Consider the following 56,932-nt stretch of genomic DNA (forward strand, 5'->3'; position numbering starts at 1 on the left):
GTGGCCGAGCGAGTCGATGATCTTGCTGCGACGATTCTGCACCGCTTCGGCGCGCGTCAGCCGCTGAGCGGCGTCCCCGAGCACGAAGACGCCGTTCTCCCTGCGCAGATAGCCCTCGAAGGTCAGGGTGCGCAGCAGGTGGTAGGCGGTGGGCAGCGGCAGTCCGGTCTCGCGGGCGAGCTGCTTGGCGGGGGCTCCGTCCGGATGGGAGCCCACCGACTCCAGCAGGCGCAGCGCGCGCTGCACCGACCCGATCAGAGTGGGAGCTGCGGTGTGTCGGGCTGCGGTGGATTGGGCTGTGGCCAAAGGTCATCCCCAGGCGTACTGACTGATGAGAGCCCGCCCGCGGGGCGCGGCAGAGGATTGTCACTCTAGGGGCAGCCCCTCCCCAGGAGTGGTTTCCTCCGCAGCATTCCCTCGCGCGGGCTAACGCCTACCAGTCGCCGCGCGAGGACGAGGACGACGACATGAACTTGCGTACGACATAGACGAGTCCGCCCACGAGCGCGACGACGATGAGCAGCTTGAACAGCAGCGCGATCACAAACCCGACGATGCTGGCGATCAGGCCGCCGAACACGACGAGGACGATCACGGGGACCGCGATCCACTTCACCCACCAGGGCATTCCCGCGAAAATCTCCCGTACCGCCATCGTCCCTACCTCACTTGTCTCGCCGGTTCACGTGCCCTGCCCGGTTCACGCGTCTTGCTGGTTCACGCGTCTTGCTGGTTCACGCGTCCTGCTGGTTCACGCGTCTCGAACATCTGCCTGACCTCTTCGATGCTAGATCGGGGGAGGCGCGAACGGGCGTCCCGCGTCCCCGGCTCTCCCCTGATCCGACCCTGAGCCGGGAGTGAGGGTCCAGCTCAGCTCTCCGGCGGAGAGAAGACGACCATCACCCGCAGGTCCTCGGTGATGTGGTGGAACTTGTGCGCCGTCCCGGCCGGCACGTACACGACGCTGCCCCGGCCGACCACGGTCGTCTCCATCCCCACCGTGATCGACGCCCGGCCGCTCACGACCAGATACACCTCGTCCTGCTGGTGCGGCTGCTGCGGATCACTCGTCCCCGCATCGAGGGCGTACAGCCCCACGGACATGTTGCGTTCCCGCAGAAACTGCAGATACGCGCCGTCGTTGGCGGCACGTTCCGCCTCCAGCTCATCAAGTCGGAATGCCTTCATGCCACGATCACACCATGAAGAATTTCGTAGTCAAGACGATCGCCAACGCGCTGGCCCTGGCGGTGGCGATCTGGCTGGTCGGCAACATCACCTTGAGCGGGGACAACACCGGCAAAAGGATCCTGGCGCTGGTGCTGGTCGCCCTGGTCTTCGGACTGGTGAACTTCGTCGTCAAGCCGGTGGTGAAGCTGCTTACCCTGCCGCTGTTCATCCTGACGCTCGGCCTGATAACCCTGGTCGTCAACGCCGTGATGCTGCTGCTGACCTCTTGGCTCGCTGACCTGCTGAATCTGAGTTTCCACGTCGACGGCTTCTGGGCCGCGGTGCTCGGCGGCCTGATCATCTCGATCGTGTCGTGGGCGCTGAACGTCGTCCTGCCCGACGACAACGACTGACCGCCCGCCAATGACAACAGTTCCAGTGACAACAGTTGAGGACACGCCATGAGCACCGGGGACACCCGAGACATCGGTGACGGCACCCGCTCGGTACGGGCAGGACTGCCCGAGCCCGTCGCCTACGAGCCGACCCTGCCGGGCCCGGTCTTCGCCGCCCATTTCCATCTGCCCGGTGAGCCGACAGGCTCGTACACCTACGGCCGGTACGACAACCCCACCTGGAACCATCTGGAACAGGCGATCGGCGAACTGGAAGCACCCGGGCGCCCCGCCCACACCGTGACCTTCGCCTCGGGGATGGCCGCCGTCGCCGCGACCGCCTTCTCCCAGCTCCGCGCCGGTGACGCCGTCGTCTTTCCCGACGACGGGTACCAGGCCCTGCCGCTGCTGCACGAACGCCTCCGGGCGAGCGGCGTGGAGGTGCGGACGGCGCCCACGGGCGGCGACGCCCAACTGCGGGTCCTCGACGGCGCCAGGCTCCTGTGGATCGAGTCCCCCTCCAACCCCGGGCTCGACGTCTGCGACATCCGCCGCCTGGTGGCGGCCGCCCACGAGGCGGGCGCGCTGGTCGCCGTGGACAACACCCTCGCCACCCCGCTCGGCCAGCGCCCGCTCGAACTGGGCGCCGACTTCTCGGTGGCCAGCGACACCAAGGGCATGACCGGCCACGGCGACATCCTGCTCGGCCATGTCACCTGCACCGACCTCGAACTCGCCACGGCCGTGCGCGACTGGCGCAAGACCGTCGGCGCCATCCCTGGCCCCATGGAAGCCTGGCTGGCGCACCGCTCCCTCGCCACCCTCCAGCTCCGCATCGACCGCCAGTGCGGCACCGCGCTCGTCCTGGCCGAGGCCCTGGCGGAACGCGCCGAAGTGACCGGGCTGCGCTACCCGGGACTGCCCGACGACCCCTCGCACCGCATCGCCTCCCAGCAGATGCGGCGCTTCGGCTCCGTGGTGTCGTTCGTGCTGCCCGACGAGGAACGGGCCGAGCGCTTCCTGAACAGGCTCCGGCTGGTCGACAACGCCACCAGCTTCGGCGGCGTGCGCTCCACGGCCGAGCGGCGCGGCAGATGGGGCGGAGACGCCGTACCGGACGGCTTCATCCGCTTCTCCGTCGGCGCCGAGGACCCGGAAGACCTCATCGCCGACGTGCTGCAATCACTGGACAAACTGGACAAGCCCCAGGACTGAGCAGCCACGCGTGCGCGCAGCTACGCACCCGGCCGCACGCCGGTACGCACCCGTCCGCACACGACGGACGGTCCGAGCCTCCCCCCTCATGGCTCGGACCGTCCCGGGATCCCGCGCAGCGGCGCAGGGACCACTTGACCCAGGCTAGTTGACTCTGCGTCAGTGTCCAATCACCGTAGCGACAGGTGCCTATCGACATATTTATAGTGCTGGGCATGGACCTGGCACTGCTGCGCACCTTTCTCACCGTGCACCGGGCCGGCTCCTTCACCCGCGCCGCCGCGCTCCTCGGCCTCTCCCAGCCCGCCGTGACCGGCCAGATCCGGACCCTCGAACGGCAACTGGGCCGCCCGCTCTTCCTGCGGCAGGCCCGCGGCGTGACCCCCACCACCATCGGCGACGAACTGGCCCAGCGGGCGGCGCCCCATCTCGACGCCCTCGTGGAAATCGCCGGATCGGGGCTCACCGGGGAGTCCGGCACCACCGGCACGCTGCATCTCGCGGGGCCGCCCGAGTTCACCTCGCTGCGCGCCCTGCCCGCGCTCACCCCGCTCACCACGCAGGGGCTCGCCCTGCGCACCTCGTTCTTCGACAACGCCGAGCAGACCCTGGAGAGCCTCGCCGCCGGACATCATGATCTGGCCATCGCCACGGCGCGCCCGCACCGCGGACCGCTCACGGCGACTCCGCTCTGCGACGAGGAGCACGTACTGATCGCCGCCCCGCGCTGGGCGGCCCGGCTCGGCCACAGCGTGCTGCGCGACGGCCATCTCGTCCTGGAACAGCTTCCGGTCGTCGAAGTGCACGAGTCGCTGCCGCTGGTCTCCCGCTACTGGGCCACCGTCTTCGACTCCAAGCCGGCCGCGGCGGGCGCCGTGATCGTCCCCGATCTGCGCGCCGTCCTGGAGTGCGCGGCGGCCGGGGCCGGACTCGCCGTCCTGCCCCGCTATCTGTGCCAAGGCGCCCTGGAGCGCGGCGAAGTCGTCGCGCTCCTCGACCCGCCCGTACCGCCGCTGCGCACGTATTTCCTGGTCGCCCGCACCGGCACCCTCGCGCTGCCCCCGGTGGCGCAGGCCTACGAATGGCTGCTGCGCGCGGCGGTCGACTGGTGACGGCACGCCGTCAGGGAGTTTCAGAACCCGGATCTCGGGCCAATCTCTTCCCATGACCGAACGGCCCGTGGTCAAGCGCACCGCACGCGCCCTCCTGCTCGACGGCGACGACCTGATCCTGATCAAACGCACCAAGCCCGGCGTCACGCCCTACTGGATCACCCCAGGTGGCGGCGTCGAGGAGTCGGACGCCACTGTCGTCGACGCGCTCCACCGCGAGGTCGACGAGGAACTGGGCGCCAAGATCACCGACGTGGTGCCCTGCTTCGTGGACACCGTGGAGCACATCGCGGCGGCGGGCGTCACCGGCGTCAAGGTGCAGCATTTCTTCGTCTGCCGGCTGGAGTCGATGGACCCCTCGCTGCGGCACGGCCCGGAGATCGACGAGCCGTGCGGCGAGTACGAGATCGTCCGTGTCCCGTTCAGCCGGGTCGGCATCGCCGGCGTCCATCTCGTACCGCTGTCGCTGCGCCACTACCTGGACGGCAACATCGAGGGCGTACGCGCCATGCACGCCCCCGACCTCGGCTGACGCGGCTGACGTGGAGCTACGTGGCTGACGCGGCCCGCTACGCGCCCGCGGGCCGCACCAGTGCGTACGCCTCGCGCAGATCGCCGCCGGTGTAGGAGTGCGTGGCCAGCCCTGCCAGATGGTGATCCGCGTTCACCGCCACCGCCGTGTCCACCACGCGGAAGACCTCCGCGTCCGACATGGAGTCCCCGAAGGCCACGCAGTCGGCCGGCTCCACCCCGAACTCGGTGCACAGCCGTCCGGCGATCTCCACCTTCGCCGCCGGGTTGAGAATGCCCGCCCGGTCGATCGGCTCGGTGAACGGCAGCCCCGGCCAGCGCGAGCCGTGCGCGGCATGGGCGCCCCAGTCCAGCAGCCGCTCCACGAAGAAGCCGGGGCCGAGCGAGATCACCGCGCAGTAGTCCCCCTGGGCCCGGATCTGCGTCCACACCTCACGGATCCCGGCCAGCCACGGCGCCCCTTCGAACGCGGCGGCCACCTGCGCCGTGGTCAGTGCCGACCACAGCTCCCTGGCCCGTACGGCGAACTCGTCGGGCGCCAACCCCAGCCGCAGGAACTGGCGTTCCAGCTCGTCGATCTCCGCACTGACCCCTAGCTGCCGCGAAATCTCCACTGCGGCGGCCGAGCCCCGGATCAGCGTGCCGTCGACGTCGAACAAATACAGTCTTCGTTGGCTGCCCATGACTGCTGAGATTAGTACGCCCCGCTCAGCCCGGTGTTTCACGTGAAACAGCACCTCAACCCGAGGCGGATCCCTGCCACTTCCGGTAAAACGGTGGACGAACGATCACTGACTCCGACAGCCTGAACCCCATGTCGACACCGCTTTCCGCGCTCCCGATCCGGCCGCTGACCATGGGCGATCTCCTGTCATGTGCCGATCTGGCCGAGAACCGGGGGTGGCCGCGCGAGGAACGCAGATGGGGGCTCCTGCTCGCTGCGGGGACGGGGTACGGCATCGACGATCCCGACGGCAAGGGCCTCGCCGCCTGCTGTGTCCTGACCTCCTACGGACCGGACCTCGCCGCGATCGGCCTGCTGCTCGTCGCCGAACAGCACGCGCGTCAGGGGCTGGCGCAGCGGCTGATGGCGCATGTGCGGGATGCGGCCGACGGGACCCCGCTCTCCCTGTACGCCACCAGCCTCGGTCTGCCGCTCTACGAAAAGCTCGGCTTCAGCACCGTCGGCCGCACGGAGACGCTGCGCGGCCGGTGGCGGTCCCCCGAGCCGGCCGGCCGGACCGGGCGGGTACAGACCCGCCGGGCCGGCGGAGCCGACCTGCCGGCGCTCGTCCGGCTGGACGCCGAGGTCTTCGGCGCCGACCGGACCCATCTCCTGACCCGACTGCCCGCCTTCGCCGACCAGCTCCAGGTGGCGTTCGACGGCCCCACGCTGACCGGGTACGCGGCCCGCTGGCCGACCTCGGCCACGGATGTCATCGGCCCGCTGATCGCCCCCGACACCGAGACAGCGAAGGCGCTCGTCGCCGCGCTGGCCGAGGGGACGGACCGCTCGCTGCGTCTGGATGTCGACGCCCGCCACGAGGAGCTGCTGGCCTGGCTCCACGAGCGCGGCCTGGAGACCGTCAAGGGCTGTACCGCGATGACCTACGGCGTCGGCGACCTGCCGGGCGACCGGAGCCGGCTGTTCGCCGTCCTGAACCTCGCCACGGGTTAGGCTCCGCGGCTCACCTCGCGTGATCCACCGCGCGCCCTGCACCTCGTCGGGGCCGACCGGCCTCGCCTTAGGCTGAGGATCATGAGCGATCTCGACATACGACCCGCGACCCCCGGCGACATCCCGGCCATCGTCGCCATGCTCGCCGACGACCCGCTCGGCGCGCAGCGGGAGTCCCCCGACGACCTGACCCCGTACGCCGCGGCCTACGAGCGGCTGGCCGCCGAACCGAACCAGCATCTCGTCGTCGCCGAACGCCAGGGCCAGGTCATCGGCACCCTCCAGCTCACGGTCATCCCCGGGCTGTCCCGGCGCGGCGCCGTGCGCTCCATCATCGAGGCGGTCCGTATCCACGCCGACGCACGCGGCAGCGGCCTCGGTACCCGGCTGATCGAGTGGGCGATCGAGGAATCCCGCCGTCAGGGCTGCCAGTTGGTCCAGCTCACCTCCGACAGCAGCCGTACCGACGCGCACCGCTTCTACGAGCGGCTGGGCTTCACCGCCTCACACATCGGATTCAAGTTGAGTCTCGACTAGGGGCCGCCCCACCCACCGGGCGGTGGACGAGACGGCGGACGGGGCGGCGGACGGGGCGACGTTTCACGTGAAACAGTCCATCCGTCTCAGCTCTGGAGCCCGCGCCAGCCCTCGGCGTCCATCCCGCCGGGCACCGCATCGGCCGGCTCGTACGGTTCACGAGTGAAGACGAACGAGCCGAGATCGAGATGGCTCACCGAACCGTCCGGCCGTCGGACGGCGCGCAGCGTCTCCCCCGTGTAGTAGCCGTCGAGCCCGGTCCAACTGCCGTCCGCTCCGGCGGCGAACCGGGAGCCCCGGCTCGTACCGCGCAGCGGTTGCAGCTCCACGCCGCCGTCGGCCAGCAGCTTCAGCCCGTAGGAGTTCGTGCCCCAGTACCAGGGCCCGGTGAGCGCCAGCAGCTCAGGATCGAACTCCGGCATCGGACGCCACGGCTCGGGGAGCCGTGGTTCGGCGTCGGCGACGATACCGACAAGGTCGGCGTTGATCGTCCCGATGGGCGGCCCTGAGGTCGCGTTGGACAGCGTCACTGCGGCGACGTCGTCCTCGACGCTGATCCACAGACAGGCCAGAAAGCCCGGCAGCGAACCGGTGTGTCCGATCAGGGTCCGCCCGCCGCGCCGGGCGAGCTGTACGCCCAGCCCGTAGCCGCCGTCCCAGTCGCCGGCCTCCGGTGCCACGGCAGGGGTGCGCAGCTTCCGTACGGACGACTCGCTCAGCACCCGCTCGTCCCCGCGGGCGAGCAGGGCGGCGAGCCGGCAGAGGTCGGCGGCCGTCGACCAGAGCTGGCCGGCCGGCGCCATCAGCCCCAGATCCTCGGCCGGTTCGGGCAGCATCACATCGGCCCAGGGGTGCACAGCCCAGCCACCGGCGTGCGGCGCGACCGGCTGCGCGGTCGTACGATCCATGCCCAGCGGTGTCAGCACCTCGTCGCGCAGCACCTCCTCCCAGGACGCGCCGCGCACCCGCTCGACCAGTGCACCGAGCACGGTGAAGCCGGGGTTGGAGTAGTGGTGCAGCCGTCCCGCCGGGTGCGTACGCGCGCCGTCACCGAGTACGTCGGCCAGCGTGGGCCGCAGCGTGCCCGGCGTCCGCTCCCACCAGGGCGCCGGTGACTCGGCACTCAGACCTGCCTGGTGGCTGAGCAGTTGGGCGATCGTGACATCACCCACCAGGGTGCCCGGCAGATGCTTCTCCAGCGAATCGTTGAAATCGAGCAGCCCCTCGTCGCGCAGCCGCGTCACCAGGACGGCGGTGAACGTCTTGGTGATCGAGCCGATCCGGAACTGGGTGTCGGCGTCCGGCGCGTGCCCGTCCACACAACTGCGCGCTCCCGTCCACACCAGGTGGCCCGCTCGGGCCACGGCGGCGACCAGTGAGGGGGTACGCCCTTCGGCCTGGGCGACGGCGACACGGTGCAGCAGGGCTCGCCGGGTGCTGGGCAGCAGCTCTTCGATAGGTGAGGTCATGGACAAGAACTATCCCGGGGCGCCCGTCCGGTCGACGTCTTTTGGCTCCGGCAGCGCCGTGTCCGGCGCGGGGGCCGCCGGGGCCGGGGCGGCGGGTGCCGGGGCCGGGGTGCGGTAGGCGCGGAGGGAGGAGTTGGTCGCGGCCACGACGCCGATCGCCAGCACGGCCGACAGGCCGCCGGCGACCAGCGAGAAGGAGGCCGAGGTGACCGAAGCGAGCAGGCCGCCCCGGAAGTTGCCGAGGTCGGGGCCCGCCACGCCGATGACATGTTCCACGGAGGAGACCCGCCCCCGGTACGCGTCGGGGGTCTCCAACTGGACCAAGGCGCTGCGGGTAATCACGGACACGGTGTCGGCGGCGCCGGCCACCGCCAGACAGCCGAGGGCCGCCCAGAGCGGCCCGGCCAGCCCGAAGCCGGCCAGCGACAGGCCCCAGACGACCGCAGCGGTCAACTGGACCAGGCCGCTGCGGCGCCGGCGCGTCACCGCGCCGGAGAGCAGGCCGGCGGTGATCCCACCGACCGCCACGGCCGAGAGGAACAGGCCGAGCGTCTGCGGATCGCCGTCGAAGCGGACCTCGTTGACGAGAGGGAAGAGCGCGACCGGCATGGAGAGCAGCGTCGCGGAGAGGTCGGTGGCCATCGAGCCCCACAGCGTCGGCCGGTGCAGGATGATCCGCCACCCGCCGCGCTCCGGGCGGCGTCCGCGCACCGCGTCGCCGCCGTCGGGTCGCATGGCCGGGAGCCGGATCACCGCGAGCATCCCGACCGCGGCGGCGAGCGCCTGAATGGCATAGGCGGCGGGGAAGTCCCACCGGGCGATGATGACGCCGGCCAGCGCGGGCCCCGCCAGCATCGCCGCCTGGAAGGAGACGTTGGTCAGCGCGAGCCCGGACGCCACCTGGTCGGCCGGCAGCAGCCGGACCGGGAACGTACGCCGGGAGGGCGCCCCGAGCGCGCCGAACGCGGTCTGCAGGGCGACCAAGGCGAACAGCAGCAGCACGCTCCGGTTGTCCGTCAGCGCCTGGGCACACAGCCCCGCGGCGGCGAGCAGTTGACCCGCGCTGGTGGCGCGCACGATCGTACGGCGGTCGACCGCGTCGGCCAGCGAGCCACCCAGCAGCCCGAACAGCACCATCGGCACCCCGGTCGCGAGCCCGATGGCCCCGGTGCCCACCGGACTGCCCGTCAGCTCCCAGACCTGGGCCAGCACCGCCACATTGGCTATCTGGCCGCCGAGTTGGGCGGCCGAGGTCCCGATCCACAGGTCCCGGAACGCCCGGCTGCCGCGCAACGGCCGGGTGTCGAGGAACGCGCCGCGCCCCGTCATCCCGGTGGCTCGTCGAGGTGGTCAAGGATCCGCTGCCGCATCGACCGCTGCTCCAGCGCCCGCCGCAACTCACCGACAACGGCGGTCAGCGCGTACGACGCCTCACCGTCCAACTCGGCGACAGACGCATGGGTGGCCCGCCACTCGGCCTCAAGCAACGGCACCAACGACCGGCCACGCTCAGTCAACTCGATCCGCCGCGTCCGCGCATCGGGCCCGGGGGCGGAGGTGACCAGGTCCTCCTTGCGCATGGCGGCGATGGTCTGGCTGATCGCGGAGTGCGACCGGTCGAGGGACTGGGCGAGTTCACGAATGGTCAGCGGCCCGGTATGAGCGAGCCGAATCAACGGATACGCGAACCGCGGCCGCACCCCCTCGATGCCACGCGAGACGTAGAACTGCTCAATCTCGGCATCCATCACGGCCAACATCTTGTGCAGCGCATGCCAGGGATCGGGCACCGTCGTAGGATCAGAAGATGTCACAGCGCTAATATAACAGCGCTGCGATAACTACTCTGGTTTCCCAGCGTTCGTCCCACGCCTCGATGGCACCGTCGAACTCCTCGACCTTGTCGAAGTTCCACTGACACCGGGGCCGACGGGCCTGCGGGGGTGGGCAGGTGCGTGCTGGATGATGAAGGGGTGCAGCTCCCTTACGTCTACCGCGTCACCAAGTACAACCCCGCCGACCGCGACGAAAAGGGGCATTACACCGGCCCCGAGGACGTCTTCAGCGACCACGGTGAGGTCGAGGCGTCTTATCTTCAAGCCGTTGCCGCCTTCGCGGGGGAAACCGGCGCCGACCGCCTTGCCGTACGGGAACCGCAGGTCCCTGACATGGCGCACTTCGGTGTGGAACCTCCGGTGGACGGTTCGGGGTTGGACGGGCTCTTCCCCGCCGGCCCGACCGGTTTCCACGACGGGGCAGAGGTACCGCTCGAAGTCGCGCTGGAACTGGTGCGTGCCATGTTGCGCGACAGCGGCGTGTGGTGCCGGCTGGAGGCGGAGGGCACGTTCGCTGTCCATGTGGGATTTGACCAGTACGTCTACATCGGCAGCAGCCGGCCCTGCGAGGAGGCGCTGGCCCGAAGCCGCGCGCTCGGGCTGTTCCCCGAGCGCCTCAACTCCTCCCCGTACGACATGGAGACCGAAGGCGACACCGTCCAGCGGCCAGGGGACGACGAGTTCTGGGCCGGTCTGCACTGGGCCGTCGCATCCGGCCGCGCCGGACTCCTGGAAGAGATGCCCGCCCAAAACGCCTCACGATTTCACCGACTCACCCGCGACACCATCGACACGGTTCGTGCCGGCCTCGCCCCCCGGGCCTGTCTGGCCGTGTGGCCGGACCTGTCCTCCGACATCAACACGGTCCTCAGCGCCCTGCCGGCCGACGGTCTCGTCGAAGGTGTCTGGCAGGACGAGGACGGCGCGATCCACAGCGCTGTGGTTGACGAGGAAGCGTTCCCTGAGCTGACGGTCCGAATATCCGGCGCCCGGGCCGCAGCTCTCCTGCCCGTCTACGCCGACGACCGTGTGCCGCTGTTCACGGCCGTCATGCCTGACAGTGACGGCGTGGTAAGGGCTCGCTGGCAGACCGAGCCGACGCCGAGCGACCGGAACTGGGCCTTCCTCAAGACCCTTCGCCGGGGAGAGACCATCACCGGCACGGTCACCGACATCGCCAGCTTCGGGGTCACCTTCGTTGACATCGGCGGCTTCGAAGCGATGATCAACATCCCCGAGCTGTCATGGCGTCATATCAACCACCCCTCCGACATCGTCTTCGTCGGTCAGGAAGTCAGCGCCGAAATCCTCGACGTCGACCCCGTCCGCGAGCGCGTATCGCTCTCCCTGAAGGCCTTGCAGGAAGATCCGATGCGGCTGCTGATCGGGCAGATCGGCCGGAGGATCGTCGGTCGTGTCACCAAGTTCGTACCCTTCGGCGTGTTCGTGCGCATCGAAGAGGCGGAGAACGGCTTGGAGGGACTGGTGCACCATTCCGAACTAACCGACGACAACCCGGATACCCCTCAGCTCGGCCTCCAGATCGGGGACGCCCTACTGGTCAAGATCCTTGACATCGACCCGGTACGGCGTCGAATCACCCTCTCGCAACGGCAAGCCGCCTCAAGGCTCTGACCCCGTCTCACGGCCCCGAGCACGCGGGCTGCCGGCGGGCCCGGATCGCGCACCGATGAGTTTCCCGTGCTGCGCTGGTCTATACGCCGGACACCCACGGACGGAAGGCTGCGCCATGCGGAAACTGATCTACGCCATGAACCTGACTCTGGACGGCTATGTCGCCGCGGCCGGGGACGACATCGGCTGGAGTGGGCCGCCGAGTGACGAGCTGTTCCAATGGTGGCTGGAGCACGAGCAGGCGAGTGGGCTGTCGCTGTACGGGCGCAAGCTGTGGGAGGCGATGAGCTCCTTCTGGCCGACCGGCGATCAGCAGCCGGGCGCCACCGCGGCGGAGATCGAGTTCGCGCGGAACTGGCGGGACACGCCGAAGGTGGTGTTCTCCTCCACGCTCGACAAGGTCGACTGGAACACCCGCCTGGTCACCGGCGACGCGATCGCCGAGATCACCCGGCTCAAGGCCGAGGACGGCGGCCCCATGAACATCGGCGGCCCGACGCTTGCCGGGGCGGCCATGCGCGCCGGGCTGATCGACGAGTACGTGATCGCCACCCATCCGGTCCTGGTGGGCGGCGGCACGCCGTTCTTCACCGCGCTGGACAACTGGGTGAACCTGAACCTGGTGGAGACGCGGACGCTCTCCGGCGGCGTGAGCCTGACCAGGTACGAGACGAGGCGCTGAGCGCCCGTCCGGATCAGGTCTGCGCCATGTCCACGAAGCGGGAGTAGTGGCCCTGGAAGGCGACCGTGATCGTGGCCGTCGGGCCGTTACGGTGCTTGGCCACGATCAGGTCCGCCTCGCCCGCGCGGGGGGATTCCTTCTCGTACGCGTCCTCGCGGTGCAGCAGGATCACCATGTCCGCGTCCTGCTCGATGGAGCCCGACTCGCGGAGGTCCGAGACCATGGGCTTCTTGTCCGTGCGCTGTTCAGGGCCACGGTTGAGCTGCGACAGCGCCACCACGGGCAGTTCCAGCTCCTTGGCCAGCAGCTTCAGGTTTCGCGACATGTCCGAGACCTCCTGCTGGCGGCTCTCCGCGCGCTTCGAGCCGCCCGACTGCATGAGCTGGAGATAGTCGATGACGACCAGCTTCAGATCGTTCCGCTGCTTCAGCCGGCGGCACTTGGCGCGGATCTCCATCATCGACAGGTTCGGCGAATCGTCGATGTACAGCGGGGCCTGGGAGACGTCCGGCATGCGGCGGGCCAGTCTCGTCCAGTCCTCGTCCGTCATCGTTCCCGACCGCATGTGATGCAGCGCCACCCGGGCCTCGGCCGAGAGGAGGCGCATCGCGATCTCGTTGCGCCCCATCTCCAGGGAGAAGATCACGCTCGGCAGGTTGTTCTTGATCGAGGCCGCTCGGGCGAAGTCCAGCGCGAGCGTGGACTTACCCATCGCGGGACGGGCCGCGATGACGATCATCTGGCCCGGATGCAGGCCGTTCGTCAGCGAGTCGAAGTCCGTGAAGCCGGTCGGTACGCCCGTCATCTCGCCGCTGCGGGAACCGATCGCCTCGATCTCGTCGAGGGCGCCTTCCATGATGTCGCCGAGCGGCAGATAGTCCTCGCTGGTCCGCTGCTCGGTGACGGCGTAGATCTCGGCCTGTGCGGAGTTGACGATCTCGTCCACATCGCCGTCGGCCGCGTATCCCATCTGCGTGATCTTGGTGCCGGCCTCGACCAGCCGGCGGAGCACCGCCCGCTCGTGGACGATCTCCGCGTAGTACGAGGCGTTGGCGGCCGTGGGGACCGACTGGACCAGCGTGTGCAGATACGAGGCCCCGCCGACCCGGGTGATCTCGCCGCGCTTCACCAGCTCGGCGGCCACCGTGATCGGGTCGGCCGGCTCGCCCTTGGCGTAGAGGTCGAGGATCGCCTGGAACACCGTCTCGTGCGCCGGGCGGTAGAAGTCGTGGCCCTTGATGATCTCGACGACATCGGCGATGGCGTCCTTGGACAGCAGCATGCCGCCGAGCACCGACTGCTCGGCGTCGAGATCCTGCGGCGGGACCCGCTCGAAGCCGGGGGATCCGCCGTCCCAGGAGGGACTGTCATGGCCGCGCTCGTGCTGCTCCTCGCGGCCCCGGCTGTCGCCGCGCCGCTGCCGGGACACGGGCAGTCGGTCACTGGGACCGGCGTCGATCCAGGGGTCGTCCAACGGCTCGGGAATGCTCACCGGCCACCTCCTCATGTCCGCTGGGCGGACCTCGCCGTGCCACTCTTTCTACGGCACGACACTGACAAAACGAGAGGCTCGTCTCCGGTTCGGGCGCGTCGGACGCTCGCCTACGTTAGGCCCGTCTGCACCGTCAGCCAATCTGGTTATCCACAGACCCTGTGGGCGAACGACCAGATGCTGTGGAGAACTCCCGAGATCCTGTGCACGGACCGGGGGACAGCACTGTGGACAAACTCATAGCCACCACACCGTAACCATGCTGACCTGGGCTTTTTCCGTCCACCGGCTGTGGGGAAGAAAAACTTTCCCGACTGGACCAAGATCAGAACAAACGACGCACAAGCGTGCTCACGCACTGTCCACAAGTAAGTGTCATAGCCGCATTGCGTCTCTTACCTGTGGAAGATTAGATTGAGTGCATGACACAGGCCCCCGCCCCGTCCCGAACCGGTCGGCGACGGCACGACCGCGAGATCGTCGCGCTCGCCCTGCCCGCCTTCGGCGCGCTGGTCGCCGAGCCTCTTTTCGTGATGGTCGACAGCGCCATCGTCGGCCATCTCGGGACCCGCGAACTCGCCGGACTGGGCATCGCCGCGGCCCTGCTGACCACCGCCGTGAGCATCTTCGTCTTCCTCGCCTACGCCACCACGGCCGCGGTCGCCCGCCGCGTCGGCGCCGGTGACCTACGGGCCGCCATCCGGCAAGGGATGGACGGCATCTGGCTGGCCCTCCTGCTCGGCGCCGTGGTCATCGCCGCCACCCTCCCGAGCGCGCCCTGGCTCGTGGACGTGTTCGGGGCCTCCGACACCGCAGCACCCTCCGCCATCACCTATCTGCGGATCTCCAGCCTCGGCATCCCCGCCATGCTGGTCGTCCTGGCCGCCACCGGCGTGCTGCGCGGGTTGCAGGACACCAAGACCCCGCTCTACGTCGCGATCGGCGGCTTCGGCGCCAACGCGGTGCTCAATCTCGTGCTCGTCTACGGCGTCGGGCTCGGGATCGCCGGCTCCGCCTGGGGCACGGTGATCGCCCAGTGCGCGATGGCCGCGGTCTATCTGTTCGTGGTCGTCCGGGGGGCGCGCCGGCACGGCGCCTCCCTGCGCCCCGACGCCGCCGGTATCCGGGCCAGCGCCCAGGCCGGGGTGCCGCTGCTGGTCCGTACGCTCTCGCTGCGAGCGGTACTGATGATCGCCACCGCGGTCGCCGCCCGACTGGGCGACATCGACATCGCCGCCCACCAGATCATCCTCTCGCTGTGGAGTCTGACGGCCTTTGCCCTCGACGCGATCGCCATCGCGGGACAGGCCATCATCGGCCGCTATCTGGGCGCCGGGGATACCCAGGGCGCCCGGGAGGCCTGCCGGCGGATGGTGCAGTGGGGGCTGGTCTCCGGCGTGCTGCTCGGCGTGCTGATCGTGGCGGCACGACCGCTGTTCATTCCGCTGTTCACCGACGATCAGGGGGTACGGGACAGGCTGCTGCCCGCCCTGCTGGTAGTGGCCGTGGTGCAGCCGGTCGCCGGGATCGTGTTCATCCTGGACGGCGTGCTGATGGGCGCGGGCGACGGACCGTATCTCGCACGGGCGATGCTGGTGACGCTGGCCGTGTTCGCGCCGGTCGCCCTGCTGGTCCCGGCGGTCGGTGGCGGGCTCACCGCGCTGTGGTGGGCGATGGGGCTGATGATGGCCGTCCGGCTGGTGACGCTGTGGATACGCGCCCGGTCCGGCCGCTGGCTGGTCACCGGCGCCAGTCGCTGACCGCTGGACACACACCAAGCTCCGCTCGTTGTTTCACGTGAAACGGCGAAAGGGCCGCACCCTCGGCGAGGGTGCGGCCCTTTCGTGTGCTCTACCGGGTGCGGCGTTACGCGGCGATGACCTCGATGCCGAGCTTCGCAGCGACCTCGGGGTGCAGACGCACGGACACCTGGTGCGAGCCCAGGGTCTTGATCGGCGCACCGAGCTCGATCCGGCGCTTGTCGACCTCGGGGCCACCGGCGGTCTTGATCGCCGAGGCGAGGTCCGCCGGGGTGACGGAGCCGAAGAGGCGGCCGGCGTCGCCGGAGCGAACGGCCAACCGGACCTTCACACCTTCGAGGCGGGCCTTGATCTCGTTGGCCTGCTCGATGGTGGCGATCTCGTGGATCTTGCGGGCGCGGCGGATCTGCGCCACGTCCTGCTCGCCACCCTTGGTCCAGCGGATGGCGAAGCCACGCGGGACGAGGTAGTTGCGGGCGTAGCCGTCCTTGACGTCGACGACGTCGCCTGCGCCTCCGAGGCCGGTGACCTCGTGGGTGAGGATGATCTTCATGATTCGGTCACCCTTCCCTTATCGCGCGGTGGACGTGTAGGGCAGCAGCGCCATCTCACGGCTGTTCTTGACTGCCGTGGCGACGTCACGCTGGTGCTGCGTGCAGTTACCGGTGACGCGACGGGCACGGATCTTGCCGCGGTCGGAAATGAACTTCCGCAGCATGTTCGTGTCCTTGTAGTCCACGTACACGGTCTTGTCCTTGCAGAATGCGCAGACCTTTTTCTTCGGCTTGCGCACAGGCGGTTTCGCCATGGTGTATCTCCTGTGTGATCAAGAAGTGGGGGTACGGGCCCCGCCCTTAGAAGGGAGGCTCGTCCGAGTAGCCGCCGCCCGAGCCGCCGGAGCTTCCGCCCCAGCCGCCTCCGCCGCCGTTGCCCCCGCCGCCCTGCGGCGCCGGCTGGCCGCCGCCTGCCGGTGCGCTGGTGGCCCACGGGTCGTCGGCGGGTGCACCGCCGCCGCCCTGCTGGCCGCCGCCGCCGGGGCCGCCGCCCCAGTTGCCGCCGCCGCCCTGCTGGCCGCCCCGGCCCGTGGTCTTGGTGACCTTGGCCGTGGCGCTCTTGAGACTGGGGCCGACTTCCTCGACATCCAGCTCGTAGACCGTGCGCTTGACGCCCTCGCGGTCCTCGTAGGACCGCTGCTTCAGCCGGCCCTGCACGACGACGCGCATGCCTCGCTGGAGCGACTCGGCCACGTTCTCCGCTGCCTGACGCCAGACCGAGCAGGTGAGGAAGAGGCTTTCGCCGTCCTTCCACTCATTGGTCTGGCGGTCGAACATACGGGGAGTGGACGCGACGCGGAACTTCGCGACCGCCGCACCGGAGGGGGTGAAGCGCAGCTCGGGGTCGTCGACGAGATTGCCGACGACCGTGATGACGGTCTCGCCTGCCATGGGTGAACCTCTCGGCGGGGATTGCTTCTGGCTGCTTGCTGCTGCTACTCGAACCCGATGACCGCTGAGCTAGACGCTCAGTGGGTCTCGGGACGGAGGACCTTGGTCCGGAGGACCGACTCGTTCAGGTTCATCTGTCGGTCGAGCTCCTTGACGATCGCGGGCTCGGCCTGCAGATCGATGACCGAGTAGATGCCCTCGGGCTTCTTGTTGATCTCGTAGGAGAGACGACGACGGCCCCAGGTGTCGACCTTCTCGACCTTTCCGTTGCCCTCGCGGACGACGGAGAGGAAGTTCTCGATGAGCGGGGAGACTGCTCGCTCTTCAAGATCGGGGTCGAGGATGACCATCACCTCGTAGTGACGCATGTAAAACCCACCTCCTTTGGACTCGGCGGCCACGGTCGTTCCGTGGCAGGAGGGTCGTGATGCGTAGCAACGGTATCCGCCGCCACTGACAATCAGGCTCGGGATTCGAGGGATGATCGTTTACTGGCTCGGGCAGACACCGCCGCAGACCGTACAGAGTACCTGTCGGGCGGCCCCCGGTTGAAATCCGGTCGCTACTGGACGCAATCTGGACGCATCGGGGTAGGTATGGGTGTGTGCGGCGCTAAGGTGCGCCGTCGTTCGGCAACGCCAGGAGGTGCCTCATGGCACAGGCAATGCGATCGAATTCCGCAGGCTCCCTCTTCGCCACCGACGGCAAGGTGCATCCGCTCCAGGACACCCTGGTGGCGGTGACCCTGGTGCTGGGCGTGCTCGCCTTCACCACGGCCTGGTTCCACAGCCTGCATCTGCTGACGTCCATCGTCGGCGTCATCGGGATTCTGACCGGTGCGTACGGCCAGTACGTGTCCGTGACGACCCGCGAGAGGTTCCTGGTCATCCTGGGTCTGGGCGCCGCCGCCGTCGGGTCCTTCCTCGGTATGGCCCACGGCGGCTTCTTCCAGTAGCCCGTCACTGCCGCACGGCCAGTCTGGGCGCTCCAAGGGGGCAGTAGGCTTCGGCGCGAGAGCCGGAGCCCCTGTATCCATGGGGACACACCTGCCGAGGAGCGCCCCGCATGAGTCTGACCCTGAGGACCATCAGCCGAGAGCAGCATCTGGCGTACATCCAGAGCCTGCCCGCGGCGAGTCACTGCCAGGTCCCGGCATGGGCTGATGTCAAAACGGAATGGCGTTCCGAGAACCTTGGCTGGTTCGACCAGAACGGACAACTGGTGGGCACGGGCCTGGTCCTCTACCGCCAGCTCCCCAAGATCAAGCGCTATCTCGCGTACCTGCCCGAGGGCCCGGTGATCAACTGGTACTCCCCCCACCTGGGCGACTGGCTGCAGCCGATGCTGGCGCATCTGAAGCAGCAGGGCGCCTTCTCCGTGAAGATGGGCCCGCCCGTGGTGATCCGCCGCTGGGACGCCGGCGCGATCAAGTCGGGCATCCAGGACCCCGACGTGAAGCGACTGCGCGACGTCGAGGCGACGCACATCGAGCCCCGCGCCTTCGAGGTCTCGGAGCGGCTGCGGAAGATGGGCTGGCAGCAGGGGGAGGACGGCGGCGCCGGCTTCGGCGACGTCCAGCCGCGCTACGTCTTCCAGGTGCCGCTGGCCAACCGGTCGCTCGACGACGTGCTCAAGAGCTTCAACCAGCTCTGGCGGCGCAACATCAAGAAGGCCGAGAAGGCCGGCGTCGACGTCGTCCAGGGCGGCTTCGAGGACCTCGGCGAGTGGCAGCGGCTGTACGAGATCACGGCCGAGCGCGACCACTTCAGGCCGCGGCCCCTGTCGTACTTCCAGCGCATGTGGACGGTCCTGAACACCGAGGACCCCAACCGCATGCGGCTCTACTTCGCGCGGCACGAGGGTGAGAACGTCGCGGCTGCGACGATGCTGATCGTCGGCGGCCATGTCTGGTACTCGTACGGCGCGTCCGCCAACCACAAGCGCGAGGTCCGGCCGTCGAACGCGATGCAGTGGCGCATGCTGCGCGACGCCTACGCGATGGGTGCGACCGTCTACGACCTGCGCGGCATCTCCGACTCGCTGGACGAGACCGACCACCTCTTCGGTCTGATCCAGTTCAAGGTGGGTACCGGCGGCGAGGCCGTCGAGTACATCGGGGAGTGGGACTTCCCCCTCAACAAGCTGCTGCACAAGGCCCTGGACATCTACATGTCCAGGCGCTGATCCGTGGGAGTCTCCGGTTAACGCACGAAGAACCGCAAGTCCCGCAAGTCCCGCAAGTCCCGCAAGTCCCTTCATATTCTTCATATCCTTGATACACCGCAGCCACGAGAAAGGTTCCGGACCGGCATGGCGCTCTCCCTCTACGTCGACACCGCGCGCTGGCGGGCGCACCAGAAGTCGGTCATCGAGCAGTTCCCGGGGCTGGTCCCGGTCTGCAAGGGCAACGGCTACGGCTTCGGCCACGAGCGGCTCTCCGACGAGACGACCCGCTTCGAATCCGACATGCTCGCCGTCGGGACCATCTACGAGGCCGCCCGTATCAAGGACTGGTTCAGCGGCGACCTGCTGGTACTGACGCCGTTCCGGCGCGGCGAGGAACCGGTGCCGCTGCCCGACCGGGTCATCCGCTCCGTCTCCTCGGTGGACGGGGTGTTCGCCCTGGTGGGCGCCCGCGTCGTCATCGAGTGCATGTCCTCCATGAAGCGCCACGGCGTCAAGGAGGAGGAGCTGGGCCAGTTGCACGCCGCCATCGAGGACGTGCGCCTGGAGGGCTTCGCCCTGCACCTGCCGCTGGACCGTACGGACGGCTCCGACGCGGTGGAAGAGGTCATCGGGTGGATGGACCGGCTGCGCGCGGCGCGGCTGCCCCTGCACACGATGTTCGTGAGCCATCTGCGGGCCGAGGAGCTGGCCCGGCTGCAGCAGCAGTTCCCGCAGACGCGGTTCCGCGCGCGTATCGGCACCCGGCTGTGGCTGGGTGACGACGAGGCGACGGAGTACCGCGGCGCCGTCCTCGACGTCACGAAGGTGGTCAAGGGCGACCGGTTCGGCTACCGCCAGCAGAAGGCGGCTGCGGACGGCTGGCTCGTGGTGGTGGCGGGCGGCACGTCGCACGGCGTGGGTCTGGAGGCCCCGAAGGCCCTGCACGGTGTGATGCCCCGGGCGAAGGGTGTCGCGCGGGCGGGCCTGGCCACGGTCAACCGCAATCTGTCGCCGTTCGTGTGGGCGGGCAAGCAGCGCTGGTTCGCCGAGCCGCCGCACATGCAGGTGTCGATCCTGTTCGTGCCGTCCGACGCCGAGGAGCCCCGGGTGGGCGACGAGCTGGTGGCGCATCTGCGGCACACGACGACCCAGTTCGACCGGATCGTCGACCGCTGATCCGCGAGGACCTCAGACGGCCGCTCAGGCGGTCTCTCAGGCGTCCTCGGAGGGCCTTCCCCATTCGACCTCGGTCCACGGCCCGCTCCGGTAGTCCTCCTTCGGACCGGGGCGGGCGGCGTCGCCCAAGACGAACACGTCGGGCGCTCCGTCGAGTACGCCGCCGGACGGGTCGTCGGAGCCGTCGGTGCGTACGCCGTCCCGCTCCGGCAGCAGCGCGTCGCGTACCACCATCGCGCACAGGTAGAGCGTGCCGGCCAGATGGACGGCGATGGCGAGCTGGTAGCCCTCGGTGGGCAGTCCCTTGTGGGCGTCGCCGCTGCTGGTGTACGCGAGGTACATCCAGATGCCGAGGTAGTACATGACCTCGCACGCCTGCCAGATCAGGAAGTCGCGCCAGCGGGGCCTGGCCAGGGCCGCCAGGGGGACCAGCCACAGGACGTACTGCGGCGAGTAGACCTTGTTGGTGAGGATGAAGGCAGCGACGACCAGGAAGGCGAGCTGGGCGAAGCGCGGCCTGCGCGGTGCCATGAGGGCGAGCGCCCCGATGCCGGCGCAGGCCAGGACCATCAGCAGCGTCGCGTACGTGTTGACGGTGCCGACCTCGAAGCCGCTGCCGGTGCGCTGGGTGATGATCAGCCAGAAGGAGCCGAAGTCGACCTGGCGTTCCTGGCTGAAGACGTAGAACTTCTTCCACCCTTCGGGTGCCAGCAGCATCACCGGCAGGTTGACCACGAGCCAGGCGCCGGCCGCGCCGAGCACCGCGGCGCCGTACGCGCGGTACTTGCCGGCCCGCCAGCACAGCACGAGCAGCGGCCCCAGCAGCAGGACGGGGTAGAGCTTGGCCGCGGTGGCGAGCCCGATGAGGATGCCGAAGGCCAGGTTCCTGCCGCGTGACCACATGAGCATGGCCGCCGCTGTGAGGGCGACGGCCAGCAGGTCCCAGTTGATGGTGGCGGTGAGCACGAAGGCGGGCGCGAGCGCGACCAGGAGGGCGTCCCAGGGGCGGCGGCGGTGGGTGCGCGCGGTGCAGACGGCGATGACCGCCGCGCAGACCGTCAGCATGCCGGCGTTGACCAGCCAGTACACCTGCTCGCGGTGTATCAGCGTGCCGCCGCTCGGCGTGAGCCAGGAGGCGACCTGCATGAACAGTCCGGTGAGTACGGGGTACTCCAGGTAGTCCATGTCGCCGCTGAGCTGGTCGAAGTACGGAATCCGGCCGTCCGCGAAGCCGCGCCCGAGGTAGAGGTGCGGGATGTCGGAGTAGCAGGCGTGGGTGTACTGCGAGCTGGTGCCGCGGAACCACGCCCAGTCGTAGCAGGGCATCTTCTGCGCCAGGCCGAGCGCGAACATGCCGAGCGCCACCAGCGCGACGACGCGTACAGGGGTGAGCCGGCTGCCGCCGAGCCAGGCCCAGCGGCCGACCGGGCCGCCGATCAGTTCGCTGCCCGCAGCGGCGACGCTGTCACGCCGGGTGGGCGCTACGACCGATTGGTCTTGGTGCACGGTTGTCTCTTCTGCGCTCGGCATGCTGGACATCCTGCCGTACGCCGCTGTGCGCATGGCGAGGGCCGCCGCACCGAGGCGTACAAGGTCTGTACGCGCCCGGTGCGGCGGCCCTGGGAGGAACACGGCGCCGAGGGAGGAATGCGGCGCCGAGGGGCCTGTCAGCCGCCGGGGCCGCCGAAGAAGCCTCCGTCGTCCTCGCCGCCGCCGTCCGGATTCCCGGTGTTCTGGCCGCCGCCCTGGTCCGTACCGCCCTGGTCGCCACCAGGTGGTGTGGTCGTCGGGGTTCCCTCGCCGCCGTTCCCGCCGTTGCCGCCGTTGTCACCGCCCTGGTTCGCGCCGCCCTGGTCGGCGCAGCCGAAGAACTTGTCGCAGCTCGGGCTGGACGGCGGGGGCGACGACGACGTGGGAGGCGCCTGCGTCGTCTTCGAAGGGGTCTCCGACGGGGTCTCGGAAGGCGTCTCCGTGGGGGTGGGGGTCGGGCTGCTGGCACCGCCGCCGAACACGGCCGAGCCGATCGGTTCGGGCTTCGGGAAGGTGAGGGCCTCCTGCCCGTTCAGCGCGGCTTCCATGTAGTCGTGGAAGATCTCCGAGGGGAACGAGGCACCGTGGATCTTCTCCTGGTTGCCCGTGCCGTACATCTCCAGGAACTTGCGGTCCTTGGCCTTGGCGTCGTCGTCCAGCCGGTACATGGAGACGGCGGTCGAGAGCTGCGGGGTGTAGCCGACGAACCAGGCGGACTTGTTGCCGTCGGTCGTACCGGTCTTGCCGGCCACCTGGCGCCCCTTGAGCTGCGCGTTCGTACCGGTGCCCTTCTCGACCACGGTCCGCAGCACGTCGGTGACGTTGTCGGCGACCTGCGTCGAGAAGGCCCGCTTCGCCTTGTCCTCGTGCTTGTAGACGACCTTGCCGCCGTGCTGCACCTCGGTCACCGAATACGGGTCACGCTGTTCACCGTGGGAGGCGAAGGTGGAGTAGGCACCCGCCATGCGGATGGCGCTGGGGTCGGAGATGCCGATGGAGAAGGACGGCACGTTGCTGCCGGACAGGGACGACTTCAGCAGCCCGGCGTCGATGGCTGCCTGCCTGACCTGGGGGATGCCGATGTCCATGCCGAGCTGGACGAACGGGGAGTTGACCGATTCCCGCATGGCCTCACGCAGGCTGATCGGGCCGAGGTTGTCGCCTCCGTCGTTGGTCTGAAGCCACTCCTTGCCCTCCTCGTTGGTCCACACCGTGCCGTTGTAGTTCTTGATCTTCAGCTTGTTCTTGCCGCTGTAGCGGCTCTTGTCCGGCGAGACGAGGGTGCGTGAGTCCACGCCCTGGTTCTCACCGAGCTTGGGATCCCTGACACCGTCGGTCATCGCGGCGGCCAGCACGAACGGCTTGAAGGTCGAGCCGACCTGGGCACCGGTCTGGTCCGCGTTGTCGGTGAAGTGCTTGGTGGCGTCCTGGCCGCCGTAGATCGCGACGATCTTGCCCGTCTCGGGCTCGACCGAGGCGCCGCCGAACTCGACATGGGTGTCGGTCTTGGGGCGCTTCTTCGGGTCGATGTTCTCGTCGTAGACCTTGGTGACGGCCTTGGTCAGCTCCTGGACCTTCTTCTTCTCGAAGGTCGTGTGGATCTCGTAGCCGCCGTGGGTGAGGTCCTTCTCCGTGATGCCCTGGGTGTTGTTGTTGATGAAGTTCGCCTTGGCGAGGTCCACCAGATAGCCGGTCTGACCGCCGAGCTGGGCGTTCTTCTTCGGCGGGTCGGGCATCGGGAATTCCGGGTACTTGGCCCGTTCGGCGGCGCTGAGGTGCTTGTCCTTGACCATCTCGTCGAGGATCCACCCCCAGCGGTCCTTGGCGGCGGCGGTGTTCGCCTCGGGGGTCGCCGCCGGATCGATCTCGGTGGCGCCCGCCGGGTCGAAGTAGGTCGCGCCCTTGAGGAGCGTGGCCAGGAAGGCGCACTGGCTCGGGTTCAGGTTCTTGGCGTCGATGCCGTAGTACGTGCGGGCGGCGGCCTGGATGCCGTAGGCGCCGCGGCCGTAGTACGAGGTGTTCAGATAGCCCGCGAGGATGTCGGGCTTCTCCATGTCGGTGCCGACCTTGATCGAGATGAAGAGTTCCTTCATCTTGCGGCTGATCGTCTGGCTCTGGTCACCGAGGCGGGCGTTCTTCACGTACTGCTGGGTGATCGTCGAGCCACCCTGGGTCTGGCCGCCCTTGGCCATGTTGACGAAGGCGCGGGCGATACCCATCGGGTCGACGCCCGAGTCGTCCCAGAAGGTCTTGTTCTCGGCGGAGACGACCGCGTTCTGCATCGCCTTCGGGATCTGGTCGATCCCGATGACCTGCCGGTTGACCTCACCGCCGGTGGAGACCATCGGCGTGTTGTCGCTCCAGTAGTACACGTTGTTCTGCGCCTGCGAGGCGAGGCTGGGGTTCGGGACGCCGACCATGGCGTACGCGATGGTCCCCGCGGCCATGAGCGAGCCGACGAAGCCGATGGCCAGACCGCTGGTGAGCTTCCACGACGGCATCCAGCGGCGCCACCCGTACTTGTCGTGGCGCGGGTAGTCGATCAGCCGCTTCTTGGCAGGACCGCGGCTCCTGCCGGCGCCCGCCGATCGTCCTGGACCGGTCTCCTCCGCACGCCTGCGGCCGCCGCGCTGGGCACGCCGAGCCTCGGCCCGGCCGCCGTAGGGGCGGGCCTCCTCGTGCGGAACGGAGGCTGAGGCAGCCGGGTCGGCTCCTCGGGACGGGGCTGCGCGGCGGCCGGAAGGCTGCGGTGCTGCACGCCTGGCCGCGGCACGTCCGCCACTCTGTGGCTGCTGTGGCGGTTTACGACGGTGCTCGCTCATCGAACGACTACTCCTCGGGCAGGCGCGAACGCCTGGAAGCGGCAGTTGAGTTCCGGTCCCCCCGAACTGAATACGGATGAGGCGTCCTGGGCGCTCATCCGCCATGCGTCCGGTAAGCCGACGCCCATGGGCGTCATGCGGTCTCCGGTGGTCTGCATGCCGCACAGACTACGCACGGTCAAAACCCGCCCAGTACTGAAGTTCACCCCAAACCACGCAAGTTGCTCGCTGTGAATTGACGATGTGACGGCCTTCACCGTGTCCCCTCTTGTCGCAACTGCAACTTCGTTCTATCGTCCAGATGTATCGAGTCGATACATCAGCGCGGCATAAGTGTCCCGGACGACGAAGGAGGCGAGGGGTGAGCAGACGCTCTGGCATCCTTGAGTTCGCCGTCCTGGGTCTGCTGCGTGAATCCCCGATGCACGGCTATGAGCTGCGCAAACGGCTCAACACGTCACTGGGGATCTTCCGGGCGTTCAGCTACGGAACCCTATATCCGTGTCTCAAGACGCTGGTCGCCAGCGGCTGGTTGATCGAGGAACCGGGCAGTGCTCCGGAGGACGCGCTCGCCGCGTCACTCGCGGGGCGGCGAGCCAAGATCGTCTACCGATTGACGGCGGAAGGCAAGGAGCACTTCGAGGAACTGCTCTCGAGTGCCGGGCCCGACGCCTGGGAGGACGAGCACTTCGCCGCTCGTTTCGCCTTTTTCGGCCAGACGGAGCGTGAAGTACGGATGCGGGTGCTGGAAGGCCGCCGCAGCCGGCTGGAGGAGCGTCTGGAGAAGATGAGCGCCTCCCTGTCCCGGACGCGTGAGCGCCTGGACGACTACACGCTGGAGCTGCAGCGGCACGGCATGGAGTCCGTGGAACGCGAGGTCCGCTGGCTGAACGAGCTCATCGAGAGCGAGCGGTCAGGGCGCGATCAGCGACGATCCGACCCGGCCGGTGCCGCCGAGCACGAAGACACACCTGAGAACCGCACACCGGGAGAAACGGATGGCCTGCCCCGGGGCCGGGATGCCGCATCTGCCGGGGGTACGCCCCCGCGGCATCCCGGACCGGATCCGTCCGCCGACACCGCCAAGTGAGGCCAGCATTTCCGCCGGGCCTCAGCAGAAACACCGAGAACACACAGGGAGCAACAGGAATGGGTTCGGTTCGCGTAGCCATCGTCGGCGTGGGGAACTGCGCCTCCTCGCTGGTTCAAGGCGTCGAGTACTACAAGGACGCTGACCCGGCGGGCAAGGTGCCGGGTCTGATGCACGTCCAGTTCGGCGACTACCACGTGCGGGACGTCGAGTTCGTGGCCGCCTTCGACGTCGACGCGAAGAAGGTCGGTCTCGACCTCGCGGACGCCATCGGTGCGAGTGAGAACAACACCATCAAGATCTGCGACGTGCCTTCGACGGGCCTCACGGTCCAGCGCGGCCACACCCTCGACGGTCTGGGCAAGTACTACCGCGAGACCATCGAGGAGTCCGACGAGGCCCCGGTCGACATCGTCCAGACCCTCAAGGACCGCCAGGTCGACGTGCTGGTCTGCTACCTGCCGGTCGGTTCGGAGTCCGCTGCGAAGTACTACGCGCAGTGCGCCATCGACGCCAAGGTCGCCTTCGTCAACGCCCTCCCGGTCTTCATCGCCGGCACGAAGGAGTGGGCGGACAAGTTCACCGAGGCCGGTGTCCCGATCGTCGGCGACGACATCAAGTCCCAGGTCGGCGCGACGATCACGCACCGCGTCATGGCGAAGCTCTTCGAGGACCGGGGCGTCGTCCTGGAGCGCACGATGCAGCTCAACGTCGGCGGCAACATGGACTTCAAGAACATGCTGGAGCGCGAGCGCCTGGAGTCCAAGAAGATCTCCAAGACGCAGGCCGTCACCTCGCAGATCCGCGACCGCGACCTGGGCGCCGACAACGTCCACATCGGTCCCTCGGACTACGTGGCCTGGCTGGACGACCGCAAGTGGGCGTACGTCCGCCTTGAGGGCCGCGCGTTCGGCGACGTCCCGCTGAACCTGGAGTACAAGCTGGAGGTCTGGGACTCCCCGAACTCCGCCGGTGTCATCATCGACGCCGTGCGCGCTGCGAAGATCGCCAAGGACCGCGGTATCGGCGGCCCGATCCTCTCCGCTTCCTCGTACTTCATGAAGTCCCCGCCGGTCCAGTACTACGACGACGAGGCCCGCGAGAACGTCGAGAAGTTCATCCGCGGCGACGTCGAGCGCTGAACCACCGCTCCACAGCGTCCATGAGAAGGGTCCCCGGGCTGCCCGCCCGGGGACCCTTCTCGTACGCCCTCCACCGATGTGTGTGACGCTGATCCACATGCCCGTCGTAGGTGATCTGCGCGTACTCCTGCGCCTGCCCGACTTCCGCCGCCTGCTGGCGGTCCGGCTGCTGTCCCAGGCCGCCGACGGGGTCTTCCAGGTGGCGCTGGCCACGTACGTCGTCTTCTCCCCCGAGAAACAGACCTCGCCCGCCGCCATCGCCTCGGCCATGGCGGTCCTGCTGCTGCCGTACTCACTGATCGGCCCGTTCGCCGGAGTCCTGCTGGACCGCTGGCAGCGCCGGCAGGTGTTCCTCTACGGCAACCTCCTGCGGGCCGTCCTGGCCGGCTGTACGGCCGTGCTCGTCGTGGCCTCCGTGCCCGACTGGCTCTTCTACGTCTCCGCGCTGTCCGTGACCGCGGTCAACCGGTTCGTGCTCTCCGGACTCTCGGCCGCCCTGCCGCATGTGACCGGCGCCGAGCAGCTCGTCGTGGCCAACTCGCTCTCCCCGACCGCCGGTACGCTCGCCGCGACGCTGGGCGGCGGGCTCGCCTTCGTCTTCCGGCTGACGATCGCCGACACCGACGCCGGCGTCGTCCTGCTGGGCGCTGTCCTCTATCTCTGTGCGGCACTCGCCTCGCTCCTGATGGCCCGTGAACTGCTGGGCCCCGACCGGGCCCCTGACCGGCCGCGGCTGGCTGACGCACTCGCCTCCACCGTGCGCGGACTCACCGCAGGACTGCGCCATCTCGCCGAGCGGCGGGACGCCGCCCGCGCGCTGGCCGCGATGACGGTCCTGCGCTTCTGCTACGGAGCGCTGACCGTGACGGTGCTGATGCTGTGCCGCTACGCCTGGACGACGCGTGAGTCCGAGGGGCTGACCCTGCTCGGCGTCGCGCTGGCCGTCTCCGGGGCGGGCTTCTTCGTCGCTGCCGTCCTCACACCGTGGGCGACCGGGCGGCTCGGCCCGTACGGCTGGATGGTGGTGTGCGCCGGTTCGGCCGCCGTGCTCGTGCCGGTCCTGGGGCTGACCTTCGCGCCGGCGCCGGTGCTGGCCGCCGCGTTCGTTCTGGGTCTGGTCACCCAGGGCGCGAAGATCGCCACCGACACCGTGGTGCAGACGTCGGTCGATGACGCCTTCCGCGGCCGGGTGTTCTCGCTCTACGACGTGCTGTTCAATGTCGCCTTCGTCGGAGCGGCGGCCGTGGCCGCGCTGGTGCTGCCGTCGGACGGCCGCTCGGTGCCGCTGGTGGTGGCGGTCACCTTCCTCTACGCCGCGGTGGCGCTGTCGCTGCCGCGCGGCGCCAATGTTTCACGTGAAACATCGTCGGCCCCGATGCCCGACGGGGGTCATGTTTCACGTGAAACATGACCCCCGTCGAAGCTGGCGACTCCGCGCTGATGTTTCCGCTCAGCTCTGTGCCGCCCACCAGGTCTTGAGCGCCGCGACAGCCGCTTCGCGTTCCATCGGCCCGTTCTCCAGCCGCAGCTCCAGCAGGAACGTGTAGGCCTTGCCGATCACCGGACCAGGGCCGACCCTCAGGATCCCCATGATCTCGTTGCCGTCCAGATCGGGCCTGATGGAGTCCAGCTCCTCCTGCTCCTGCAACTGGGCGATGCGGTCCTCCAGGCCGTCGTAGGCGCGGGACAGCGCTGCCGCCTTGCGCTTGTTGCGCGTGGTGCAGTCCGAGCGGGTCAGCTTGTGCAGCCGCGTCAGCAGCGGGCCCGCGTCGCGTACGTAGCGCCGCACCGCCGAATCGGTCCACTCGCCCGTCCCGTAGCCGTGGAAGCGCAGATGCAGCTCCACCAGCCGGGAGACGTCCCGGACCATCTCGTTGGAGTACTTGAGCGCGGTCATCCGCTTCTTGGTGAGCTTGGCGCCGACCATCTCGTGGTGATGGAAGGAGACCCGGCCGTCCGACTCGAAACGCCGGGTCCTGGGCTTGCCGATGTCGTGGAGCAGCGCGGCCAGCCGCAGCACCAGGTCGGGGCCGTCCTCCTCCAGATCGATGGCCTGCTCCAGCACGGTCAGCGAGTGCTCGTACACGTCCTTGTGCCGGTGGTGCTCGTCGCTCTCCAGCCGCAGGGCCGGCAGCTCGGGCAGTACGCGGTCGGCGAGGCCGGTGTCGACGAGCAGGGCCAGGCCCTTGCGGGGCTGCGCGGAGAGCAGCAGCTTGTTCAGCTCGTCGCGGACCCGCTCGGCGGAGACGATCTCGATCCGATCGGACATCGCCGTCATCGCGGCGACGACGTCGGGGGCGACCTCGAAGTCGAGCTGCGCGGCGAAGCGGGCCGCCCTGAGCATGCGCAGCGGGTCGTCGGAGAACGACTCCTCCGGCGTGCCCGGCGTACGGAGGACCCGCGCGGAAAGGTCCTCAAGGCCGCCGTGCGGGTCGATGAACTCTTTCTGCGGCAGAGCGACGGCCATCGCGTTCACGGTGAAGTCGCGGCGTACCAGGTCCTGCTCGATGGAGTCGCCGTAGGACACCTCGGGCTTGCGCGACGTGCGGTCGTACGCCTCGGACCGGTACGTCGTCACCTCGATCTGGTAGCCGTCCTTCTGGCTGCCGACCGTGCCGAAGGCGATCCCGACCTCCCACACCGAGTCCGCCCACGGTCTGACGATCTTCAGCACATCGTCGGGCCGGGCGTCGGTCGTGAAGTCCAGGTCGTTGCCGAGCCGGCCGAGAAGGGCATCCCTGACCGATCCGCCGACCAGGGCGAGGCTGAATCCGGCTTCCTGGAACCTGCGGGCGAGGTCGTCGGCGACGGGGGACACCCGCAGCAGTTCACTGACCGCGCGGCGCTGCACCTGGCTCAGTGCACTGGGGCTGTCTTCGTTGGCTGTCGGCACAACAGAAAAGGGTACGTGCCGCGGCACTCGCCGATGGCCGCGTTTTCGCTACCGTCGGCCTCCGGTGCAAGGGTTTGCCGCGGTCCATGAGATTCTTCCGATCATGTGGAGCAGTCCCCAGCACTTCGCCACAGCGCACATCGTTACCATGCGTGGACGCACCAATCGACAACCAGCGGCAGCAGACGATGACGAGGGACGGGCGAGCGCGTGGCCGAGGCGGCAGACTCTCAGGGGACGGGCCACACCGGTGCCCGCCGACGGCTGCGACGTACAGCTTCCCTGATCGCGGGAGCGCCCCTGCTGGCCGGTCTGCTGGTCGGCGCGATGGGTCCCCAGGCGCACGCCGCGGACGCCAGGAGCACCACTGACGCCACAGGTGCGACGGGCGCGATGGGCGCGACGGAGAAGGCGAGCGGATCCAGCACGGTCGCTGTGTCGCTCGACACGCTGTCGCCCAGCGCCCCCGTGAAGGGCGACACCCTCACCGTCTCCGGCACGGTCACCAACAAGGGCAAGCGGGCCGTCACCGACGCCGAGGTCGATCTGCGGGTCGGACCGCGGCTGTCGGGCCGGACGGCGATCGACGACGCGGCGCAGCGCACGGGCGACGCGGCGATCGACGTCGCCCCGCTGGGCGGCAAGTACACCGTCAAGCTCGGCAAGCTCGCCTCCGGCGCCCCCCAGGCCTTCTCGCTGTCCGTGCCGGTCAGCCAGCTCGGTCTCGGCGAGGACGGCGTCTATCAGCTCGGTGTCTCGCTGTCCGGGCAGACCTCCGCCGTGCCGTACGACACGGTGCTGGGCATCGAGCGCACGTTCCTGCCCTGGCAGCCGGAGACCACGGAGAAGAAGACCCAGCTCACCACCCTGTGGCCGCTGATCGCTTCGACGCCGCTCTCCGCGCAGACCGGCTCGGACGAACAGCAGACGGCGGTCTTCGACAACGACGATCTCGCCGCCGAGCTGGCGCCGGGCGGCCGGCTCCAAGAGATGGTCTCCCTCGGCAACCAGCTTCCGGTGACCTGGGTCATCGACCCCGATCTGCTCGCGACCGTCGACTCGATGACCCGCAACTACCGGGTCAGGAGCGGCAGCACCACGGTCGCGGGCAAGAACCAGACCGTGGCCAACCAGTGGCTCGACGCGCTGGAGAAGGCGGTGCAGGGCCACAAGGTCGTCGCACTGCCGTTCGCCGACCCCGACCTGGCGTCGCTGGCCCACCGCGGCAAGAACGTCTCGGGCACCCTCAGCCATCTCCAGCCGGCCACGGAGGTGGCGGCGGCCACCGTGGACACGATCCTGCATGTGACGCCGTCCACCGACTTCGCCTGGCCGGTGGACGGCGCGATCGATCCCTCGATCGTCGACGTCGCCACCTCGGCCGGTGCGCACAAGGTGATCACCCGGGGCGACAGCCTTGAGGACAACCTGCCGTACACGCCGTCGGCCGCGCGGCCGATCGGCGGGGGCACGACGGCGGTCGTCGCCGACACCCGGCTGTCGACGGCGTTCGAGGGCAGGATGACGAGCGCGAACAGCTCCACGCTCGCCGTGCAGAAGTTCCTCGCCCAGACGCTCGCCCTGACACTCCAGCAGCCGGAGAAGCAGCGCAGCGTCGTCATCGCCCCGCAGCGCATGCCGAGCGTCCCCCAGGCGGAGGCGCTGGCGAGCGCGCTGCGCGGGCTCGACCCCGAGCGCTGGACCCAGCCCTCCGACCTGGTGGCCGCCGCGGCGGCCACTCCGGACACCGAGGCCAACACCAAGGTGCCCGGCGCTTCCCGGTACCCGAAGAAGCTGGGCAGGCAGGAACTGCCGACCGAGGCGTTCCAGAAGCTCAAGGCCACCCAGGACCAGCTCGCCAAGTTCAAGGACATCCTCAGCTCGCCCGACCGGGTCGAGGCGCCGTTCGCCAACGCCATGCACCGGGCGATGTCGACGTCCTGGCGCGGCAACCCGAGCGGGGCCGAGCAGTACCGTGACGCGACGCAGAGCTATCTGCAGGGCCTGACCAGCGAGGTCCGGCTCATTCAGAAGTCCGTCCTGACCCTCTCGGGGCGCAGCGCGACGATCCCGGTGACCGTCCAGAACCAGCTCCTGCAGGACGTCCAGCATCTGGTGCTGCGGCTCAGTTCGGCGCAGCCGACCCGACTGAAGGTCGACGGTGACCACGCCGTCGCCGAACAGCCGATCACAGTCGAGGGCGGACACAGCCAGTCGGTGAAGTTCACCGGCGCCGGCAACGCCAACGGGCCCGTCCAGGTCACCGCCCAGCTCTACACGGAGGACGGCAGGCCGTACGGCAATGCCATGAAGTTCCAGGTCAAGGTCTCCGAGATCACGCCTACCGTGATGCTGGTCATCGCCGGCGGTGTGCTGCTCCTCGTCCTCGCGGGCGTCAAGATGTACAGCCAGCGCAAGCGCGCGGCAGCCCGCAAGGCCGCCGCGGGGCAGGACGCGGGGCCGGACGACGGCGGTGACGGCGAGGAAGCGGAACCCGGGCAGCCGAGTGACCCGGCAGGGGACACCGGACCGGAAAGCGCGGCACCGTCAGGCACGGGTGAGAAAGTGGACCGTTGAGCGATGTCGTGGCCGGTCGGCCGGGGACGATGAGGTGGGGTAACCATGAACGCGCCGTACGACGGTGAACGCGGACAGGGCGCGGGTGGCGATCCGGCAGGGCAGGGCGCGCCTTCGCCGCCCGCCCAGGATCCCTACGCCCCCCAGGACCCGCGGGTGCGGGATCCCCGCGTCCAGGACCCCTACGTCCAGGATCAGTATGCCCAGGACCCGTACGTCCAGGGTGCGTACCAGGAGGATCCCTACTGGACGCAGGAGCTGGCCGCACAGGACCCGGTGAACGAGGCGATGTACGACCGCGCAGCGCACCCTCCGCCGCCGGCGCCCACGTATCAGGACCCGCAGCAGCTCTACCAGCAGCCGCCGGCCCAGCAGTACGCCCCCGATCCGCGGATCTGGGCGCAGCCGCCGCCGCCCGAACCGGCGGGGCCCTCGCGCCATCTGCCGTACGGGGACGATCCGCAGACCACCCAGTTCATGGGCGTCGACGAACTCGTCTCCCGGGCGGGCGACGAGGCACCGCAGCAGGACGCCTTCGCTCATCTCTACCGCGACCAGCAGGGCCTGGGGCAGCAGCCACCCGCAGTGCCCGAGCCGGAACCGGCTCCCGTACCGGTGGCGGCGCCGCCGGCCGCCCGTTCGGGCGGCCGGGCGTCGGGTCTGCTGAAGTCGAGCGCCGTCATGGCCGCCGGCACCCTGGTGTCGCGGCTGACGGGGTTCGTCCGCAGCCTGGTGATCACCGCGGCGCTCGGTGCCGCGCTGCTCGGTGACAGCTTCACCGTGGCGTACACCCTGCCGACGATGATCTACATCCTCACCGTCGGCGGCGGGCTCAACTCCGTCTTCGTTCCGCAGCTCGTGCGGTCCATGAAGGAGGACGACGACGGCGGTGAGGCGTACGCCAACCGGCTGCTGACGCTGGTGATGGTGGCGCTCGGTGCTGTCGTCGTCATCGTCGTGCTCGGCGCTCCCGTGCTGATCCGGCTGATGTCCGACACGATCGCCGGAGACCCGACCGCCAACAACGTCGCCGTCACCTTCGCCCGGTACTGCCTGCCGACCATCTTCTTCATGGGCATCCATGTGGTGATGGGTCAGATCCTCAACGCGCGCGGGAAGTTCGGCGCGATGATGTGGACGCCGGTCCTGAACAACATCGTCATGATCGCCACGTTCGGTCTGTTCATCTGGGTCTACGGCACCGCCGCCGACTCGAACATGAGCGTGCGGACCATCCCGCCGGACGGTGTGCGGCTGCTGGGTGTCGGCACCCTCCTGGGGCTCACCGTGCAGGCGCTGGCGATGATCCCGTATCTGCGGGAGGCCGGTTTCCGGTTCCGCCCGCGGTTCGACTGGAAGGGCCACGGCCTCGGCAAGACGGTCAAGCTGGCCAAGTGGACGGTCCTGTTCGTGCTCGCCAACCAGGTCGGCGTGCTGATCGTCACCCAGCTCGCCACCGCGGCCGGCAAGGCGTCGGGCAAGGACGGCACCGGCATCCTGGCCTACAGCAACGCCCAGCTCATCTGGGGCATGCCGCAGGCCATAATCACGGTGTCGGTCATGGCCGCGCTGCTCCCCCGTATCTCCCGCTCGGCGGCCGACGGCGACCCCGGCGCCGTGCGCGACGACATCTCGCAGGGGCTGCGCAACTCCGCCGTCGCCATCGTCCCCATCGCGTTCGCGTTCCTCGCGCTCGGTGTCCCGATGTCCACGCTGCTCTTCTCGTCCAGCGGCCTGGAGTCGGCGCGGTCCATGGGCTTCATCCTGATGGCGTTCGGCCTCGGACTGATCCCGTACTCCGTGCAGTACGTCGTGCTGCGCGGCTTCTACGCCTACGAGGACACCCGGACGCCGTTCTACAACACGGTCATCGTCGCTGCGGTCAACGCGGCCGCCTCGGCGATCAGTTACGTCGTACTGCCGGCCCGCTGGGCGGTCGTGGGGATGGCCGCCTCGTACGGCCTCGCCTACGCGGTCGGCGTCGGTGTCGCCTGGCGCAGGCTCGGCAAGCGCCTCGGCGGCGACCTCGACGGTCCTCGCGTCATGCGGACGTACGCCCGGCTCTGCCTGGCGTCCATCCCGGCGGCTCTCGCGGCTGGTGCCATTGGCTACGCCGTCCTCGGCGGCATCGGCGAAGGCGCCCTGGGCTCCCTCGTCGCGCTCGTCCTCGGCGGGGTCGTCCTGCTGGGGGTCTTCTTCCTCGCGGCGAAAAAAATGCGTATCGAGGAGATGAACTCCTTGGTCGGCATGGTGCGCGGGCGCCTGGGACGCTAGCGGGGCACGGCCGAGCACAACCATCGTCGGCCCCTGTGTGTCGTGCATAACGTTGGACTGTGGGCACAATTGGCTTGGCTGTTGAACAGCGCGCAACGGATGGGGAGGCAGGAGCGACGGTGGCGGAACGTAGTACGGCGTCCGTCGACGTGGCCGACAACGGCGGGAACCAACCGCCGGCCGCCAAGGCGGACAAGGCCACGACCGACGGTGTGGCGAAAGCCCAGGACACGGCTGAGGAGTCCGAGCAGTCCGAGGACAAGAGCGGGAACAAGGGCCGGCAGGACACCGAGCCGACCGTCGTCACACCCGAACTGCACAGTGGCCACAAACTCGCCAGACGCTACCGCCTGGAGGAGTGCGTCACCCGTCTGGACGGATTCAGCAGTTGGCGTGCGGTCGACGAAAAACTGCGCCGCGCCGTTGGCGTCCACCTCCTGCCGGCCGACCACCCGCGCGCCCGCTCCGTGCTCGCCGCCGCCCGTTCGGCGGCGCTCCTCGGTGACCCGCGCTTCGTCCAGGTCCTCGACGCCGTCGAGGAGAACGACCTCGTCTACGTCGTCCACGAGTGGCTGCCCGACGCCGTCGAACTCACCGCGCTCCTCGCCGCGGGGCCGATGGAGGCGCACGACGCCTACCAACTCGTCAGCCAGGTCTCCCAGGCCATGGCAGCCGCGCACCGCGAGGGTCTCGCCCATCTGCGGCTGACGCCGGGGGCGGTGCTGCGGACCTCCAGCGGCCAGTACCGGATCCGCGGTCTCGCCGTGAACGCGGCGCTGCGCGGTATCAGCGCCGACCGTCCGCAGCGCACCGACACCGAGGCCATCGGAGCGATCCTCTACGCGGCGCTGACCCAGCGCTGGCCGTACGAGACGGACGCCTACGGGCTGGCGGGGCTGCCCAAGGGAGTCGGGCTCATCGCGCCCGACCAGGTGCGGGCCGGGATCCACCGCGGCCTGTCGGAGCTGGCGATGCGGGCGCTGATCAACGACGGCGCGACCGCGTCCCGTCAGGAGCCGCCCTGCACCACTCCGGACGAACTGGCCAAGGCCGTGGCGGAGATGCCGCGCATCCGGCCGCCGGAGCCCACGTTCACCGCTCCGCCCGACTATCAGCGCACCACCTACCAGCAGGGCAGCTACGGCCTCCCGCAGTCCGCCAACGGCGTCCCGGCACCGGCGATCGTGGCCCCGCCACCGCCGCTCCAGGGCCGTACCGGCAAGGCTCTCAAGTGGATCGTCTCGGCGCTTCTGATCACCGCTCTGGGACTCGGTAGCTGGCAGGTCGCCGACCGGCTCCTCGACCACAACGACTCCTCGGACAACGGTCCGGCCAAGACGAAGACCACCAACGAGCAGGGTGACGACAAGGTCGTCGAGCACGGCAAGCCGATCGCGATCACGGGCGCCCATGACTTCGACCCGCTGAGCACGGACCACTCCGAGAAGCCCGACCAGATAGACAACAGCTACGACCGCGACCCCGCCACGGCATGGGAGACCGACCGGTACCTCAGCCATGACTTCGGGCGTCTCAAGTCGGGCGTCGGTATCGTGCTGGACCTCGGCAAGGCGCAGAGCGTCGGCACGGTGGACGTCTCCTTCCTCGGTGGCGACACCGCGGTGCAACTGCGGGCAGCGCCCTCCGGGGCCGCCGAGGCACCTGGCGGGCTGGACGGTTTCACGAAGGTTGCCGAGGGATCCGGTGAGAAAGTGGCCCTCAAGCCCGGCAAGGCGGTCACGACACGGTACGTTCTGGTCTGGCTGACCGATCTTCCGCCGATCGGGGACGGCGGCTACCGGGGCAAGGTCTCGGAGATCCAGGTCAGTAGCTGACCGGACCAGGGGAGGGGGCTCACCGTTGGACGACGCCGCACTCGCCGACGCGGGCGACCAGGAACTCCTGGACGCTCATGTCGCGGGCGACCCGGACGCCTTCGGTGAGCTGGTACGGCGCCACCGCGACCGGCTCTGGGCCGTGGCGATCCGCACACTCGGGGACCGCGAGGAAGCGGCGGACGCCGTCCAGGACGCGCTGGTGTCGGCCTTCCGGGCCGCCCACACCTTCCGCGGCCAGTCGGCAGTGACCACCTGGCTGCACCGCATCACCGTCAACGCCTGCCTCGACCGGGTCCGCAAGGCGTCCTCCCGCAAGACATCGCCCATGGACGACACGGAGCGGCTGGAACAGCTCCTGGAACCCCATGAATCCGCCGAGGCGCCCGCCGAGCGGCAGGATCTCCACCGCGAGCTGCTGGCGGCCCTGGCCAAACTCCCCGTGGAACAGCGGGCCGCGCTGGTACTCGTGGACATGCAGGGCTATCCCGTCGCGGAAGCCGCCCTGGTGCTCGGCGTGCCCACCGGAACGGTCAAGAGCCGCTGCGCGCGGGGCCGGGCGAGACTCCAGCCCATGCTCAGCCATCTGCGGGCGGACACCGCGGATAGCGGCGGACCCGGTGGGGGAAGGAACCGGACGCCGGGAACATCCGTCCCACCACCGGCGCCGGCACCCGACGACGTCAAAGGACCGAGTGACCCAGCAGCGGTGAAGGGAGGAGGTGGGCGCACATGACATCCACGGCCGACACGGAGCAGCACCCCGACGTCTCGGAGATCTCCGACCTCACGGACGGACTGCTCCCACCGTCCCGCACCGCCGCTGTGCGCGAGCACCTCGACGGCTGTGCGCTCTGCGCCGATGTGCGTGCCTCCCTCGAAGAGATCAGGGGACTGTTCGGCACGCTCCCCGCTCCGTCGCCCATGCCGGACGATGTCGCCGCGCGCATCGATGCCGCACTGGCGGCCGAGGCACTGCGCCAGGAGGACGCCCCTCGCCAGGAGGGCCCGGCCGAGGAAGCCGCCTCTCATGTTTCACGTGAAACATCTCCCCCGCCGCGCACACCCGTCGGCCATCCTCGGGCCGCGACCGGTCCGGGGCGCTCCGCCGGTGTACGCCGTCGGCGCCGCAACGCCGTCCTCGGTGCTGTCTTCGGTACCGCCGCTGTCGGCATGAGCGTGCTGCTGCTGCGGGCGGCGGGGCAGCCGTCGGGTGACGCCAAGGCCTCCAGCGACAGCGCGCAGGTCTCGCACAGCAGCGCGGCGGCCGCCAAGGAATTCTCCGATCCGTCTCTGCGCGGCCAGGTGGACGCACTTCTGACCGGGAATCCCGCCGCCAAACAGCCCGAGAGCACCCATCGCAACGGTGCGGCGAGCGACAAGGGCAGTACCAACACGCCCCTGCTCGGGCAGGTGCCGGTGGTACCGGCCTGCGTGACACAGGGCACCGGCCGCAACGCTGCCGTCCTCGCCGCCGAACAGGGCACCTACGAGGGCAAGAAGGCCTATCTCCTGGTCCTGCCGCACCCGACCGACAGCGCTCAGGTGCAGGCGTATGTGATTGACGCGTCCTGTGTCAGCGCCACCCCGCCGGCCAAGGGGAAACTGCTGCTGACCCATGTCTATCCGCGCGGCTGACGACACTTCCGCGCAGCCGTGGCACCACGGGAATGTAAGACCCGTAGGATCCGTTCCCTGGGGTGACAGTCGTGGAACTGACACCAGTAGGCAGTAGGCAGTAGGCAGTCTGCAGAGACGAGGAAAAAACCCGTGAGCGACGTCCGTAATGTGATCATCATCGGCTCCGGGCCCGCCGGGTACACGGCCGCGCTGTACACCGCGCGCGCGTCGCTGAAGCCGCTGGTCTTCGAGGGTGCCGTCACCGCCGGTGGTGCGCTGATGAACACCACCGACGTGGAGAACTTCCCGGGCTTCCGGGACGGCATCATGGGCCCCGATCTCATGGACAACATGCGCGCGCAGGCCGAGCGCTTCGGCGCGGAGCTGGTTCCGGACGACATCAACGCCGTCGACCTCACCGGAGAGATCAAGACGGTGACCGACACGGCCGGCACCGTGCACCGCGCCAAGGCCGTCATCGTCACGACCGGCTCGCAGCACCGCAAGCTCGGGCTGCCCAACGAGGACGCGCTCTCCGGACGCGGCGTCTCCTGGTGTGCCACCTGTGACGGCTTCTTCTTCAAGGACCAGGACATCGCCGTGGTCGGCGGTGGCGACACGGCCATGGAGGAAGCGACCTTCCTCTCCCGGTTCGCCAAGTCGGTCACGATCGTCCACCGCCGTGACACCCTGCGGGCCTCCAAGACCATGCAGGACCGCGCTTTCGCCGACCCGAAGATCAAGTTCGCCTGGGACAGCGAGGTCGCGGAGATCCATGGCGACCCGAAGCTGACGGGTCTGACGCTGCGCAACACCGTGACGGGCGAGCCTTACTCGCTCCCGGTGACCGGCCTGTTCATCGCGGTGGGCCACGACCCGAGGACGGAACTGTTCAAGGGCCAGCTCGACCTCGACAGCGACGGCTACCTGAAGGTGGACGCTCCGTCGACCCGGACCAATGTCACCGGCGTGTTCGGCGCCGGCGATGTCGTCGACCACACCTATCGCCAGGCGATCACCGCTGCGGGCACCGGTTGCTCCGCCGCTCTCGACGCCGAACGCTTCCTTGCCGCGCTCAGCGACACCGAGAAGACCGCCGAGCCGGAGAAGACCGCCACGGTCTGACCGGCTGTACCCAACACCCCTCGAAAGTGAAGGAGGCCGCCGTGGCCGGCGCCCTGAAGCATGTGACCGACGACTCGTTCGAAGAGGACGTCCTCAAGAGCGACAAGCCTGTGCTGGTGGACTTCTGGGCCGCCTGGTGCGGACCGTGCCGCCAGATCGCACCGTCCCTCGAAGCCATCGCGGCTGAGCACGGCGACAAGATCGAGATCGTCAAGCTCAACATCGACGAGAACCCGGCCACCGCAGCCAAGTACGGCGTCATGTCCATCCCGACGCTGAACGTCTACCAGAACGGCGAGGTCGCCAAGACCATCGTCGGCGCCAAGCCCAAGGCCGCGCTCGTGCGCGACCTGGAGAGCTTCATCGGCGAGTAAGTGGGCTGAGTACGTAGCCCCACCGCCGGCGCGCAATGTTTCACGTGAAACGGGCCCGCCCCTCATGAAGAGGGCGGGCCCGTTTCCGTTGTACCGCAGCCAACTCGTCTGTACCGCGGCAGTCTTACAGCGGCCTCAGCACCGGATCCTTCTGTACGGCGCCCAACAGCCGGTCCAGCGCCAGCTCCACGTCTTCCTTCCAGGAGAGCGTCGTCCGCAGCTCCAGCCGCAGCCGGGGGTATGTCGGATGCGGGCGCACCGTCTTGAAGCCCACGGCCAGCAGATGATCGGCGGGCAGCACACAGGCCGGCTCCGTCCAGCGCGCGTCGCCGAATGCCTCGATGGCCTTGAAGTCCCTGCGCAGCAGATCCTTGGCCACGGTCTGCACCATGACCCGGCCGAGCCCCTGGCCCTGATACTCGGGCATGATCCAGGCGGTCATCAACTGGACCGCGTCCGGCGAGAGCGGACTGGTCGGAAACGCCGTGGCGCGTGGGACATACGCCGGTGGCGCGTAGAGCACGAACCCGACCGGCACATCATCGACGTAGACGACCCGGCCGCAGGAGCCCCACTCCAGCAGCACGGCCGAGATCCACGCTTCCTTCTCCACCTCGGGACGGCCTGCCTTGACGGCGGCCTCTCCACTGACCGGATCGAGTTCCCAGAAGACGCATGAGCCGCAGCGCTTGGGGAGGTCCGGGAGATTGTCCAACGTGAGCGGTGCGAGCCGACGCCCCATGAAGGCTGTTCCTCACTTCCTTCGTCCGACGGCGCCACAGGCGCAGGCGCATCAGTATCAAGGTGGATGCGTCCTACCAGAACGCATCGTATCCACCCAGAGGTGTCCGGCACACCGAGAGACAGCAAAGGGCGGGCTGCCTTCCGGTAAGCCCGGAACACAGCCCGCCCTTCGGCCGAGCGCGATCGTCAGCTCTCGTCGTCCTCCGGGCTCTCTTCCGCAAGGCCCTGGTCCAGGACCCGTCCCTCACCGGGGGCGAGGGTGCCGAGGATCCGATCCAGATCGTCTATCGAGGCGAACTCGACCACGATCTTTCCCTTCTTCTGCCCCAGATCCACCTTCACCCGCGTCTCGAAGCGGTCGGACAGCCGCGAGGCGAGATCCGTCAGCGCCGGCGAGAGCCGGGCACCGGCCCGCGGCCCCTTCGCCTTGGGCGTCGACTGCGGACGCGAGCCCATCAGCGTCACGATCTCCTCGACCGCCCGCACCGAAAGACCCTCGGCGACGATGCGGTGCGCCAGCCGGTCCTGCTCCTCGGAGTCGTCCACCGACAGCAGCGCCCGCGCATGACCGGCCGACAGCACTCCTGCGGCCACCCGGCGTTGCACCGGGGGAGAGAGCCGCAACAGCCGCAGCGTGTTGGAGACCTGAGGACGCGAGCGCCCGATCCGGTCGGCCAACTGGTCATGGGTGCAGTTGAAGTCCTTGAGCAACTGGTCGTAGGCGGCTGCCTCTTCCAGCGGATTCAACTGGGCGCGGTGCAGGTTCTCCAGCAGCGCGTCCAGCAGCAGCTTCTCGTCGTCCGTGGCACGGACGATCGCCGGGATGCGCTCAAGACCCGCCTCACGGCAGGCCCGCCAGCGCCGCTCACCCATGATGAGTTCGTAGCGCTCGGCCGCCACCTGCCGGACGACGACCGGCTGGAGAAGCCCGACCTCCTTGATGGAGGTGACCAGCTCATGGAGCGCGTCCTCGTCGAACACCTCCCGCGGCTGCCGCGGGTTGGGCGTGATCGAGTCGATCGGCAGTTCGGCGAAGAAGGCCCCCGCCGCCACCTCGGGCTCAGGAGCCGCTTCCGGCTCCGGCGCGTTCGACTCCAGGTCCGGTGCCTTGGCGGCCTGCGGCAGTGAGGTCACCTTCGCGGCGGCCACTCCGCGCTCCGCCGTCAGCACCGGGGACGCCCCGGAGGAAGCACCGCCCGATCCGGGGGAGGGCACCTGCTCCTGGGGAGCGGCGGGAATCAGCGCACCGAGCCCACGCCCCAATCCTCTACGTCGCTCACTCACTGGATCCCCTCCGACATACTCTGCTGGCTGCTCTGACTGCCTGTATGGGCTTGCTGGACGTCATAGTGCACCCCGACACCGCGCAGGGCGATCTCACGGGCGGCTTCGAGATACGACAGCGACCCGCTGGATCCCGGATCGTACGTGAGCACCGTCTGGCCGTAGCTCGGCGCTTCCGAGATCCGTACGGAGCGCGGGATGCTCGTGCGCAGCACCTCCTTGCCGAAGTGGCTGCGCACCTCGTCCGCCACCTGCGAGGCGAGCCGGGTCCTGCCGTCGTACATGGTGAGCAGGATGGTGGAGACATGCAGCGCGGGGTTGAGATGCCCGCGCACCAGGTCGACGTTGCGCAGGAGCTGACCCAGCCCCTCCAGTGCGTAGTACTCGCACTGGATGGGGATCAGCACCTCCGCACCGGCGACCATCGCATTGACCGTCAGCAGGCCGAGCGAGGGTGGGCAGTCGATGAGGATGTAGTCCAACGGCTGCTCATACGCTTCGATCGCCCGCTGCAGTCGGCTCTCCCGCGCCACCAGCGAGACCAGTTCGATCTCCGCACCGGCGAGATCGATGGTTGCTGGGGCGCAGAAGAGACCTTCGACGTCCGGGACGGGCTGGACCACCTCGGACAGTGGCTGGCTCTCCACCAGGACGTCATAGATCGAGGGGACTTCGGAATGGTGGTCGATTCCGAGTGCCGTGGAGGCGTTGCCCTGTGGATCGAGGTCGATCACCAGGACGCGCGCGCCATGCAGCGCGAGCGAAGCGGCAAGGTTGACCGTCGTGGTGGTCTTCCCTACGCCGCCCTTCTGGTTGGCAACGACCATGACCCGCGTCTGTTCGGGGCGTGGCAGCCCCTCGCCGGCGCGGCCGAGCGCCTCCACGGCCAGTTGGGCAGCTCGGCCAATGGGGGTGTCGTCCATCGGGGGCGGTGTTTCACGTGAAACATCCTCCCCCACCGACTCGGTGCGGGGACCGGGGACCGGATCGGCCATCGGTCCCGCGATGTTGGCGTCGGACCGCAAGGATTCACTCTCCTCGACTTCAGACTCGCAATGAACAGAGCCTGCCATGCTTTCGGGGTCGTGAACCAGCGAGGCCCGTGGTTCTGTGGAGGAATCCACCTCTGTGGACAACCTCGCACCTCTTACGAGGGACTTTCGGTCGCGCGGTGTGGCAGCGCGACCACGGCCGATGATGCCCTGCAGCAGTGAGCGACGTTTCACGTGAAACACGATGCACGGGCCGCTGGGTCAGATCGTCACGACACTCCGCAATGCGTAGGTATGGCAGCTTGTATGGAGCATCACTGATAGGCACTACGGACTGTACGGCTCAACGGCGGCGTCGCGCACGCCCGACCCGGGCGGCCTTGGCTCTTTTCGCGGCGAATCGCACTCCGCCGGGGCTCTCCCCGACCTCCGCCCGCACCACCGTGGCCAGCGGATCGACGATGCTCTCGCCGACGCGCAGGACGGAACTCTCCACCACACCGAGCTTGCTCAGCGCGGAACGCGCTCCCTTGAGCTCTTCCTCGGCCGTGTCGCCCTTGAGCGCCAGCATCTGTCCGTAGGGGCGCAGCAGGGGCACTCCCCAGCCCGCCAGCCGGTCCAGCGGGGCCACCGCGCGCGCCGTCACCACATGGACCGGGGGCAGCTTCCCCAGGACCTCCTCGGCCCGTCCGCGTACCACCGTGACATGGTCCAGGCCGAGCAGCTCCACCACTTCCTGGAGGAAGTTCGTCCGCCGCAGCAGCGGTTCCAGCAAGGTGATCTTGAGGTCCCGCCGGACCAGCGCCAGCGGGATGCCGGGCAGCCCGGCGCCCGAACCGACATCGCAGACCATGACGTCGTCCGGCACGACCTCGGAGAGCACCGCGCAGTTCAGCAGATGCCGCTCCCACAGCCGCGGTACCTCACGCGGGCCGATCAGTCCCCGCTTGACCCCTGCCTCCGCGAGCAGTTCCGCGTACCGCACGGCCTCCGGGAAGAACTCGCCGAAAACAGTCCGTGCCTCGTCCGGAGCAGGGGGAAGCTCTGCTGCCTCCGTCACGGGAACCGTCCTTCCATACCGAACCACCGCTCGGTGGCTGCCTCTCAGGGCCGACTATCAGGCTGACAAAGTTCGGCCCCGCCTGCGAAACAGACGGGGCCGAAACGGATGGTCCGGTCAGGCCGGCAGCACCACGACGAAACGCTGCGGTTCTTCGCCCTCGGACTCGCTACGCAGCCCGGCGGCGGCGACCGCGTCATGCACGACCTTGCGCTCGAAGGGCGTCATCGGGTCGAGCTTCACCGGTTCACCGGTGGACTTGACCTCGTCGGCGGCCTTCCCGCCCAGTTCGGCGAGTTCCGTGCGCTTCTTCGCCCGGAACCCGGCGATGTCCAGCATCAGCCGGCTCCGGTCGCCGGTCTCACGGTGCACGGCGAGCCGGGTCAGTTCTTGGAGGGCCTCCAGCACCTCGCCGTCCCGTCCCACGAGCTTCTGCAGATCCCGGCCGCCCGAGTCACTGATGATCGAGACCGCAGCCCGGTCCGCCTCGACGTCCATGTCGATGTCGCCGTCGAGATCGGCGATATCGAGCAGGCCCTCAAGGTAATCAGCCGCGATCTCCCCCTCCTGCTCCAGTCGAGTCAGGGTGTCGGCCCCCTCGGCGGCGGCGGAGATGGTGCCTTCCGTCACGGATGGACTCCTTCGTTACTTCTTGGACGGGTGCTTGGACCGTGGCTGGCCCTTGCGCTGTCCCGACTTGGCTTGGCGTGCGGATCCGGATCCGGCGGCCGGCTTGCCCGCTGCCTTGGACCTGGTGGCTTGTGACTGGTTCTTCTGCGACTGGCCCTGGCCCTGCTTGGCCGGCTCGTCCTGCTTGGTCAGCGAGGTCTTGGCCGCGCCACCCGAGGGCTTGGCGTCCTCGGGAGCAGCGTCCGCCGTGTCGTCCGCCGCCTTGTCGTCCGCCGCCTTGGCCGTCCCCGCCGGCTGAGCGGCGGCTGCCTGCCGCTTGGCCTTCGTCTGGCGCTTCGGCTGCTGGCGCCTGGCCGCGGCCGCACTGGCCTCGGACTCGGCGGCGATGGTGTCGCTCTTGACGACGCTGCCGTCGGCCTGCGGGGCCAGACCGGCCTTCGCGAGGCTGGTGACGAACTTGCGCTCGATGTCGTTGCGGTCCGGGCCCTTGGCCACGATCGCCTTGACCATCGTGCGCTTTCGGCGGGAGCGGACCTCGCCGTGGGCGGTGGCGGTCTTGAGGAGCCGCTCCAGGAACGCGTCCTGGGCCTTGCTGCCGGGAGTCGGGTTCTGGCTGATCACGTACATCTGCTGGCCCATGGTCCACACGTTGGTGGTCAGCCAGTAGACGAGGACACCGACCGGGAAGTTGACACCCATGACCATGAAGATCACGGGGAAGACGTACATCAGCATCTTCTGCTGCTGCATGTACGGCGTCTTCACCGAGAGGTCGACGTTCTTCGTCATCAACTGGCGCTGCGTGTAGAACTGGGAGGCCGACATCAGGATGATCATGACGGCCGTGACGATCCGCACATCCGTCTGCGAAGCGCCGAGCGACGCGACCTTGTCGGCCCCGTCGGTGAACTTGACGGCCAGCGGAGCGCCGAAGATGTGGGCCTCACGGGCGCTGTCGAGCAGCGACTGGTTGATCGCGCCCATCTGCTTGCCGTTGGCGATGGACGAAAGCACGTGATAGAGGGCGAAGAAGAACGGTGACTGCGCCAGGATGGGCAAGCACGAGGAGAGCGGGTTGGTACCCGTCTCCTTGTACAGCTTCATCATCTCTTCGGACTGACGCTGTTTGTCGTTCTTGTAGCGCTCCTGGATCGCCTTCATCTTTGGCTGGAGCACCTGCATGTTCCGGGTCGACTTGATCTGCTTCACGAAAAGCGGGACCAGACAGATCCGGATCAGGACCACCAGGGACACGATGGACAGCCCCCAGGCCCACCCGGTGTCGGGGCCGAAGATCGCCCCGTACAGCGTGTGGAACTGGACGATGACCCATGACACAGGTGTGGTGATGAAACTGAAGAGACCGGCGATCGAGTCGAACATTCAGGCTCCTTGAGCATTGGGCGAGGTCTCAGCGGCTGGACTGGGGGTTTCGGGGGAGGTCGATCCCCCGGAAGGCACGCCAGCGGCGGAGTGCCCGCCCTTACTGCCGCGCCACGCATTGCGCAGCAGTTCGTGCCAACGCGGTCGGCTGCGCGGCGGGACATGGTCCACACCGCCCGGCGACCACGGGTTGCACCGCAGGATGCGCCAAGCGGTGAGTGCCGTGCCCTTCACCGCGCCATGCCGATCGATGGCGGTGTACCCGTAGTGCGAGCACGACGGGTAATACCGGCAGACGGGGCCCAGCAAAGGGCTGATCGTCCACTGGTACAGCTTGATAAGAGCCAGCAGCGGGTACTTCATCGCGCGCCCCCTCCCAGCAACCGCTGGAGAGCGGCGTCCAGGTCTCGGGCCAGGTCTGCAGATTCGGCGTCACCCGCTCCGGGTAGCGCCCGTACGACAACCAGGCTACCGGGGGCAAGCTCGGACAGTCGTTCGCGTATCAGATGGCGAAGCCTGCGCTTCACCCGCGTCCGTACGACCGCGCCCCCCACAGCCTTGCTTACGACGAAACCCGCACGCGTCGGGGAAGCACTCTCCCCCGGCACGTGCGGGTCACGTGAACCGCTGCGTAGGTGGACGACCAGGAGCGGTCGTCCGGCTCTGCGTCCTCGGCGTACCGCGGCCGCGAAGTCCTCGCGCCGCCTCAGCCGATTCTCGGTAGGCAGCACGTCATAACCTGTAGACGATCAGGCGGACAGACGGGCGCGACCCTTGCCACGGCGGGTGGCGAGAATCGCGCGGCCGGCACGGGTACGCATCCGCAGCCGGAACCCGTGGGTCTTGGCGCGACGGCGGTTGTTCGGCTGGAAGGTGCGCTTGCTCACTCGGGGGCTCCAGAAATGATGTGTGATGGCGTGGCATCGCCTGGCTGTCACCGTGCGCCCACGAGTAGCAGCTCGCGTTTACGCCCGAGTGCACCGCTTCATAACCACAGATCGTGGCCTTTGCCCATCGGAGGCAGGCGGCAGCAGCCATCGACAACTCGACCTGGTCACGGTACGCGCGGCTACGCCATCCGGTCAAACCAGCCCCGCGCCGGCCCCCACTATGCACAGCCTGTGGACAACAACTTGAACCACGTGGGTGCCCTGACTACCGTGGCTGAACTCCGGTCTCGTTTCCTGCCGGTCTTCCCATCACGTCCCGAGAAGCACACATTCGTGGGACCAGCGAGAGAGCGTGCCCTGTGGCTGATGTACCTGCCGATCTTGCCGCAGTGTGGCCACGAGTGCTGGAGCAACTCCTCAGAGAGGGCCAGCAGGGCGTCGAGCCCAAGGACAAGCAGTGGATCGAACGCTGCCAGCCGCTCGCCCTGGTCGCCGACACCGCGCTGCTCGCCGTCCCCAACGAATGGGGCAAGCGCGTACTCGAAGGCCGGCTCGCCCCGCTGATCAGCGAGACCCTGAGCCATGAGTGCGGCCGGCCCATCCGGATCGCGATCACGGTCGACGACTCGGCGGGCGAGCCGTCCCCGCCCGCACCGCCCCCGCCCCGCCGCTACCAGGGCCCCCAGCACGACGAGTCCCGGCAGAGCGACGGATACGACAGCTACGGGCACCGGCAGTCCGACGACGGCATGCCGTCCGTGCGCCCCGCCTACCCGGACTACCAGCAGCAGCGCCCCGACCCCGGCGCCTGGCCGCGCACCCAGGACGACCTCTCCTGGCAGCAGCAGCGGCTCGGCGGCTACCAGGACCGCGATCCCTACGCCACCGCGCACCAGCAGCAGCCGCAGCACGACTACCGCCAGCCGCAGGGGCCCGACCGCTCCCCGTACGAGCAGCAGCGGCCCGAGCAGCACGATCTGCAGGACCCCCAGGCGCCGCGGCACGGCGGCCACCAGGGCGGCAGGCACCGCGGGGCGCCGGGGCCGCTGGGCGCGCAGCCCGCTCCGGCACCGGGACCCGGCGAGCCGCATGCCCGGCTCAATCCCAAGTACCTCTTCGACACCTTCGTCATCGGCGCCTCCAACCGCTTCGCGCACGCGGCGGCCGTCGCCGTCGCCGAGGCGCCGGCCAAGGCGTACAACCCGCTCTTCATCTACGGGGAGTCCGGCCTCGGCAAGACGCATCTGCTGCACGCCATCGGGCACTACGCGCGCAGCCTCTACCCCGGCACCCGGGTGCGGTACGTCAGCTCGGAGGAGTTCACCAACGAGTTCATCAACTCCATCCGCGACGGCAAGGGCGACACCTTCCGCAAGCGCTACCGCGATGTTGACATCCTGCTCGTCGACGACATCCAGTTCCTGGCGAGCAAGGAGTCGACGCAGGAGGAGTTCTTCCACACGTTCAACACCCTGCACAACGCGAACAAGCAGATCGTGCTGTCCTCGGACCGGCCGCCCAAGCAGCTCATCACGCTGGAGGACCGGCTGCGCAACCGCTTCGAGTGGGGGCTGACCACCGATGTGCAGCCGCCGGAGCTGGAGACGCGGATCGCGATCCTCCGTAAGAAGGCCGTGCAGGAGCAGTTGAACGCGCCGCCCGAGGTGCTGGAGTTCATCGCCTCCCGTATCTCCCGCAACATCCGCGAGCTGGAGGGCGCGCTGATCCGGGTGACGGCGTTCGCCTCGCTCAACCGGCAGCCGGTGGATCTCGGGCTCACCGAGATCGTGCTCAAGGACCTGATCCCGGGCGGCGAGGACGCGGCCCCGGAGATCACCGCGCCGGCGATCATGGCGGCCACCGCCGACTACTTCGGTCTGTCGGTGGACGACCTGTGCGGCTCGTCACGCAGCCGGGTGCTGGTGACGGCCCGGCAGATCGCGATGTATCTGTGCCGGGAGCTGACGGACCTCTCGCTGCCGAAGATCGGCGCGCAGTTCGGCGGCCGCGACCATACGACGGTGATGCACGCCGACCGGAAGATCCGGGCGCTGATGGCCGAGCGGCGCTCGATCTACAACCAGGTGACGGAACTCACCAACCGCATCAAGAACGGCTGAGACGGAGCGCCGGGACACCGCTGAACGGACCGCGCGAAGGGCGTCCGGGGACCTCGTCCCCGGGCGCCCTTCGTCGTCCGGCGCTGCCGCTGTTCGAACAGATCCCGGCGGAACGGGCTTCTCCACAGATTTGGCGCCGATCTGCCGTCCACAGCCTGGGGACCGCGAAGTTGTCCAGTTCGTCTCCACAGGCCGACCGGCCCTACTACCATCGGGCCAGGTCAGCCGCCTGTGGAATTGTGCGCGACCGTCCTCCACAGCCTGTGGACAGATTTTTCGTCCACAGGGCGTGATCGACGTTGTCCACGGGCGGCCCACAGGCGCGGTCGTCTTTCCCACAGCTTCTCCACAGCCCTGTCCACTGTTCGGCAACGAAACGTGGACCGTAGCTGAGTCGAGTGAAAGGCGTCACACCAAGGGGGTCGATTGGGCTGTGGGGAACCTGGGTAAAGCTGGGGACGCACCTGGGGAGAAGTCGGGGTGTCCTGTGCATCGGGTGTGCAGAACTTTTCGCCGTCCACAGAACAGCCGAGTTGTCCACGGGTGCCGCCCACAGGACCGGTGGACAAAAAAGCGGGTCTGACCTGCGAAGATGACGTTATCCACGGTTTCCACAGCCCCTACTACTACTCCCACTCATAGTTATCGAGGGATCCGCTTCGAAGTGGGTGCTGTGCACAACTCGCTCCCGGAGGCTCCGACACCCGCAGCGGTGACTTGACCCGGACCCGCACCGACTGTCGGCGCCGTACGACAGACTGGTCCCCGGCAACACAGCCGACGAAGGCCAGCAGGGCGAGCGAGCAACAGCAGGAGGCGGTTCCGGTGAAGATCCGGGTGGAGCGCGATGTACTCGCGGAGGCGGTGGCCTGGGTGGCCCGCAGCCTCCCGGCCCGTCCGCCGGCGCCCGTTCTTGCGGGCCTTCTGCTGAAGGCGGAGGACGGCGCCCTCAGCTTCTCCAGCTTCGACTACGAGGTCTCGGCGCGGGTCTCGGTGGAGGCGGAGGTCGAGGAGGACGGCACGGTGCTCGTCTCCGGCCGGCTGCTCGCCGACATCTGCCGCTCGCTGCCGAACCGGCCGGTGGAGATTTCCACCGACGGGGTGCGGGCGACCGTGACCTGCGGCTCCTCGCGGTTCACGCTGCACACACTGCCTGTGGACGAATACCCGGCGCTGCCGCAGATGCCGACCGCGACCGGCACCGTGCCCGGCGAGGTCTTCGCCTCCGCCGCCGCCCAGGTCGCCATCGCCGCGGGCCGCGACGACACGCTCCCGGTGCTGACCGGCGTACGGATCGAGATCGAGGGCGACACGGTCACCCTGGCCTCGACCGACCGCTACCGGTTCGCCGTCCGCGAGTTCCTGTGGAAGCCGGAAGTCGCCGACACCTCCGCGGTCGCCCTGGTGCCCGCCAAGACGCTGCTGGACACGGCCAAGGCGCTGACCAGCGGCGACACCGTCACCCTCGCGCTGTCCGGCTCCGGTGCGGGCGAGGGTCTGATCGGTTTCGAGGGTGCGGGGCGGCGGACCACGACCCGGCTGCTCGAAGGCGATCTGCCGAAGTACCGCACGCTGTTCCCGACGGAGTTCAACTCCGTCGCCGTGATCGAGACGCCGCCGTTCGTCGAGGCCGTCAAGCGCGTGGCCCTGGTCGCCGAGCGCAACACCCCGGTGCGGCTCAGCTTCGAGCAGGGCGTGCTGATCCTGGAGGCGGGCTCCAGCGACGACGCACAGGCTGTGGAGCGCGTCGACGCGCAGCTCGAAGGGGACGACATCTCGATCGCCTTCAACCCGACCTTCCTGCTCGACGGGCTGAGCGCGATCGACTCGCCGGTGGCGCAGCTCTCGTTCACGACGTCGACGAAGCCGGCGCTGCTCAGCGGCCGGCCCGCCGTCGACGCCGAGGCGGACGACGCGTACAAGTACCTGATCATGCCGGTGCGGCTGAGCGGCTGACCCCGCAGGTGAGTGGCCGGGCCCCGGCGTAGGCTCGGGCGCGGGTACGAATCGCCTCGACGCTTAAGGATCCCCTGATGGAGCTCGGTCTCATCGGTCTCGGCAAGATGGGCGGCAATATGCGTGAGCGTATCCGCCACGCAGGCCACACCGTCGTCGGATATGACCGCAACCCGGACGTTTCCGATGTGCACAGCCTGCAGGAGCTGGTGGGCAAGCTCAAGGGTCCGCGTGTGGTGTGGGTGATGGTCCCGGCCGGGGCCGCCACCCAGGCCACGATCGACGAGCTGGCCGGGCTTCTGGAGCCCGGTGACGTCGTGGTGGACGGCGGGAACTCCCGCTGGACGGACGACGAGAAGCACGCGGTCGAGCTGGGCATCAAGGGGATCGGCTTCGTCGACTGCGGTGTCTCCGGCGGCGTCTGGGGCCTGGAGAACGGCTACGCGCTGATGTACGGCGGCACGCCGGAGAACGTGGCGAAGGTCGAGCCGATCTTCGACGCGCTGAAGCCCGAGGGCGACTTCGGCTCCGTGCACGCGGGCAAGGTCGGCGCCGGGCACTTCGCGAAGATGGTCCACAACGGCATCGAGTACGCGATGATGCAGGCGTACGCCGAGGGCTGGGAGCTGCTGGAGAAGGCCGGCTCCGTCACCGACGTACGCGAGGTGTACCGCTCCTGGCAGGAGGGGACGGTCATCCGTTCCTGGCTGCTGGACCTCGCGGTCAACGCCCTGGACGACGACGAGCACCTGGAGCAGCTCCGGGGTTACGCGGAGGACTCCGGCGAGGGCCGGTGGACGGTCGAGGCGGCCATCGACCACGCGGTGCCGCTGCCCGCGATCACCGCTTCGCTGTTCGCGCGGTTCGCCTCCCGGCAGGACGATTCGCCGCAGATGAAGATGGTCGCCGCGCTGCGCAACCAGTTCGGCGGGCATTCGGTGACGTCCAAGGAGTCGACCGGCGCCCCCAAGGGGTCGAAGCCGGGTTCGGCGAAGAAGAAGTAGCTCAGACCGGGGAGGCCGGCGCACATCCATGCACGTCACGCATCTGTCGCTGGCCGACTTCCGGTCGTACGCCCGGATCGAGGTGCCCCTCGATCCGGGCGTCACCGCGTTCGTGGGGGCGAACGGGCAAGGCAAGACCAATCTCGTCGAGGCGGTCGGGTATCTGGCGTCCCTCGGCAGCCACCGGGTGTCGTCGGACGCGCCGCTGGTGCGCGCGGGCGCCGAGCGCGCGGTGATCAGGGCCGCCGTCACCCAGGGGGAGCGGTCCCAACTGGTCGAGATCGAGCTGAACCCGGGCCGGGCCAACCGGGCCAGGATCAACCGGTCCTCGCAGGTCAAGCCGCGCGATGTGCTGGGGATCGTACGGAGCGTGCTGTTCGCCCCCGAGGATCTCGCGCTGGTGAAGGGCGACCCGGGTGAGCGCCGCAAGTTCCTCGACGAGCTGATCACGGCCAGGTCGCCGCGGATGGCCGGGGTGCGCTCCGACTACGACCGGGTGCTGCGCCAGCGCAACACGCTCCTGAAGTCGGCCGCCATGGCGCGACGGCACGGCGGGCGCGGGGCGGACCTCTCGACGCTGGACGTGTGGGACCAGCATCTGGCCCGGGTCGGCGCCGAACTGCTGGCGCAGCGGGCCGATCTGATCGCCGTGCTCCAGCCGCTGGCGGACAAGGCGTACGAGCAAGTGGCGCCAGGGGGCGGCCCGGTGGCGCTGGAGTACCGCTCCTCCGCCGTCGGGGACGGCGCGGGCGCGGGGGACGGACCGCAGGGGCGCGAGGAGCTGTACGAGCGGCTGCTGGTGGCGCTGGCCGAGGTGCGCAAGCAGGAGATCGAGCGGGGTGTGACGCTGATCGGCCCGCACCGCGACGATCTTGTGCTGAAGCTGGGGCGGCTGCCTGCCAAGGGGTACGCCAGCCACGGCGAGTCCTGGTCGTACGCGCTGGCGCTGCGGCTGGCCTCGTACGACCTGCTGCGCGCCGAGGGGAACGAGCCGGTGCTGGTGCTGGACGACGTGTTCGCCGAGCTGGACACCAAGCGCCGGGAGCGGCTGGCCGAGCTGGTGGTCCCTGGCGAGCAGGTGCTGGTGACGGCGGCGGTGGACGACGACGTGCCGGGAGTGCTCAAGGGCGCGCGGTTCCTGGTCGCCGACGGGGCTGTGGAGCGCGCGTGAGCCGCCGTGCCGGGGGCGGGCCCGAGCTGCCCGAGCCGACCGGAGCGGGCACCGGCCCCGACATGGGCCCCGACACGGGCCCTGCCGCGCCGGCGCCCGCCGAGTCGTCCGGCGTCGACCTGGCGCGGGTGGCGCTGCGCGCGGCGAAGGAGCAGGCGCGCGCCCGCGGGGCGGCGGCGCAGCAGAAGAAGGACTCGCGCAGGGGCGGCGGGCTGCGTTCGGGGGCGCGCGCCGACGGGCGCGATCCGCTGCCGCTGGGCGCCGCGATCAACAGGCTGATCACGGAGCGCGGCTGGGAGACCCCGGCCGCCGTCGGCGGCGTGATGGGCCGGTGGCCGCAGATCGTCGGGGACGACGTGGCGAACCACTGCGTGCCGGAGCGCTACGACGAGGACGAGCGGATCCTGACCGTGCAGTGCGACTCGACGGCCTGGGCGACGCAGCTCCGGCTGCTGACGCCCCGGCTGGTGGCCCGGCTGAACGAGGACCTGGGGCACGGAACCGTGCGCGTGATCAAGGTGCTCGCCCCGCAGGGGCCGCCGCAGCGCTACGGCAGGCTCCGCGCGCCGGGCAGCAAGGGCCCCGGCGACACGTACGGCTGAGCCGACCGCCGCGCCAGCCGCCTGCCGCCTGCCGCCGCCCGCCTTCGGCATCCCCCGGGCCCCCCGTCGGAGACCCGTGACTGACCCCCGTGTGACCTGGGAAGACGCCCGGGAAGATTGAGGCGTCCCTCACCGTGGCGAGAGGTTGACAGTGCGAAGCGCTCAATGCCCGTGTGAGCCTCTTGGAGCCCCGTCCCGAATATGGGGAGTCGGAGGGCGCTGATTCAGGGCGGCACATGCGGACTCAGGTACCGGCAAACCCCCATTCGGGTCGGCGCTACCGGTAGACTGATGGTAAATCCCGCTGTGCTTGCGGGAACCGTCAACAGATGCTGACACAAGCCGAACGACGCAGCCGCTCCCGCTTGCACGGAGAACGGCCTGCGCTGTGCCAGAAAGGGCGCTTCGTGGCCGATTCCGGCAACCCCCATGAGAAGACACCGTCCGCTGCGACCGGCGAGCACGGCGAGGTCACTGCCTCGTACAACGCCAGTGCGATCACCGTGCTGGAAGGGCTGGACGCGGTCCGCAAGCGGCCCGGTATGTACATCGGCTCGACCGGTGAGCGTGGCCTTCATCACTTGGTGTACGAGGTCGTCGACAACTCCGTCGACGAAGCGCTCGCCGGGCACGCGGACACCATCGACGTGACGATCCTCGCCGACGGCGGGGTGCGCGTGATCGACAACGGCCGCGGTATCCCCGTCGGCATCGTGCCGTCCGAGGGCAAGCCGGCCGTCGAGGTCGTGCTGACGGTGCTGCACGCGGGCGGCAAGTTCGGCGGCGGCGGCTACGCCGTCTCCGGTGGTCTGCACGGCGTCGGTGTCTCGGTCGTCAACGCGCTGTCGTCGCGGGTGGCGGTCGAGGTCAAGACCGAGGGCCACCGCTGGACGCAGGACTACAAGCTCGGCGTGCCGACGGCTCCGCTGGCGCAGAACGAGGAGACGGACGAGACGGGGACGACGGTCACGTTCTGGGCCGACCCCGACGTCTTCGAGACGACGGAGTACTCGTTCGAGACGCTGTCGCGCCGCTTCCAGGAGATGGCCTTCCTCAACAAGGGCCTCACCCTGACGCTGACGGACGAGCGCGAGTCGGCGAAGGCCGCGGTCGCCGCGGATGTCGCGGGCGCCGACGCCGCGGCCGAGGAGGCCGCCGCCGAGCAGCAGGCCCGTACGGTGACGTACTTCTACGAGGGCGGCATCGTCGACTTCGTGAAGTACCTGAACTCCCGCAAGGGCGAGCTGATCCACCCGACGGTCATCGACATCGAGGCCGAGGACAAGGACCGGCTGCTCTCGGTCGAGATCGCGATGCAGTGGAACGCGCAGTACAGCGAGGGCGTGTACTCCTTCGCGAACACGATCCACACGCATGAGGGCGGTACGCACGAGGAGGGCTTCCGCGCGGCGATGACCGGTCTGGTCAACCGCTACGCGCGCGAGAAGAAGTTCCTGCGCGAGAAGGACGACAACCTCGCGGGCGAGGACATCCGCGAGGGTCTGACGGCGATCATCTCGGTGAAGCTGGGCGAGCCGCAGTTCGAGGGCCAGACGAAGACCAAGCTCGGCAACACCGAGGCGAAGACGTTCGTGCAGAAGATCGTGCACGAGCATCTGACGGACTGGTTCGACCGCAACCCGAACGAGGCGGCGGACATCATCCGCAAGTCGATCCAGGCCGCCACGGCCCGGGTCGCCGCCCGCAAGGCGCGGGACCTGACCCGGCGCAAGGGGCTGCTGGAGAGCGCGTCGCTGCCCGGCAAGCTGAGCGACTGCCAGTCCAACGACCCGTCGAAGTGCGAGATCTTCATCGTCGAAGGCGACTCGGCCGGCGGTTCGGCGAAGTCCGGCCGCAACCCGATGTACCAGGCGATCCTGCCCATCCGAGGCAAGATCCTGAACGTCGAGAAGGCGCGGATCGACAAGATCCTGCAGAACACCGAGGTGCAGGCGCTGATCTCGGCCTTCGGCACGGGTGTGCACGAGGACTTCGACATCGAGAAGCTCCGCTATCACAAGATCATTCTGATGGCGGACGCCGACGTCGACGGACAGCACATCAACACCCTGCTGCTGACCTTCCTGTTCCGCTTCATGCGCCCGCTGGTCGAGGCGGGCCATGTGTACCTCTCCCGGCCGCCGCTGTACAAGATCGGCTGGGGCAGGGAGGACTTCGAGTACGCCTACTCCGACCGTGAGCGCGACGCCCTGATCGAGCTGGGCAAGCAGAACGGCAAGCGGGTCCGGGAGAACTCGATCCAGCGCTTCAAGGGTCTGGGCGAGATGAACGCCGAGGAACTGCGGATCACCACGATGGACATCGACCACCGGGTGCTCGGCCAGGTCACGCTGGACGACGCGGCCCAGGCCGACGACCTGTTCTCGGTGCTGATGGGCGAGGACGTCGAGGCCCGGCGCTCCTTCATCCAGCGCAACGCCAAGGACGTCCGCTTCCTCGACATCTGAGTCGGCCCGAGCTGACGGATTCGACAAGGCCGAAAGGAACATTGACCAGCAATGGCCGACGACAACGCCCCCCACAACGCTGACAACGCCGACGAAGCGGGTTCGCCTGACACGCCGGCGAGCCCGACCCCCGGTATGCCCGGCTCCCCTGTCGTCTCGGAGACGGTGCAGGTGGAGGGTCTTGCCCTGCGTGTCGAGCCGGTCGGGCTCGAAACGGAGATGCAGCGCTCGTATCTCGACTACGCGATGTCCGTCATCGTCTCGCGCGCGCTGCCGGACGTACGGGACGGGCTCAAGCCCGTGCACCGCCGCGTGCTGTACGCGATGTACGACGGCGGCTACCGGCCCGAGAAGGGCTTCTACAAGTGCGCCCGCGTCGTCGGTGACGTCATGGGTACGTACCACCCGCACGGTGACTCGTCGATCTACGACGCGCTGGTGCGTCTCGCGCAGCCGTGGTCGATGCGGATGCCGCTGGTGGACTCCAACGGCAACTTCGGCTCTCCCGGCAACGACCCGGCGGCCGCCATGCGGTACACCGAGTGCAAGATGATGCCGCTGTCCATGGAGATGGTCAGGGACATCGACGAGGAGACCGTCGACCTCACCGACAACTACGACGGCCGCAACAAGGAGCCGGTCGTCCTGCCGGCCCGTTTCCCGAACCTGCTGGTCAACGGCTCCGCCGGGATCGCGGTCGGGATGGCGACCAACATCCCGCCGCACAACCTGCGCGAGGTCGCGGCCGGTGCGCAGTGGGCGCTGGAGCACCCCGAGGCCAGTCATGAGGAGCTGCTCGACGCGCTGATCGAGCGCATCAAGGGCCCTGACTTCCCGTCGGGCGCGCTGGTCGTGGGGCGCAACGGCATCGAGGACGCGTACCGCACGGGCCGCGGCTCGATCACGATGCGCGCGGTCGTCGCCGTCGAGGAGATCCAGAACCGGCAGTGCCTCGTCGTCACCGAACTGCCGTACCAGACCAACCCGGACAACCTCGCCCAGAAGATTGCCGACCTGGTCAAGGACGGCAAGGTCGGCGGGATCGCCG

At 68.9% G+C, this 56,932-nt stretch carries 53 protein-coding genes (2 of these 53 only partly in view); 29 read left to right on the top strand and 24 right to left on the bottom strand.

What is annotated here, in order from left to right; all coding sequences use genetic code 11:
- The 3 genes from ACZ63I_RS00230 to ACZ63I_RS00240 all read right to left on the bottom strand — a co-directional run.
- A protein-coding gene (locus ACZ63I_RS00230) for an IclR family transcriptional regulator (RefSeq protein ID WP_469333847.1) crosses the window boundary here: on the bottom strand, positions 1–246 show its 5' end (the start). Its footprint begins 480 nt before the window's first position; only the first 246 of its 726 coding nucleotides appear in the window; it begins with the start codon at positions 244–246; its stop codon lies beyond the left edge, outside the window.
- 187 nt (positions 247–433) lie between these two features.
- Positions 434–655 carry a DUF5326 family protein gene (locus ACZ63I_RS00235; RefSeq protein ID WP_469333848.1) on the bottom strand — a complete coding sequence of 74 codons (222 nt, stop codon included), beginning with the start codon at positions 653–655 and terminating at the stop codon, positions 434–436.
- A 215-nt stretch (positions 656–870) separates the two neighbouring features.
- Positions 871–1,188, bottom strand: coding sequence for a cupin domain-containing protein (locus tag ACZ63I_RS00240; RefSeq protein WP_469333849.1), 318 nt, complete (start codon positions 1,186–1,188; stop codon positions 871–873).
- 14 nt (positions 1,189–1,202) lie between these two features.
- Between ACZ63I_RS00240 and ACZ63I_RS00245 the strand changes: the two genes are divergently transcribed.
- From ACZ63I_RS00245 to ACZ63I_RS00260, 4 genes are all read left to right on the top strand, one after another.
- Positions 1,203–1,583: a phage holin family protein gene (locus tag ACZ63I_RS00245; RefSeq protein ID WP_469333851.1), complete on the top strand. Its 381-nt coding sequence runs from the start codon at positions 1,203–1,205 to the stop codon at positions 1,581–1,583.
- 48 nt (positions 1,584–1,631) lie between these two features.
- Positions 1,632–2,780: a cystathionine gamma-lyase gene (locus ACZ63I_RS00250; RefSeq protein WP_469333853.1), complete on the top strand. Its 1,149-nt coding sequence runs from the start codon at positions 1,632–1,634 to the stop codon at positions 2,778–2,780.
- A 215-nt stretch (positions 2,781–2,995) separates the two neighbouring features.
- On the top strand, positions 2,996–3,892 hold the full coding sequence (locus tag ACZ63I_RS00255) for a LysR family transcriptional regulator (RefSeq protein WP_469333854.1): 897 nt from the start codon (positions 2,996–2,998) through the stop codon (positions 3,890–3,892).
- 52 nt (positions 3,893–3,944) lie between these two features.
- Positions 3,945–4,424: an NUDIX domain-containing protein gene (locus ACZ63I_RS00260; protein ID WP_469333856.1), complete on the top strand. Its 480-nt coding sequence runs from the start codon at positions 3,945–3,947 to the stop codon at positions 4,422–4,424.
- Between the two features lie 37 nt (positions 4,425–4,461).
- Here the strand turns inward: ACZ63I_RS00260 and ACZ63I_RS00265 are convergent, their stop codons facing one another.
- Positions 4,462–5,106, bottom strand: coding sequence for an HAD family hydrolase (locus ACZ63I_RS00265; RefSeq protein ID WP_469333857.1), 645 nt, complete (start codon positions 5,104–5,106; stop codon positions 4,462–4,464).
- A gap of 131 nt (positions 5,107–5,237) precedes the next feature.
- On the opposite strand from ACZ63I_RS00265, the gene ACZ63I_RS00270 reads away from it, so the two are divergent.
- Both ACZ63I_RS00270 and ACZ63I_RS00275 read left to right on the top strand, forming a co-directional pair.
- Complete coding sequence (locus tag ACZ63I_RS00270; RefSeq protein ID WP_469333859.1) at positions 5,238–6,101, top strand: GNAT family N-acetyltransferase; 864 nt, start codon at positions 5,238–5,240, stop codon at positions 6,099–6,101.
- An 81-nt stretch (positions 6,102–6,182) separates the two neighbouring features.
- Entirely contained in the window at positions 6,183–6,638 is a 456-nt protein-coding gene (locus ACZ63I_RS00275; RefSeq protein ID WP_469333861.1) for a GNAT family N-acetyltransferase, read from the top strand.
- Between the two features lie 86 nt (positions 6,639–6,724).
- Here ACZ63I_RS00275 and ACZ63I_RS00280 read toward each other — a convergent pair whose 3' ends face one another.
- Genes ACZ63I_RS00280 through ACZ63I_RS00290 form a run of 3 tightly spaced genes read right to left on the bottom strand, consistent with a single transcriptional unit; the run spans position 6,725 to position 9,897 of the window.
- Entirely contained in the window at positions 6,725–8,107 is a 1,383-nt protein-coding gene (locus ACZ63I_RS00280; RefSeq protein WP_469333863.1) for a serine hydrolase domain-containing protein, read from the bottom strand.
- 9 nt (positions 8,108–8,116) lie between these two features.
- Positions 8,117–9,436, bottom strand: a complete 1,320-nt coding sequence (locus tag ACZ63I_RS00285) for an MFS transporter (protein WP_469333865.1) — start codon at positions 9,434–9,436, stop codon at positions 8,117–8,119.
- Positions 9,433–9,897 (bottom strand): MarR family winged helix-turn-helix transcriptional regulator, encoded by a 465-nt coding sequence (locus tag ACZ63I_RS00290; RefSeq protein WP_469333866.1) that lies wholly within the window; start codon positions 9,895–9,897, stop codon positions 9,433–9,435. The genes ACZ63I_RS00285 and ACZ63I_RS00290 overlap by 4 nt, the downstream gene beginning before the upstream one ends.
- 378 nt (positions 9,898–10,275) lie before the next feature.
- On the opposite strand from ACZ63I_RS00290, the gene ACZ63I_RS00295 reads away from it, so the two are divergent.
- Positions 10,276–11,577, top strand: a complete 1,302-nt coding sequence (locus ACZ63I_RS00295) for a S1 RNA-binding domain-containing protein (protein ID WP_469333868.1) — start codon at positions 10,276–10,278, stop codon at positions 11,575–11,577.
- Positions 11,578–11,692: 115 nt separating this feature from the next.
- Positions 11,693–12,259 carry a dihydrofolate reductase family protein gene (locus tag ACZ63I_RS00300; RefSeq protein WP_469333870.1) on the top strand — a complete coding sequence of 189 codons (567 nt, stop codon included), beginning with the start codon at positions 11,693–11,695 and terminating at the stop codon, positions 12,257–12,259.
- Positions 12,260–12,272: 13 nt separating this feature from the next.
- Here the strand turns inward: ACZ63I_RS00300 and dnaB are convergent, their stop codons facing one another.
- On the bottom strand, positions 12,273–13,751 hold the full coding sequence (gene dnaB, locus ACZ63I_RS00305; RefSeq protein ID WP_469333872.1) for a replicative DNA helicase: 1,479 nt from the start codon (positions 13,749–13,751) through the stop codon (positions 12,273–12,275).
- A 422-nt stretch (positions 13,752–14,173) separates the two neighbouring features.
- Here dnaB and ACZ63I_RS00310 point away from each other — a divergent pair, with 422 nt between their 5' ends.
- Positions 14,174–15,511 carry an MATE family efflux transporter gene (locus ACZ63I_RS00310; protein WP_469333874.1) on the top strand — a complete coding sequence of 446 codons (1,338 nt, stop codon included), beginning with the start codon at positions 14,174–14,176 and terminating at the stop codon, positions 15,509–15,511.
- Between the two features lie 106 nt (positions 15,512–15,617).
- On the opposite strand, the gene rplI is transcribed toward ACZ63I_RS00310, so the two are convergent.
- The 4 genes from rplI to rpsF all read right to left on the bottom strand — a co-directional run bounded on the left by rplI (position 15,618) and on the right by rpsF (position 17,324).
- A complete protein-coding gene (gene rplI / locus ACZ63I_RS00315; RefSeq protein ID WP_041987329.1) occupies positions 15,618–16,064 on the bottom strand; it encodes a 50S ribosomal protein L9 in 447 nt (148 codons plus the stop codon).
- Positions 16,065–16,082: 18 nt separating this feature from the next.
- Entirely contained in the window at positions 16,083–16,319 is a 237-nt protein-coding gene (gene rpsR / locus ACZ63I_RS00320) for a 30S ribosomal protein S18 (RefSeq protein ID WP_003956534.1), read from the bottom strand.
- A 46-nt stretch (positions 16,320–16,365) separates the two neighbouring features.
- Positions 16,366–16,956, bottom strand: coding sequence for a single-stranded DNA-binding protein (locus ACZ63I_RS00325; protein ID WP_469333877.1), 591 nt, complete (start codon positions 16,954–16,956; stop codon positions 16,366–16,368).
- Between the two features lie 77 nt (positions 16,957–17,033).
- Positions 17,034–17,324, bottom strand: a complete 291-nt coding sequence (gene rpsF, locus ACZ63I_RS00330; protein WP_040023256.1) for a 30S ribosomal protein S6 — start codon at positions 17,322–17,324, stop codon at positions 17,034–17,036.
- 284 nt (positions 17,325–17,608) lie between these two features.
- On the opposite strand from rpsF, the gene ACZ63I_RS00335 reads away from it, so the two are divergent.
- The 3 genes from ACZ63I_RS00335 to ACZ63I_RS00345 all read left to right on the top strand — a co-directional run bounded on the left by ACZ63I_RS00335 (position 17,609) and on the right by ACZ63I_RS00345 (position 20,298).
- A complete protein-coding gene (locus ACZ63I_RS00335) occupies positions 17,609–17,911 on the top strand; it encodes a hypothetical protein (protein WP_469333879.1) in 303 nt (100 codons plus the stop codon).
- Between the two features lie 110 nt (positions 17,912–18,021).
- Positions 18,022–19,140, top strand: a complete 1,119-nt coding sequence (locus ACZ63I_RS00340) for a lipid II:glycine glycyltransferase FemX (RefSeq protein WP_469333881.1) — start codon at positions 18,022–18,024, stop codon at positions 19,138–19,140.
- Positions 19,141–19,266: 126 nt separating this feature from the next.
- On the top strand, positions 19,267–20,298 hold the full coding sequence (locus ACZ63I_RS00345; RefSeq protein ID WP_469333883.1) for an alanine racemase: 1,032 nt from the start codon (positions 19,267–19,269) through the stop codon (positions 20,296–20,298).
- A 36-nt stretch (positions 20,299–20,334) separates the two neighbouring features.
- Here ACZ63I_RS00345 and ACZ63I_RS00350 read toward each other — a convergent pair whose 3' ends face one another.
- Both ACZ63I_RS00350 and ACZ63I_RS00355 read right to left on the bottom strand, forming a co-directional pair.
- Complete coding sequence (locus tag ACZ63I_RS00350) at positions 20,335–21,828, bottom strand: glycosyltransferase family 87 protein (protein WP_469333884.1); 1,494 nt, start codon at positions 21,826–21,828, stop codon at positions 20,335–20,337.
- Positions 21,829–21,965: 137 nt separating this feature from the next.
- Positions 21,966–24,650 carry a transglycosylase domain-containing protein gene (locus ACZ63I_RS00355; protein ID WP_469333886.1) on the bottom strand — a complete coding sequence of 895 codons (2,685 nt, stop codon included), beginning with the start codon at positions 24,648–24,650 and terminating at the stop codon, positions 21,966–21,968.
- A 361-nt stretch (positions 24,651–25,011) separates the two neighbouring features.
- Here ACZ63I_RS00355 and ACZ63I_RS00360 point away from each other — a divergent pair, with 361 nt between their 5' ends.
- The 3 genes from ACZ63I_RS00360 (at position 25,012) to ACZ63I_RS00370 (ending at position 28,293) form a co-directional block, all read left to right on the top strand.
- A complete protein-coding gene (locus ACZ63I_RS00360; protein ID WP_469333888.1) occupies positions 25,012–25,740 on the top strand; it encodes a PadR family transcriptional regulator in 729 nt (242 codons plus the stop codon).
- 59 nt (positions 25,741–25,799) lie between these two features.
- Positions 25,800–26,882, top strand: a complete 1,083-nt coding sequence (locus ACZ63I_RS00365) for an inositol-3-phosphate synthase (protein WP_041987354.1) — start codon at positions 25,800–25,802, stop codon at positions 26,880–26,882.
- Between the two features lie 97 nt (positions 26,883–26,979).
- The gene (locus tag ACZ63I_RS00370) at positions 26,980–28,293 is read left to right on the top strand and encodes an MFS transporter (RefSeq protein WP_469333890.1); all 1,314 of its coding nucleotides are present in this window, start codon (positions 26,980–26,982) and stop codon (positions 28,291–28,293) included.
- Between the two features lie 39 nt (positions 28,294–28,332).
- Here the strand turns inward: ACZ63I_RS00370 and ACZ63I_RS00375 are convergent, their stop codons facing one another.
- Complete coding sequence (locus ACZ63I_RS00375; protein WP_469333892.1) at positions 28,333–29,775, bottom strand: CCA tRNA nucleotidyltransferase; 1,443 nt, start codon at positions 29,773–29,775, stop codon at positions 28,333–28,335.
- A 210-nt stretch (positions 29,776–29,985) separates the two neighbouring features.
- Here ACZ63I_RS00375 and ACZ63I_RS00380 point away from each other — a divergent pair, with 210 nt between their 5' ends.
- From ACZ63I_RS00380 to trxA, 7 genes are all read left to right on the top strand, one after another.
- Positions 29,986–32,352 carry a DUF6049 family protein gene (locus ACZ63I_RS00380; RefSeq protein ID WP_469333894.1) on the top strand — a complete coding sequence of 789 codons (2,367 nt, stop codon included), beginning with the start codon at positions 29,986–29,988 and terminating at the stop codon, positions 32,350–32,352.
- A 45-nt stretch (positions 32,353–32,397) separates the two neighbouring features.
- Positions 32,398–34,626: a murein biosynthesis integral membrane protein MurJ gene (murJ, locus tag ACZ63I_RS00385; protein ID WP_469333896.1), complete on the top strand. Its 2,229-nt coding sequence runs from the start codon at positions 32,398–32,400 to the stop codon at positions 34,624–34,626.
- A 119-nt stretch (positions 34,627–34,745) separates the two neighbouring features.
- Positions 34,746–36,461 (top strand): protein kinase family protein, encoded by a 1,716-nt coding sequence (locus ACZ63I_RS00390; protein WP_469333898.1) that lies wholly within the window; start codon positions 34,746–34,748, stop codon positions 36,459–36,461.
- Positions 36,462–36,486: 25 nt separating this feature from the next.
- Complete coding sequence (sigM, locus tag ACZ63I_RS00395) at positions 36,487–37,197, top strand: RNA polymerase sigma factor SigM (protein ID WP_469333900.1); 711 nt, start codon at positions 36,487–36,489, stop codon at positions 37,195–37,197.
- Positions 37,194–38,099, top strand: a complete 906-nt coding sequence (locus ACZ63I_RS00400; RefSeq protein ID WP_469333902.1) for an anti-sigma factor family protein — start codon at positions 37,194–37,196, stop codon at positions 38,097–38,099. Before sigM ends, ACZ63I_RS00400 begins: the two co-directional genes overlap by 4 nt.
- 132 nt (positions 38,100–38,231) lie before the next feature.
- Complete coding sequence (gene trxB, locus ACZ63I_RS00405; RefSeq protein WP_469333904.1) at positions 38,232–39,206, top strand: thioredoxin-disulfide reductase; 975 nt, start codon at positions 38,232–38,234, stop codon at positions 39,204–39,206.
- Between the two features lie 41 nt (positions 39,207–39,247).
- The gene (gene trxA / locus ACZ63I_RS00410; protein ID WP_469333906.1) at positions 39,248–39,580 is read left to right on the top strand and encodes a thioredoxin; all 333 of its coding nucleotides are present in this window, start codon (positions 39,248–39,250) and stop codon (positions 39,578–39,580) included.
- Positions 39,581–39,704: 124 nt separating this feature from the next.
- Here the strand turns inward: trxA and ACZ63I_RS00415 are convergent, their stop codons facing one another.
- The 9 genes from ACZ63I_RS00415 to rpmH all read right to left on the bottom strand — a co-directional run bounded on the left by ACZ63I_RS00415 (position 39,705) and on the right by rpmH (position 46,560).
- Positions 39,705–40,322: a GNAT family N-acetyltransferase gene (locus ACZ63I_RS00415; protein ID WP_469333908.1), complete on the bottom strand. Its 618-nt coding sequence runs from the start codon at positions 40,320–40,322 to the stop codon at positions 39,705–39,707.
- A 188-nt stretch (positions 40,323–40,510) separates the two neighbouring features.
- Positions 40,511–41,608 (bottom strand): ParB/RepB/Spo0J family partition protein, encoded by a 1,098-nt coding sequence (locus ACZ63I_RS00420; protein ID WP_469333909.1) that lies wholly within the window; start codon positions 41,606–41,608, stop codon positions 40,511–40,513.
- Positions 41,605–42,681 carry a ParA family protein gene (locus ACZ63I_RS00425; protein ID WP_469335485.1) on the bottom strand — a complete coding sequence of 359 codons (1,077 nt, stop codon included), beginning with the start codon at positions 42,679–42,681 and terminating at the stop codon, positions 41,605–41,607. Before ACZ63I_RS00425 ends, ACZ63I_RS00420 begins: the two co-directional genes overlap by 4 nt.
- Before the next feature lie 262 nt (positions 42,682–42,943).
- On the bottom strand, positions 42,944–43,660 hold the full coding sequence (rsmG, locus tag ACZ63I_RS00430; protein WP_469333911.1) for a 16S rRNA (guanine(527)-N(7))-methyltransferase RsmG: 717 nt from the start codon (positions 43,658–43,660) through the stop codon (positions 42,944–42,946).
- 117 nt (positions 43,661–43,777) lie between these two features.
- Entirely contained in the window at positions 43,778–44,290 is a 513-nt protein-coding gene (locus ACZ63I_RS00435) for a Jag family protein (protein ID WP_469333912.1), read from the bottom strand.
- A gap of 15 nt (positions 44,291–44,305) precedes the next feature.
- Positions 44,306–45,673, bottom strand: coding sequence for a membrane protein insertase YidC (yidC, locus tag ACZ63I_RS00440; protein ID WP_469333914.1), 1,368 nt, complete (start codon positions 45,671–45,673; stop codon positions 44,306–44,308).
- Positions 45,674–46,036: a membrane protein insertion efficiency factor YidD gene (gene yidD, locus ACZ63I_RS00445; protein ID WP_469333915.1), complete on the bottom strand. Its 363-nt coding sequence runs from the start codon at positions 46,034–46,036 to the stop codon at positions 45,674–45,676.
- Positions 46,033–46,404: a ribonuclease P protein component gene (gene rnpA, locus ACZ63I_RS00450; RefSeq protein WP_469333916.1), complete on the bottom strand. Its 372-nt coding sequence runs from the start codon at positions 46,402–46,404 to the stop codon at positions 46,033–46,035. Before rnpA ends, yidD begins: the two co-directional genes overlap by 4 nt.
- An 18-nt stretch (positions 46,405–46,422) precedes the next feature.
- The gene (rpmH, locus tag ACZ63I_RS00455; RefSeq protein WP_030354375.1) at positions 46,423–46,560 is read right to left on the bottom strand and encodes a 50S ribosomal protein L34; all 138 of its coding nucleotides are present in this window, start codon (positions 46,558–46,560) and stop codon (positions 46,423–46,425) included.
- Between the two features lie 362 nt (positions 46,561–46,922).
- On the opposite strand from rpmH, the gene dnaA reads away from it, so the two are divergent.
- The 7 genes from dnaA to gyrA form a co-directional block, all read left to right on the top strand.
- Positions 46,923–48,683 (top strand): chromosomal replication initiator protein DnaA, encoded by a 1,761-nt coding sequence (dnaA, locus tag ACZ63I_RS00460; RefSeq protein ID WP_469333917.1) that lies wholly within the window; start codon positions 46,923–46,925, stop codon positions 48,681–48,683.
- Between the two features lie 825 nt (positions 48,684–49,508).
- On the top strand, positions 49,509–50,639 hold the full coding sequence (gene dnaN / locus ACZ63I_RS00465) for a DNA polymerase III subunit beta (RefSeq protein WP_469333919.1): 1,131 nt from the start codon (positions 49,509–49,511) through the stop codon (positions 50,637–50,639).
- A 77-nt stretch (positions 50,640–50,716) separates the two neighbouring features.
- Positions 50,717–51,643, top strand: a complete 927-nt coding sequence (gene gnd, locus ACZ63I_RS00470; protein WP_469333921.1) for a phosphogluconate dehydrogenase (NAD(+)-dependent, decarboxylating) — start codon at positions 50,717–50,719, stop codon at positions 51,641–51,643.
- 28 nt (positions 51,644–51,671) lie between these two features.
- Positions 51,672–52,814, top strand: coding sequence for a DNA replication/repair protein RecF (gene recF / locus ACZ63I_RS00475; RefSeq protein WP_469333923.1), 1,143 nt, complete (start codon positions 51,672–51,674; stop codon positions 52,812–52,814).
- A 62-nt stretch (positions 52,815–52,876) separates the two neighbouring features.
- Positions 52,877–53,416 (top strand): DciA family protein, encoded by a 540-nt coding sequence (locus ACZ63I_RS00480; protein WP_469335486.1) that lies wholly within the window; start codon positions 52,877–52,879, stop codon positions 53,414–53,416.
- Between the two features lie 329 nt (positions 53,417–53,745).
- The gene (gyrB, locus tag ACZ63I_RS00485) at positions 53,746–55,884 is read left to right on the top strand and encodes a DNA topoisomerase (ATP-hydrolyzing) subunit B (protein ID WP_469333925.1); all 2,139 of its coding nucleotides are present in this window, start codon (positions 53,746–53,748) and stop codon (positions 55,882–55,884) included.
- Positions 55,885–55,935: 51 nt separating this feature from the next.
- Positions 55,936–56,932, top strand: the start of a protein-coding gene (gene gyrA, locus ACZ63I_RS00490; protein ID WP_469333927.1) for a DNA gyrase subunit A. The gene runs 1,688 nt beyond the window's last position; the window shows 997 of its 2,685 coding nt (coding positions 1–997); it begins with the start codon at positions 55,936–55,938; the stop codon falls past the right edge of the window.

The sequence above is a fragment of the Streptomyces sp. NPDC087906 genome (genome assembly GCF_055584925.1).

Bases quoted from the DNA above. Each gene is read 5' to 3' on its own strand.
- ACZ63I_RS00270 (WP_469333859.1), top strand. From the start codon at position 5,238: ATGTCGACACCGCTTTCCGCGCTCCCGATCCGGCCGCTGACCATGGGC.
- rpsR (WP_003956534.1), bottom strand. From the start codon at position 16,319: ATGGCGAAACCGCCTGTGCGCAAGCCGAAGAAAAAGGTCTGCGCATTC.
- recF (WP_469333923.1), top strand. From the start codon at position 51,672: ATGCACGTCACGCATCTGTCGCTGGCCGACTTCCGGTCGTACGCCCGG.
- ACZ63I_RS00415 (WP_469333908.1), bottom strand. From the start codon at position 40,322: ATGGGGCGTCGGCTCGCACCGCTCACGTTGGACAATCTCCCGGACCTC.
- ACZ63I_RS00370 (WP_469333890.1), top strand. From the start codon at position 26,980: ATGCCCGTCGTAGGTGATCTGCGCGTACTCCTGCGCCTGCCCGACTTC.
- ACZ63I_RS00335 (WP_469333879.1), top strand. From the start codon at position 17,609: ATGGCACAGGCAATGCGATCGAATTCCGCAGGCTCCCTCTTCGCCACC.
- ACZ63I_RS00355 (WP_469333886.1), bottom strand. From the start codon at position 24,650: ATGAGCGAGCACCGTCGTAAACCGCCACAGCAGCCACAGAGTGGCGGA.
- ACZ63I_RS00250 (WP_469333853.1), top strand. From the start codon at position 1,632: ATGAGCACCGGGGACACCCGAGACATCGGTGACGGCACCCGCTCGGTA.
- ACZ63I_RS00350 (WP_469333884.1), bottom strand. From the start codon at position 21,828: ATGCCGAGCGCAGAAGAGACAACCGTGCACCAAGACCAATCGGTCGTA.
- ACZ63I_RS00480 (WP_469335486.1), top strand. From the start codon at position 52,877: ATGGGCCCCGACACGGGCCCTGCCGCGCCGGCGCCCGCCGAGTCGTCC.
- ACZ63I_RS00240 (WP_469333849.1), bottom strand. From the start codon at position 1,188: ATGAAGGCATTCCGACTTGATGAGCTGGAGGCGGAACGTGCCGCCAAC.
- ACZ63I_RS00300 (WP_469333870.1), top strand. From the start codon at position 11,693: ATGCGGAAACTGATCTACGCCATGAACCTGACTCTGGACGGCTATGTC.
- ACZ63I_RS00260 (WP_469333856.1), top strand. From the start codon at position 3,945: ATGACCGAACGGCCCGTGGTCAAGCGCACCGCACGCGCCCTCCTGCTC.
- ACZ63I_RS00265 (WP_469333857.1), bottom strand. From the start codon at position 5,106: ATGGGCAGCCAACGAAGACTGTATTTGTTCGACGTCGACGGCACGCTG.
- ACZ63I_RS00245 (WP_469333851.1), top strand. From the start codon at position 1,203: ATGAAGAATTTCGTAGTCAAGACGATCGCCAACGCGCTGGCCCTGGCG.
- yidC (WP_469333914.1), bottom strand. From the start codon at position 45,673: ATGTTCGACTCGATCGCCGGTCTCTTCAGTTTCATCACCACACCTGTG.
- rplI (WP_041987329.1), bottom strand. From the start codon at position 16,064: ATGAAGATCATCCTCACCCACGAGGTCACCGGCCTCGGAGGCGCAGGC.
- ACZ63I_RS00295 (WP_469333868.1), top strand. From the start codon at position 10,276: ATGGCGCACTTCGGTGTGGAACCTCCGGTGGACGGTTCGGGGTTGGAC.
- ACZ63I_RS00345 (WP_469333883.1), top strand. From the start codon at position 19,267: ATGGCGCTCTCCCTCTACGTCGACACCGCGCGCTGGCGGGCGCACCAG.
- ACZ63I_RS00425 (WP_469335485.1), bottom strand. From the start codon at position 42,681: ATGGCAGGCTCTGTTCATTGCGAGTCTGAAGTCGAGGAGAGTGAATCC.
- ACZ63I_RS00310 (WP_469333874.1), top strand. From the start codon at position 14,174: ATGACACAGGCCCCCGCCCCGTCCCGAACCGGTCGGCGACGGCACGAC.
- ACZ63I_RS00400 (WP_469333902.1), top strand. From the start codon at position 37,194: ATGACATCCACGGCCGACACGGAGCAGCACCCCGACGTCTCGGAGATC.
- yidD (WP_469333915.1), bottom strand. From the start codon at position 46,036: ATGAAGTACCCGCTGCTGGCTCTTATCAAGCTGTACCAGTGGACGATC.
- ACZ63I_RS00235 (WP_469333848.1), bottom strand. From the start codon at position 655: ATGGCGGTACGGGAGATTTTCGCGGGAATGCCCTGGTGGGTGAAGTGG.
- ACZ63I_RS00365 (WP_041987354.1), top strand. From the start codon at position 25,800: ATGGGTTCGGTTCGCGTAGCCATCGTCGGCGTGGGGAACTGCGCCTCC.
- ACZ63I_RS00280 (WP_469333863.1), bottom strand. From the start codon at position 8,107: ATGACCTCACCTATCGAAGAGCTGCTGCCCAGCACCCGGCGAGCCCTG.
- ACZ63I_RS00255 (WP_469333854.1), top strand. From the start codon at position 2,996: ATGGACCTGGCACTGCTGCGCACCTTTCTCACCGTGCACCGGGCCGGC.
- ACZ63I_RS00340 (WP_469333881.1), top strand. From the start codon at position 18,022: ATGAGTCTGACCCTGAGGACCATCAGCCGAGAGCAGCATCTGGCGTAC.
- ACZ63I_RS00275 (WP_469333861.1), top strand. From the start codon at position 6,183: ATGAGCGATCTCGACATACGACCCGCGACCCCCGGCGACATCCCGGCC.
- murJ (WP_469333896.1), top strand. From the start codon at position 32,398: ATGAACGCGCCGTACGACGGTGAACGCGGACAGGGCGCGGGTGGCGAT.
- ACZ63I_RS00285 (WP_469333865.1), bottom strand. From the start codon at position 9,436: ATGACGGGGCGCGGCGCGTTCCTCGACACCCGGCCGTTGCGCGGCAGC.
- gnd (WP_469333921.1), top strand. From the start codon at position 50,717: ATGGAGCTCGGTCTCATCGGTCTCGGCAAGATGGGCGGCAATATGCGT.
- rpsF (WP_040023256.1), bottom strand. From the start codon at position 17,324: ATGCGTCACTACGAGGTGATGGTCATCCTCGACCCCGATCTTGAAGAG.
- ACZ63I_RS00325 (WP_469333877.1), bottom strand. From the start codon at position 16,956: ATGGCAGGCGAGACCGTCATCACGGTCGTCGGCAATCTCGTCGACGAC.
- gyrB (WP_469333925.1), top strand. From the start codon at position 53,746: ATGCTGACACAAGCCGAACGACGCAGCCGCTCCCGCTTGCACGGAGAA.